This window comes from Psychrobacter sp. DAB_AL62B (assembly GCF_028895345.1).
Taxonomy (GTDB): domain Bacteria; phylum Pseudomonadota; class Gammaproteobacteria; order Pseudomonadales; family Moraxellaceae; genus Psychrobacter.
The window spans coordinates 230,687-288,357 of record NZ_SAXC01000002.1 but is presented as its reverse complement, the minus strand read 5'-3'; the positions used below and the strand labels follow the sequence as shown (position 1 = coordinate 288,357).

49 protein-coding genes (2 of these 49 running past the window's edge) are annotated in these 57,671 nt (G+C 42.7%); 29 read left to right on the top strand and 20 right to left on the bottom strand.

The features are described from left to right. Both potC and EPB74_RS04195 read left to right on the top strand, forming a co-directional pair. Positions 1–437 carry the 3' portion of a spermidine/putrescine ABC transporter permease PotC gene (gene potC, locus EPB74_RS04200; RefSeq protein WP_274902945.1) on the top strand. It extends 403 nt beyond the left edge of the window, so 437 of the gene's 840 nt are visible here — the last part of the coding sequence; its start codon lies off the left edge, out of view; the stop codon is at positions 435–437. A gap of 110 nt (positions 438–547) precedes the next feature. Next, positions 548–1,438 (top strand): LysR family transcriptional regulator, encoded by an 891-nt coding sequence (locus EPB74_RS04195; protein WP_274902944.1) that lies wholly within the window; start codon positions 548–550, stop codon positions 1,436–1,438. A gap of 27 nt (positions 1,439–1,465) precedes the next feature. On the opposite strand, the gene EPB74_RS04190 is transcribed toward EPB74_RS04195, so the two are convergent. The 4 genes from EPB74_RS04190 to EPB74_RS04175 all read right to left on the bottom strand — a co-directional run bounded on the left by EPB74_RS04190 (position 1,466) and on the right by EPB74_RS04175 (position 4,169). After that, the gene (locus EPB74_RS04190) at positions 1,466–1,837 is read right to left on the bottom strand and encodes a CrcB family protein (protein ID WP_079690745.1); all 372 of its coding nucleotides are present in this window, start codon (positions 1,835–1,837) and stop codon (positions 1,466–1,468) included. Between the two features lie 64 nt (positions 1,838–1,901). Continuing rightward, positions 1,902–2,951, bottom strand: a complete 1,050-nt coding sequence (gene tsaD / locus EPB74_RS04185; RefSeq protein WP_274902943.1) for a tRNA (adenosine(37)-N6)-threonylcarbamoyltransferase complex transferase subunit TsaD — start codon at positions 2,949–2,951, stop codon at positions 1,902–1,904. Between the two features lie 162 nt (positions 2,952–3,113). After that, positions 3,114–3,638, bottom strand: a complete 525-nt coding sequence (locus tag EPB74_RS04180; protein WP_274902942.1) for a c-type cytochrome — start codon at positions 3,636–3,638, stop codon at positions 3,114–3,116. A 117-nt stretch (positions 3,639–3,755) separates the two neighbouring features. After that, positions 3,756–4,169, bottom strand: a complete 414-nt coding sequence (locus tag EPB74_RS04175) for a hypothetical protein (protein ID WP_274902940.1) — start codon at positions 4,167–4,169, stop codon at positions 3,756–3,758. A gap of 428 nt (positions 4,170–4,597) precedes the next feature. Between EPB74_RS04175 and rpsU the strand changes: the two genes are divergently transcribed. Then, positions 4,598–4,813 carry a 30S ribosomal protein S21 gene (rpsU, locus tag EPB74_RS04170; RefSeq protein WP_079690742.1) on the top strand — a complete coding sequence of 72 codons (216 nt, stop codon included), beginning with the start codon at positions 4,598–4,600 and terminating at the stop codon, positions 4,811–4,813. 225 nt (positions 4,814–5,038) lie between these two features. Beyond that, the gene (locus tag EPB74_RS04165; protein ID WP_274902939.1) at positions 5,039–5,488 is read left to right on the top strand and encodes a GatB/YqeY domain-containing protein; all 450 of its coding nucleotides are present in this window, start codon (positions 5,039–5,041) and stop codon (positions 5,486–5,488) included. 120 nt (positions 5,489–5,608) lie between these two features. Here EPB74_RS04165 and EPB74_RS04160 read toward each other — a convergent pair whose 3' ends face one another. Continuing rightward, entirely contained in the window at positions 5,609–7,270 is a 1,662-nt protein-coding gene (locus tag EPB74_RS04160; RefSeq protein WP_274902937.1) for a M48 family metalloprotease, read from the bottom strand. A gap of 410 nt (positions 7,271–7,680) precedes the next feature. Here EPB74_RS04160 and EPB74_RS04155 point away from each other — a divergent pair, with 410 nt between their 5' ends. The 4 genes from EPB74_RS04155 (at position 7,681) to thiS (ending at position 9,987) form a co-directional block, all read left to right on the top strand. Beyond that, the gene (locus tag EPB74_RS04155) at positions 7,681–8,157 is read left to right on the top strand and encodes a sulfurtransferase TusA family protein (protein ID WP_274902935.1); all 477 of its coding nucleotides are present in this window, start codon (positions 7,681–7,683) and stop codon (positions 8,155–8,157) included. 240 nt (positions 8,158–8,397) lie between these two features. Continuing rightward, positions 8,398–9,261 (top strand): RNA polymerase sigma factor RpoH, encoded by an 864-nt coding sequence (gene rpoH / locus EPB74_RS04150; RefSeq protein ID WP_197684676.1) that lies wholly within the window; start codon positions 8,398–8,400, stop codon positions 9,259–9,261. 51 nt (positions 9,262–9,312) lie between these two features. Continuing rightward, the gene (locus EPB74_RS04145; protein ID WP_274902934.1) at positions 9,313–9,687 is read left to right on the top strand and encodes a DUF423 domain-containing protein; all 375 of its coding nucleotides are present in this window, start codon (positions 9,313–9,315) and stop codon (positions 9,685–9,687) included. Between the two features lie 99 nt (positions 9,688–9,786). After that, positions 9,787–9,987, top strand: coding sequence for a sulfur carrier protein ThiS (gene thiS / locus EPB74_RS04140; RefSeq protein WP_079690736.1), 201 nt, complete (start codon positions 9,787–9,789; stop codon positions 9,985–9,987). A gap of 242 nt (positions 9,988–10,229) precedes the next feature. On the opposite strand, the gene hpf is transcribed toward thiS, so the two are convergent. Both hpf and rpoN read right to left on the bottom strand, forming a co-directional pair. After that, positions 10,230–10,610: a ribosome hibernation-promoting factor, HPF/YfiA family gene (hpf, locus tag EPB74_RS04135; RefSeq protein WP_274902932.1), complete on the bottom strand. Its 381-nt coding sequence runs from the start codon at positions 10,608–10,610 to the stop codon at positions 10,230–10,232. Between the two features lie 390 nt (positions 10,611–11,000). Continuing rightward, the gene (gene rpoN / locus EPB74_RS04130) at positions 11,001–12,686 is read right to left on the bottom strand and encodes an RNA polymerase factor sigma-54 (protein WP_274902931.1); all 1,686 of its coding nucleotides are present in this window, start codon (positions 12,684–12,686) and stop codon (positions 11,001–11,003) included. 325 nt (positions 12,687–13,011) lie between these two features. On the opposite strand from rpoN, the gene EPB74_RS04125 reads away from it, so the two are divergent. Then, positions 13,012–13,911 (top strand): nitrilase-related carbon-nitrogen hydrolase, encoded by a 900-nt coding sequence (locus EPB74_RS04125; protein WP_274902930.1) that lies wholly within the window; start codon positions 13,012–13,014, stop codon positions 13,909–13,911. Positions 13,912–13,997: 86 nt separating this feature from the next. Here the strand turns inward: EPB74_RS04125 and EPB74_RS04120 are convergent, their stop codons facing one another. The 4 genes from EPB74_RS04120 to lptM all read right to left on the bottom strand — a co-directional run bounded on the left by EPB74_RS04120 (position 13,998) and on the right by lptM (position 18,343). Beyond that, positions 13,998–15,020, bottom strand: a complete 1,023-nt coding sequence (locus EPB74_RS04120) for a tyrosine recombinase XerC (protein ID WP_274902929.1) — start codon at positions 15,018–15,020, stop codon at positions 13,998–14,000. Between the two features lie 79 nt (positions 15,021–15,099). Beyond that, positions 15,100–15,987, bottom strand: coding sequence for a diaminopimelate epimerase (gene dapF / locus EPB74_RS04115; RefSeq protein ID WP_274902928.1), 888 nt, complete (start codon positions 15,985–15,987; stop codon positions 15,100–15,102). 577 nt (positions 15,988–16,564) lie between these two features. Further along, positions 16,565–17,917 carry a diaminopimelate decarboxylase gene (gene lysA / locus EPB74_RS04110; protein ID WP_274902927.1) on the bottom strand — a complete coding sequence of 451 codons (1,353 nt, stop codon included), beginning with the start codon at positions 17,915–17,917 and terminating at the stop codon, positions 16,565–16,567. 102 nt (positions 17,918–18,019) lie between these two features. Further along, positions 18,020–18,343 carry an LPS translocon maturation chaperone LptM gene (gene lptM / locus EPB74_RS04105; RefSeq protein ID WP_274902926.1) on the bottom strand — a complete coding sequence of 108 codons (324 nt, stop codon included), beginning with the start codon at positions 18,341–18,343 and terminating at the stop codon, positions 18,020–18,022. Between the two features lie 703 nt (positions 18,344–19,046). Between lptM and EPB74_RS04100 the strand changes: the two genes are divergently transcribed. The 11 genes from EPB74_RS04100 to tdh all read left to right on the top strand — a co-directional run bounded on the left by EPB74_RS04100 (position 19,047) and on the right by tdh (position 30,858). Beyond that, positions 19,047–20,279 (top strand): acetate/propionate family kinase, encoded by a 1,233-nt coding sequence (locus EPB74_RS04100; protein WP_274902925.1) that lies wholly within the window; start codon positions 19,047–19,049, stop codon positions 20,277–20,279. Positions 20,280–20,373: 94 nt separating this feature from the next. Next, positions 20,374–22,530 carry a phosphate acetyltransferase gene (gene pta, locus EPB74_RS04095; RefSeq protein ID WP_079690729.1) on the top strand — a complete coding sequence of 719 codons (2,157 nt, stop codon included), beginning with the start codon at positions 20,374–20,376 and terminating at the stop codon, positions 22,528–22,530. Positions 22,531–22,881: 351 nt separating this feature from the next. Then, complete coding sequence (locus EPB74_RS04090) at positions 22,882–23,859, top strand: nicotinate-nicotinamide nucleotide adenylyltransferase (protein ID WP_274902923.1); 978 nt, start codon at positions 22,882–22,884, stop codon at positions 23,857–23,859. A 141-nt stretch (positions 23,860–24,000) separates the two neighbouring features. Continuing rightward, the gene (gene rsfS, locus EPB74_RS04085) at positions 24,001–24,414 is read left to right on the top strand and encodes a ribosome silencing factor (protein WP_079692985.1); all 414 of its coding nucleotides are present in this window, start codon (positions 24,001–24,003) and stop codon (positions 24,412–24,414) included. A 216-nt stretch (positions 24,415–24,630) separates the two neighbouring features. Beyond that, the gene (locus EPB74_RS04080) at positions 24,631–25,389 is read left to right on the top strand and encodes an MOSC domain-containing protein (RefSeq protein ID WP_274903162.1); all 759 of its coding nucleotides are present in this window, start codon (positions 24,631–24,633) and stop codon (positions 25,387–25,389) included. 15 nt (positions 25,390–25,404) lie between these two features. Further along, complete coding sequence (locus tag EPB74_RS04075; RefSeq protein WP_274902921.1) at positions 25,405–25,926, top strand: DUF2247 family protein; 522 nt, start codon at positions 25,405–25,407, stop codon at positions 25,924–25,926. Between the two features lie 94 nt (positions 25,927–26,020). Next, positions 26,021–26,896, top strand: a complete 876-nt coding sequence (locus tag EPB74_RS04070) for an N-acetylmuramoyl-L-alanine amidase (RefSeq protein WP_274902920.1) — start codon at positions 26,021–26,023, stop codon at positions 26,894–26,896. 102 nt (positions 26,897–26,998) lie between these two features. Then, positions 26,999–27,745, top strand: coding sequence for a type 1 glutamine amidotransferase (locus tag EPB74_RS04065; protein ID WP_274902919.1), 747 nt, complete (start codon positions 26,999–27,001; stop codon positions 27,743–27,745). 23 nt (positions 27,746–27,768) lie between these two features. After that, entirely contained in the window at positions 27,769–27,966 is a 198-nt protein-coding gene (locus tag EPB74_RS04060; RefSeq protein WP_274902918.1) for a hypothetical protein, read from the top strand. Between the two features lie 593 nt (positions 27,967–28,559). Next, the gene (kbl, locus tag EPB74_RS04055; RefSeq protein WP_274902917.1) at positions 28,560–29,750 is read left to right on the top strand and encodes a glycine C-acetyltransferase; all 1,191 of its coding nucleotides are present in this window, start codon (positions 28,560–28,562) and stop codon (positions 29,748–29,750) included. Between the two features lie 82 nt (positions 29,751–29,832). Next, complete coding sequence (tdh, locus tag EPB74_RS04050) at positions 29,833–30,858, top strand: L-threonine 3-dehydrogenase (RefSeq protein WP_274902916.1); 1,026 nt, start codon at positions 29,833–29,835, stop codon at positions 30,856–30,858. 387 nt (positions 30,859–31,245) lie between these two features. On the opposite strand, the gene EPB74_RS04045 is transcribed toward tdh, so the two are convergent. Together EPB74_RS04045 and purL are read right to left on the bottom strand one after the other, a co-directional pair. Beyond that, entirely contained in the window at positions 31,246–33,981 is a 2,736-nt protein-coding gene (locus EPB74_RS04045) for an SMEK domain-containing protein (protein ID WP_274902915.1), read from the bottom strand. A gap of 341 nt (positions 33,982–34,322) precedes the next feature. Beyond that, positions 34,323–38,336, bottom strand: coding sequence for a phosphoribosylformylglycinamidine synthase (gene purL / locus EPB74_RS04040; RefSeq protein WP_274902913.1), 4,014 nt, complete (start codon positions 38,334–38,336; stop codon positions 34,323–34,325). Between the two features lie 452 nt (positions 38,337–38,788). Here purL and EPB74_RS04035 point away from each other — a divergent pair, with 452 nt between their 5' ends. Both EPB74_RS04035 and EPB74_RS04030 read left to right on the top strand, forming a co-directional pair. Continuing rightward, on the top strand, positions 38,789–39,283 hold the full coding sequence (locus EPB74_RS04035) for a pyridoxamine 5'-phosphate oxidase family protein (protein ID WP_274902912.1): 495 nt from the start codon (positions 38,789–38,791) through the stop codon (positions 39,281–39,283). Between the two features lie 336 nt (positions 39,284–39,619). Beyond that, on the top strand, positions 39,620–40,114 hold the full coding sequence (locus tag EPB74_RS04030) for a pyridoxamine 5'-phosphate oxidase family protein (protein WP_274902911.1): 495 nt from the start codon (positions 39,620–39,622) through the stop codon (positions 40,112–40,114). A gap of 157 nt (positions 40,115–40,271) precedes the next feature. On the opposite strand, the gene EPB74_RS04025 is transcribed toward EPB74_RS04030, so the two are convergent. The 4 genes from EPB74_RS04025 to acs all read right to left on the bottom strand — a co-directional run bounded on the left by EPB74_RS04025 (position 40,272) and on the right by acs (position 46,049). Further along, entirely contained in the window at positions 40,272–41,075 is an 804-nt protein-coding gene (locus EPB74_RS04025) for a hypothetical protein (RefSeq protein ID WP_446740015.1), read from the bottom strand. Between the two features lie 256 nt (positions 41,076–41,331). Continuing rightward, entirely contained in the window at positions 41,332–41,997 is a 666-nt protein-coding gene (gene pgsA / locus EPB74_RS04020; RefSeq protein ID WP_274902910.1) for a CDP-diacylglycerol--glycerol-3-phosphate 3-phosphatidyltransferase, read from the bottom strand. Positions 41,998–42,491: 494 nt separating this feature from the next. Next, a complete protein-coding gene (locus EPB74_RS04015; RefSeq protein WP_274902908.1) occupies positions 42,492–43,706 on the bottom strand; it encodes an NAD(P)/FAD-dependent oxidoreductase in 1,215 nt (404 codons plus the stop codon). Between the two features lie 381 nt (positions 43,707–44,087). After that, positions 44,088–46,049, bottom strand: coding sequence for an acetate--CoA ligase (gene acs / locus EPB74_RS04010; RefSeq protein WP_089554788.1), 1,962 nt, complete (start codon positions 46,047–46,049; stop codon positions 44,088–44,090). 417 nt (positions 46,050–46,466) lie between these two features. Between acs and EPB74_RS04005 the strand changes: the two genes are divergently transcribed. The 5 genes from EPB74_RS04005 to EPB74_RS03985 all read left to right on the top strand — a co-directional run bounded on the left by EPB74_RS04005 (position 46,467) and on the right by EPB74_RS03985 (position 51,801). Then, positions 46,467–46,703 carry a hypothetical protein gene (locus tag EPB74_RS04005; RefSeq protein WP_274902907.1) on the top strand — a complete coding sequence of 79 codons (237 nt, stop codon included), beginning with the start codon at positions 46,467–46,469 and terminating at the stop codon, positions 46,701–46,703. Positions 46,704–46,876: 173 nt separating this feature from the next. Beyond that, positions 46,877–47,032, top strand: a complete 156-nt coding sequence (locus tag EPB74_RS04000) for a hypothetical protein (RefSeq protein ID WP_274902906.1) — start codon at positions 46,877–46,879, stop codon at positions 47,030–47,032. A gap of 300 nt (positions 47,033–47,332) precedes the next feature. Then, a complete protein-coding gene (locus EPB74_RS03995) occupies positions 47,333–48,634 on the top strand; it encodes an NAD(P)/FAD-dependent oxidoreductase (protein ID WP_274902905.1) in 1,302 nt (433 codons plus the stop codon). 234 nt (positions 48,635–48,868) lie between these two features. After that, positions 48,869–49,858 carry a pirin family protein gene (locus tag EPB74_RS03990; RefSeq protein ID WP_274902904.1) on the top strand — a complete coding sequence of 330 codons (990 nt, stop codon included), beginning with the start codon at positions 48,869–48,871 and terminating at the stop codon, positions 49,856–49,858. A gap of 317 nt (positions 49,859–50,175) precedes the next feature. Beyond that, positions 50,176–51,801 carry a carboxypeptidase regulatory-like domain-containing protein gene (locus EPB74_RS03985; protein WP_274902902.1) on the top strand — a complete coding sequence of 542 codons (1,626 nt, stop codon included), beginning with the start codon at positions 50,176–50,178 and terminating at the stop codon, positions 51,799–51,801. Positions 51,802–51,979: 178 nt separating this feature from the next. On the opposite strand, the gene nemA is transcribed toward EPB74_RS03985, so the two are convergent. Continuing rightward, positions 51,980–53,083: an alkene reductase gene (nemA, locus tag EPB74_RS03980; RefSeq protein ID WP_274902901.1), complete on the bottom strand. Its 1,104-nt coding sequence runs from the start codon at positions 53,081–53,083 to the stop codon at positions 51,980–51,982. A gap of 356 nt (positions 53,084–53,439) precedes the next feature. Between nemA and EPB74_RS03975 the strand changes: the two genes are divergently transcribed. Beyond that, on the top strand, positions 53,440–54,564 hold the full coding sequence (locus EPB74_RS03975; RefSeq protein ID WP_274902900.1) for a hypothetical protein: 1,125 nt from the start codon (positions 53,440–53,442) through the stop codon (positions 54,562–54,564). A 98-nt stretch (positions 54,565–54,662) separates the two neighbouring features. Beyond that, on the top strand, positions 54,663–55,775 hold the full coding sequence (locus tag EPB74_RS03970) for a hypothetical protein (RefSeq protein WP_274902899.1): 1,113 nt from the start codon (positions 54,663–54,665) through the stop codon (positions 55,773–55,775). Between the two features lie 113 nt (positions 55,776–55,888). Here the strand turns inward: EPB74_RS03970 and EPB74_RS03965 are convergent, their stop codons facing one another. Both EPB74_RS03965 and trpB read right to left on the bottom strand, forming a co-directional pair. Further along, positions 55,889–56,785 carry a DMT family transporter gene (locus EPB74_RS03965; RefSeq protein ID WP_274902898.1) on the bottom strand — a complete coding sequence of 299 codons (897 nt, stop codon included), beginning with the start codon at positions 56,783–56,785 and terminating at the stop codon, positions 55,889–55,891. 99 nt (positions 56,786–56,884) lie between these two features. Further along, positions 56,885–57,671, bottom strand: the 3' portion of a protein-coding gene (gene trpB / locus EPB74_RS03960; protein ID WP_274902897.1) for a tryptophan synthase subunit beta. 440 nt of this gene lie beyond the right edge of the window; only the last 787 of its 1,227 coding nucleotides appear in the window; its start codon lies beyond the right edge, outside the window; its stop codon occupies positions 56,885–56,887.

The following is a 57,671-nucleotide window of genomic DNA, read 5'->3' as shown; positions in this document are numbered from 1 at the left end:
TGGCAATATCGCTACTGGCGCTATTTTTATTAATTGGACTGCAGCTGGGTTTTGTATCGCTGTTACTAGCTCACATTACTTTTTGCCTACCCTTTGTGGTTATTACTGTCTTTGCACGCTTAAGTAGCTTGGATGAGCGGCTGATGGAAGCGGCAAGAGACTTGGGTGCAAGTGAATCAACGATGGTGCGTACGGTATTAATTCCTGTTATCTTTCCAGCAGTGATGGCAGGTTGGCTGCTCGCCTTTACCTTATCGCTAGATGATGTGGTGGTATCGACCTTTGTGACCGGTCCTAGCTATGAGATTTTGCCGCTACGTATCTATTCAATGGTGCGTGTGGGTCTCAAACCTGAGGTCAATGCCATTGGTACGATATTGCTAGTTGCTTCACTAATTTTGGTAGTCATCTCCCAGTTATTGCTACGTCGACGTTAATTTTAATTAAAAAATATTCTTAAAGTAAATAAAGTAACAATGAGCGTTTTTTAATCACTTATCCAACTCAGTATTTCTTATTCCTTTAACTTCGGTGGTTAGATTATTTTATGTTAGAGCTTCGTCATCTTAATACGCTAACTGCGCTACGCGCACATGGTTCATTGGCCGCTGCTGCCGATGAGCTGCATGTCACTGCCTCTGCCGTCTCGCATCAGTTAAAAGAGCTAGAGAATTACTACGATATCAGTTTGGTTAATCGCCGAACGCGACCCCTTACCTTTACGCCAGCTGGCAAAACGGTATTGGCGCTTGCCGACAGCATCATGCCGCAAGTCACCCGCACCAAAGCCAACCTCAAGCGTTTAGCTCACGGTCAAGCAGGCAGGCTGCGCTTGGCTTCTGAATGTCATAGCTGCTTTGATTGGTTGATGCCGATACTGAATCAGTATCGCCGTGAATGGTCAGATGTTGAGCTGGATTTTGCCACGGGTTTTGAACCTGAGCCTCATCATTTATTAATGGAAGGTGATATCGATTTGCTGATTACGACCAGCAATTTGCCGATAGAAGGCATTAGCTATCAGCCATTGTTTGAGTACGAGAGCCGTTTGGTGCTGTCGCCTACCCATGATTTGGCAGAACAACATTTCATTCGTCCAAACGATTTAATCGAAGAAACCTTGATTGCTTATCCGGTAGAAGCTAAGCGCCTCGATATTATTGCGAATTTTATGACCCCAGAGCAGGTCAGTTTTAAAAATATTCGCACCACTGAGCTGACCGCCATGCTAATACAACTAGTGGCCAGCGAACGCGGTGTGGCGGCGCTACCCGATTGGGTCGTTGCCGAATACGAGAAAAAAGGCTGGGTGGTGTCGCGCCCATTGGGTAATGGCGTTTATTGTCAGCTGTATGCAGCAACGCGCACATCAAGTCAGGATACCGCTTATATGCAAGGGTTTGCCAGTTTATTAGAAGGGATAGTAAAACCGCTTTAGCTTTATTAAGAAACCATAGCTTTACGCCTATAAAATAAACTTAAAGAAATAAAACCCAAGCGCGGTTGCTAATAGAGTTAATCCTACATGCAACCCTATCAACCCCAAACCTGCTAACAATCGACCCTCACTAATAAAAGTAAATACCTCAGCGCTAAAAGTACTAAAAGTGGTCAGTCCGCCCAAAAAACCGGTGATAACAAATAATCTAACATTGTCAGACAATCCGCTACCGACCCGTTCAAACCAGACTAACGCCAGCCCAATAAGTAGCCCACCTAAGACATTAGCGCCGAGTGTACCGAGTGGTATCCAGCTATGTAGCGGGTTAAAGCGCGCTAGCCATCCTCTTAAGCATGCGCCGATTGCTGCCCCTAAACCGATAGCGAGCCACTGCATGATGTAATCCTTCTTTTCTTAATGAATGCCATTTTAATAAGCAAAAAAACCATACTGCTGGCAATTACAGCGCAGGCAATTCGGTCATCGGCCAACGTGGAACGCAGCTGACGGCTAAATCATCAAACTGCCCAGCTTGCAGGCGCTCATAACCAGCATAAGCAATCATCGCGCCATTATCGGTACATAAGGCTGGCGGCGCATAATGCACAGTTGCGTTTATTTTAGCCAGTTCGGTCTCTAAAGTTTCACGCAAATGGCTGTTGGCACTGACTCCGCCGGCAATGACTAACCGACTCATCTCTGCTTGCTTAAGTGCTTTAACACATTTCTTCACCAGTGTATCAACGACTGCATGTTGAAAGCTGGCAGCGATATCAGCACGGACTTGTGGGTCACTATCAGAACCTATCCCAGAACCATCCGTATCTTTAATAAGGTTGTGTACAGCCGTTTTCATACCGCTAAAAGAAAAGTCCAAACCGCGGTGTAACATCGGTCTTGGTAGACTGTAAGCATTAGGATTTCCCGTTTCAGCTAGTTTAGCAATATTAGGACCACCGGGGTACTCTAGGCTCAGCATTTTAGCTGCTTTATCAAAGCACTCACCTGCCGCATCGTCGATTGATTCGCCCAGTATTTCATATTGACCAATGCCATGAGCGGCAATCAACAAGGTATGACCACCTGAAACCAGTAGCGACACGAACGGAAACGCGGGTGGATTTGCCCCCATCAGCGGTGCTAGCAAATGCCCTTCCATATGATGGACACCAATAGCTGGAATATCTAAGCCATATGCCAAACTGCGACCAAATAAGGCACCCGTCATCAAGGCACCGATGAGCCCTGGACCTTTGGTATAAGCGATGGCATCAATGTCATCTTTAGTAATATCGCACTGCTCTAATAGCTCATTAAATAAAGGCACTAGCTTACGAATATGGTCGCGGCTGGCAAGCTCAGGCACGACGCCACCATAGAGTGCATGTAGCTCTATTTGTGAATACAGCACTTGCCCCAGCAGACCTTTATTCTCGCTATGTATCTGCTCACTATCGAAAATCGCCAGACCGGTCTCATCGCAAGAGGTCTCTAAACCCAATACTTTCATGTCTTTGCCTTTATTACGTTGCTTTGCTCAATTACGTTACTTTGCTCAACTTAATTTTTTCTTATCTTAAAACTTAAAAACAGTAAGGGTTTAGCAGTCACAAAAAAACCGCCACTGTTAGCGTACAATGGCGGTTATTCTATCAAATTTCAACAATTAATATTAGCTAACAGCAGCTACCATATAATCAACGGCCGCATGAACTTCAGCTTCACTCACTTCAGCGTTAGCTTGCGCTGGCATTTTGTTGAAGCCTTTCGCAGAATGCATACGTAGCGTATCTATGTCTTTGACAAGGTGTGGTGCCCAATCTGTTTTATTACCGAATTTCGGTGCTGCTAATAAACCATTTTCATGGCAGACCTTGCACTGTTTTTCATACAGTTTAGCACCAGTGTCAGCCGCTAAGACTACAGGCTCAGCAGCAGCTTCTTCAGTTTCTACTACCGTCACTTCAGCAGGCTCAGGCTCAACCATAGGCTCAGGAGTAACCACTTCAGGTTCTGCAACCGGTGTTTCTGGCTCTACGACCACCGTCTCAGTTTCATTGACAGCAGCAGGCTCATCAGCAGCGGTATTATCACCGCCACTACACGCACTAAGTGCTAACAACGCACTAAGACTTATGCCTGACAGTGCCAATTTAACAGCTGATTTTTTGTTCATCGTATTTTGTTTAATAGTCATAGTTATTCCTTCATCTATGGATTGTTAGTGACAAAACTCAATGCTGATTCACGCTAGTCATTGAGCGCTATTACCTATTAAGTGATATTACTAAGTGCTTCTACTTATTCACCGCTATTAATTGGTCGCTGGTTCAGCTTCGGAAGTAGTAGTCGCATCAGCAGCTGGCATATCCGCACTATCCGCTACAGCAACCTCTGTACCCGCGCTGTCGGTAGCAGTAGTAGCTGACGTATCAGCAACCGCTGCGTCTCCTTCCGTACTCGCAGTAGCAGTAGCCGCCGCATCTGCTGCAACATCAGCAGCCGGCATGGGCGCAGTTTCTGGAAAATCCATATTTTCTGCTTTAGGGGCATTTGTGCGGGCAAGCGCTGCTGCATCATCGACTCGATCTATTGCCAAAACTTCGCCTGACTTTGCGCCAGCTTCTTCTTTTTCACTGCTACAAGCACTTAAACTTACGCCCATAGTGAGAACCAATGTTGTCCATAATGCTGTATTTATCGCTGTTTTTTTCATGCCGCTTTTCATTCAAAAATCCTCAATATGACTGGTATAAAAAGGTTGTAGAGTCTTGCTGTAATATCAAGCAGTAAACTAAACTCATCATATCATAGACTTTATATAAGCTGTTATTACCAAACAGGCGTTTTGTCCATGATTTATTAATTATTTGTTAAAAGATTATTAAAAATAATAACACTTCTGCTTAAAACAATACCTAGCTAAATTTAAACTGCTGAGTAAGCTATCATTCACTGTTATTTGCTGCTATTTAAAGATAGATACGCTAAAGCCTTTGACTTTGCTGCTATTTTTTATTAAAATAAGCGCCCTTGTGCTATTGCGCAAGACTATCCTAGTTTGAGCTGATGCCGGTAATGTTGAGATATTACGGCTAAATACTAATACACAGCCAAACTAATGCCCTTATATCTCATCCTAATCAAGGAGTCTTCATGCCTGCAGTTAAGGTTAAAGAAAACGAACCAGTTGACATCGCTATCCGTCGTTTCAAACGTGCTTGTGAAAAAGCTGGCGTATTATCAGACGTACGTAAGCGTGAGTTTTATGAAAAACCAACGCAAGTACGCAAGCGCAAAGCAGCTGCTGCCGTAAAGCGTTATAAAAAGAAATTACAACGCGAAACTATTCGTACCACTCGTATGTACTAATCGATTATTCGATTAGCTAAGTACCAGCGCTACACTAACGCCACTGTTATCCAATGATATCAGTGGCGTTTTTTATGCTACAATTTTTATTATTACTGCTGACAGCTTTTTTTATGACAATTTTTATTGCAAGGCTATTACTTATTGCAACGTTATTACCAAGCTAAAAAATAGCAGCCAAATTTTACGTAAATATTTTATTAATACTCATAAGGAATAATAACAGTGAGCCAACTTAAACAGACCTTAACTGACACCATCATCGTCTCTATGAAAGCACGTGAGATTGAACGGGTCAAAGTACTACGTAACGTACAAGCGGTGATCAAACAGATTGAAATTGACCGTCAAACAGAGCTTGATGATGCCGAAGTATTGGAGATATTACAAAAACAGCTCAAACAGCGTCATGAGTCACTGACTATTTTTACCGAAAACGGTCGCGACGATTTGGCGACCAAAGAGCAATTTGAGATTGATATTATCAATGAATATATGCCAAAACAAATGGATGATACCGAACTTGCCGCTTTGGTCAATGCAGAAATCGCTGAACAAGGCGCAACATCGATGCGCGATATGGGTAGCGTGATGGGTGTACTGAAAACTAAAACCGCGGGTCGTGCTGACCCTGCCTTAATCTCAAAACTGATCAAAGATGCATTGCAAGGCTAGTAGAGACTGCAAGATTGGTAAAATAGAAGCTAGTTTTTATTAAAATCAGTGATCAATAGCTACCATCAAGCAATTCTATTATAAAACCTTGCATGAACCTCAAGCTCTACAAATAACCGCCTAAGGCTTAAAATCTTTGGCGGTTTTTACCGCTTTGATTTCGGCATTGATATTGGCGAGTAGCGGACGGGCGCTACTGGCTTGGGCCGTATTTTGCAACTTTGCCGTCAGTTGTTTTGCTTGGGTAAGAGAGGTCAGCGCGCGCTCATAGCGTCCACTCCACAGCTGGTCATGACTGCGATAGCGAAGCGCATTAATCGTTGCGATGTTTGCAAGCAGCGGTGAGTCTGTGGTTTTTGCCAGTTTTTCATTGGCCAATTGCAAACTCTGCCAAGCATAGCGGTCACTGGGCTGCTGCTCGGTCAATGGCTTGAGTAATGCTTGCGCTTTGGTTGGCTGATTGCTGTTGGTTAATGCCTCCGCTAAATACAGACGTAAATCACGGCGCTCTGGATAAAGGCGCTGCTGACTTTCTAGCACTTCAGCAGCCTGTTGCCATTTATTTTGCTCAGTTAGAATTTGGCCTTGGGTAATGGACAATAACGGCTCTAACACTTGGCGCTTTGCAGCTGGTAAGGCTGACAGCTCAACAAACACATCGTTGGCCTCTTTAAAACGTTGCTGCTCGCCATACCAATGCATCAGCGCCAACTTCGCCCCAACACTATTCTTTGCCGCAGTCGTCAATGCCGTCTCAGAGACATGCTTACCCGTACTTTGTACGCGCCAATGCAGCAGATCAAACAACGCTTGATGGCGCTGCTGCTGATTCAATGGCAACGAATTATAACGTTGAGCACGACTTTGCGATTCGCTTAAGCGCTCATTGCTCAATGGATGCGAGCGTATAAAACTGGGTAAGAACTGATTGGCGGTCTGATTCATCTGACTTTTCTGATTCATGGTAGCAAAGAAACGCGGCATCGCCCGAGGATCGTAACCAGCTTGGTTCATAATTTGCATACCAACTCGATCAGCCTCACGCTCATTATTACGGCTAAAAGCCATGTTGCTATTCATAGTGGCGGTTTGGCTACCCATCATCACTGCCGCCGCCGCATCACCATCGACAGCGGATGCGGCAATCGCAGCGAGCACACCGCCTATTTGCATCAGTAAGGCTTTTTTGCGCTCATCAACACTGCTCTCATAATGACGCTGGCTAATATGAGCCACCTCATGAGCTACAACGCTAGCAAGCTCATCCATACTATGGGCGGCCAATATCGTTCCTGTATTCAGACCAATGACACCACCTGGTGCAGCAAACGCATTAATACTGGGGTTATCAATAATCACTAAGCCGAGCGGTGCTTGCTGGCGCGCTTGCGCATTCAGCCGCCAAGTCATCTCTTTGACGGTTTCTTGAATCCAAGGGTCGTGCTCCATCTTCACGCTACCATTGATATTTCTTAATGACCATTCGCCAAGCAATTTATTTTGATATTGTTCGTCGAAGCTCAGTCCTTGCCCGCGCAGGTTAGGCAAATTCAGCTCTTCCGTGCCAGTCGATTGCCACGAATCATAGCTCAATGGCACAGCTTGGCTCTTGCTATAGGCTACGCTTGTACAGGCTAATAGTAGAGCTGGTACTGCTAATTTTAGCGCAAGCGTTGGCGACAGATGGCGATTTACAAGCTTAGAGAATGACCATGTCTGCATGTTTGAATAATGAGTGACAACACATTTATCCTGTGCATTTATGGCTGGTTTCTCAAGCATCGATTGTCTTTTAGAGTAATGCAAGTGCGTATCCTATGCGAGTAATCATAACGTCCTTTTGACTATACGAGCTTGTCTATTCAAGGTCAATTGCAGTCTGCGTTTCGCTACCAATAACTCCGCAGGGCGTCACTATTGCGCAACATGACTATGTAAACCTATTGGGTACGTCTATTAGGAAAATCTAGAAACCCATGCTCACCAGTCGTTCTGATTGATCAACTATTATGATGACTATATTCAACTGCAATTGACGAGCGGCAATTTGCTATAATGGCAGACCGTGATGCATGCTGCATCGTAAAAGAACAGCCACGAAATAGTAGAACATCGAAACCAATAAATATTTCAAACTTAAATATTAGATTTGAGTATAAAATTTCATTATAGATACTTTAAAGGTTTATTTTATGTCCGCTGATCGCCAAGCCATCATGGTACGAGCCTCTTATCCGATATGTTTGGCAGAGACTTTGTCTGAAATAGAGCAGCAATCGATAATGCAGCTGATAGGCTTACTACCAACAGACAATAATAATGAAATCAACCTCAATGATATAAAAGACTTGAGCAAACCTGTTCTCAATATCAAAAGCTTGGTAGATGGTCGTGGACTTGCCTGTCCGATGCCTTTGTTAAAAACCAAAGTGGCGCTACGCAATGTGGCCATTGGTGAATCATTGTATGTAGTCGCAACCGACCCAAATTCTCAAGCAGATATTACGGCTTTTTGTCAACAAAGCCTGCGAACAGAGGCGCTTAACCCGCTATTGCTAATGATTAATCAAGCAACGGTATTAGCTAACGAAGGTGCCGTGGCTAGCAAATCTAAATATTCTGTTGATACAATATATCACTTCATCATTACCAAAACTGATAGCAACTAAGCGTCGCTATCCTTTACAATTACCACTATAAAGATTTTATCTGACTGTTTGCTTATCTATTTAACCAAGGTCAAGAATATGGCTAATACCTCTACTAACGCTGCACCAACACGTAAAAAAGACAGCGTCGCTCCTGAAATAAATGAAGCACGCGATGCGGCATTAAAAGCTGCTGCTGAGCGTCCACCTTATGATGCCAGTGCGTTTGAAGACACTAGCACGCGTGATTTAGTACCTGCTATGCCAACGCATTTGTCCGCGCCTGGGGTAAATTTGGGCGCCTATATTAATACCGTACACCAAATTCCTATTTTGACGCCGACCCAAGAGCAGGAGCTTGCCCATCGCTATTATGATGAGGGTGACGTCGAAGCCGCACGTCTACTTGTGATGTCGCATTTACGCTTTGTGATTCATATCGCCCGCAGCTACTCGGGCTATGGTCTACCACAAGCGGATTTAATCCAAGAAGGTAATTTAGGGTTAATGAAAGCAGTGAAACGCTTTGATCCTAATAAAGGCGTACGTTTAGTATCGTTTGCGGTACATTGGATTAAAGCGGAGATTCATGAGTTTGTCATTCGTAACTGGCGAATTGTGAAAGTCGCGACTACCAAGGCGCATCGTAAATTGTTCTTTAATTTACGCAGTCTAAAAAAGACCAACAACCAGTTGACGCTTGAAGAAGCCGATGCGATTGCCAATGACTTAAATGTTACCCGTAAGCAAGTGCTGGAGATGGAGTCACGTCTGACTTCGTACGATGCGTCATTTGAAGCGCAGTCGAGTGATGATGACGACGGACGCTATGCGCCGCAATTGTTTTTAGAAGACGGCATCGACCCTGCCGAGATTGTCGAAGAGTCTGACTGGGAAGAAAACAACTCATCAGCCTTGATTGCTGCGATGGATACCTTAGACGATCGCTCACGCGATATCGTCGAACAGCGCTGGTTATCCGAGCAAAAATCAACCTTACACGAATTGGCAGCAGTCTATTCTATCTCTGCAGAACGCGTACGCCAAATCGAAAAGAATGCCATGGATAAAATTCGCGAGGCGATGACCATTGATAGTGTTATTTTGCCAGATGATCTTCAGTAAACGTTTGACTCTCCGATATAAAAAGCCCCAATCAATAACACGAGTTTTACCATGCTAAATTGGATAGGTATCGCGGCGATTAATATGGCTATCGCCGTTGCTTTAGGCGCCTTCGGTGCTCATGGTCTCAAAGCTATGGTCAGCAATCAGCAGCTCGAATGGTGGCAGACGGCGACTTTATATTGGTTTATACATGGTCTTGGATTACTGCTCGTTGGCATACTGATTCGTCTGAATTATGCGACCCAAGCGACGGCATGGTTACTACAGATTGGCGTAATTATTTTTGCTGGTAGTTTATATGCGATGACACTTGGCGCGCCGCGTTGGTTTGGGGCGATTACCCCTATCGGCGGCGTTCTTATGATTGCTGGTTGGTTATGGCTGGCAGTGTCGACGTTTCGCTTAGGTAATATATCCGTTTAGAGGTTGCAAATATTTTGCTAACCATGCTATCGGCAGTAATCAATACGATAAATATAGATTAGCAAAAAAGGAATTCTGAATACTTAAGGAGCATATATTATGAGCAATATTATTGTGAATGGTAAAAAACTACAAACCACTCATCAAACGGTACAACTGGTCATTAATGAATTGGGACTTAGTAACGGTCGATATGCAGTCGAAGTCGATGGTGAACTGATTCCAAAGAGTGAGCTTGAGCAAATTCGTATTGCTGAAGGGATGAATATCGAAGTAGTACAAGCAGTGGGTGGCGGCTAGCTTTTTTTGACAGTCAATTAAACCGCTATTTTTAATAGACTGTCTGTAAAAAATGACTATAAAAAAGACCTCAACGACTATCCGTTAGAGGTCTTTTTTTGCTTAATCTGTCATATTTGCTCATTCATTAGTTTGTCACTAATGTATATTGCTAGGTTTAATAAATTCGCTATTTATACTATTTATTTATAAGCTAAAACTTATTAAGCATCTATAACAGCAAAGCTAACACGACATTAAGGCTAAACTGCCGGAGCTGCATCAGCAGTCGTCAGATCTTCATAGCGTCCATCACGCCCTGCACCCTGTGTCTTTTTACTCTCCAGTTTGGTTTTATATTTGCGTACTTGTCTATCAAGCTTGTCTGCCATCTCATTTATGGCTTTATACATATCATCTTCACATGCTTGGACGAACATCTCTTTACCCGAGACTCGCATAATCGCTTCAGCTTTATGGCTCTTTTGACCGCCATCACTCGCACCGCTATTATCTAATGATAATATCACTTGAATACTTTGAATCTGATCAAAGTGACGCTCTACTTTTTCAAGTTTTTCGCGAACTGCTGTGTCCATGGCATCGGTAACACTGATATGGTGACCACTGATAGAAACATTCATATTATCGTCCTTTTATTGTTACTTACAATCAACAGATGAGCTAGCATTCCTGCCTTTATCACCCTGCCTTACCACCAACTTATCTAATATATTTAATGTTAGCGCCTTTAGTACCAATGCTTTTAGGAAAATACTAACGTATCCTTTTATAGTCTCTTTTGTTATTGATATAAATAACTATGCTAAATCGACAATTAGATTTCGTTGTTGGTATGACTCTAATTTGTCATGAAAACCGCACAGTAGCAAGACGGTATATTGTAAGTAAATGTAATAAAAACGGTTGTTTCTTGAATGTTTCTATATAATCAAAAAATTTTATTTTTATATTTACTCTAAGCTATATTGACGACTGCATGTTTCTACTGATAACTCGTTGAATTAAGACAGTTAATATTTTTGTTTACGCTGGGTAGACGAGCCAATATTCATCGCTTCGCGATATTTGGCAACCGTTCTTCTGGCGATATCGATACCATCTGCTAATAAACAGTCCTTGATACGACTGTCCGATAACGGCTTTTTGGGATTTTCATCGGATATTAGCTGTTTAATCATGGCACTGATAGCAGTTGAGGAGATATCACCATCCGTGCTACTGACGTGAGATGAAAAAAAGTGCTTTAGCGAAAACAATCCTTGCGGGGTCAAAATAGTCTTACTGGTGGTCAGACGTGAGACAGTAGATTCATGTAGGTCTACTTCTTCTGCGATGACTTTTAAAATAAGCGGTTGCATGGCAGTTGCACCGTACTGCAAAAATTCTTGCTGATAGCGCACGATACTGGTCGCCACTTTGAGTAGGTTTTGATTGCGCTCTTCTATACTGCGAATAAATAGCCGCGCATCGGTGAGATTTTCACGCAGATATTGATTATCAGGGCTGTCATCACCACGCTTAACTAGGTTGGCGTATTCTTGATTGACCCGCAGTTTCGGTAAGGTGTCAGGATTGAGGCGCACGTACCAACCATCTTCTTGTGAGGAGGAATCGGTAATTTTATTAGTATCACGGCGACGGATGGGCGTCACCAGTACATCAGGAATATCATAGCTGTCTGGCGGCTGAGTATATTCAGGCTGGCGGCTTTGGAATAGCAAACCGGGTGAAGGATTCAAAGTGCGCAGCAGATTGAGGGCAGGTGTGATGTCCTCAGCAGTGAGTCCTGTGAGATCGATCAATGCCTTAATATTATTACTGACCAAATGCTCACCGGCTGACAATAGCGCTTGGGCTTCTCTTAAATAGCCAGTGTTAGCATCGAGCTTGGACAACTGAATTGCTAGGCATTCACTTAGGTTTCGCGCACCAACACCCAGCGGATCACACGACTGAACCATACGCAATACCGCCATGATTTCATCATGTTCAACACGCTCATCCCACTGATAGAAGCTTGCCATGGTATCAAAGCTTTGTAACAGCTCGTCGATATCAAGCCGAACAAAGCCCATATCATCCATAGAATCCATTAAATATTCAGCAATTAACGTATCTATTTCTGAGAGATGCTTAAAATTCAGCTGCCAGCGCACATGATCTTGAATCATCGCGTTTGTGCTACCTTGATAGCTATCAAAGTCATCAGAATCTGGGCGTGCTAATGCAGTGGATGCGCTACCCGTACTGACTGTAGGAAAGCTATCATTGTTTAAATTAGAGCTGTCAAAGCTGCTATAGTCTTCCCCATCCAGCGCATAACTGTCTATGGCATCATCGTCAAAACTGGCTTGCTGTAATTTATCAAAGCTATCGCTAATACTATCCTCATATTCAAAACTATCATCGTTATTATTAGAGGTAGAGGATGTAGTAAACGAATCAATACCAGCATTTTGATTCCAAGTATCTAACGTTAACGGCTCGCCAAACTCATTTATCGCCTTATCATTACTTTCATACTCATCTTCATCATCCTCGATACGTTCGAGTAATGGATTGCTATCCAGCTTCGCCTGAACCTCCTGCGCGAGCTCAAGACTAGAGAGTTGCAGCAATTTAATGGCTTGCTGCATTTGCGGGGTCAGTTTTTGTGAGGTGCTTAGCGTGGTCGCCAATCCGAACGACATACTCATAGGTAGCTTATTACACTCCAATCGTGGTGACATTGTCTATGTTATGCTGATGAAGACAGCGGTTTAACCTTATCAGGACATGACGATAGCATTTTTTATGACAATTTTGCTATGATAATTTATGCCCTACTCAGATAAGCGCCCTTTAGGCTTATGACAGTAAGCTTCTAAAAGGCTTTTGATAACCCTTTAATAAAAACCTATAACTGTAATCACTTGCACACAAGTATTTGCAGCTTAAGTAACGTAAAAGCCATCAATAACGATAAATTTAGAAAATAGCTCATCAGAAATATATAGAACTTAAAATACTGAGAATCATGTTATGAGTAACCTTATTAACCATAAACAGCTAACCGTTGCGGCCATCCAAATGAATAGCCAGCAAAACATAGAAAAAAACTTAGCTGATATAAAAGCCGCTATTATCGGTGCGCGCGCGCAAGGCGCACAGCTTGTCGTTTTACCGGAAAACTGCTGTAGTATGGGCCAACAATTTGCCACCGCAGAGCGCTTTGATGCGCTGTCAGCGACGATAGCAGATTATGCACGTAGTTATGGTATTTACGTGCTAGCAGGCTCATTGCCCTGCCCTTATCGCCCAGATGGAATGACTGTACCTGATGGTAGGCTACGTCAAGTTAGTCAGCTATTTGCACCCGATGGTAAGCGAGTCGCACGTTATGACAAAATTCACTTATTCACCGCGACGGTTGCCGATAAGCAAGGCAGTTATAATGAAGCGGCCACCTTTGAGCCGGGTACACAAACGGTCGTAGCAGCGCTCGATTTAGACGATGTAGTCTACCAGCTCGGCATGATGGTCTGCTTTGATTTGCGTTTTCCAGCATTAGCGCAGCGTCTGCGGCAAGCGGGTGCTGAACTATTAAGCGCACCGTCAGCCTTTACTTACCTAACGGGACAGGCACACTGGGCGCTATTGTTGAGAGCAAGGGCTTTAGACAGCCAGTGTATGGTGATTGGCGCAGCACAAGGCGGTGACCACGCTTATAAAGATGGCGATACTCGTCAGACGTGGGGACATACTGCAATCACCGCTTTTGACGGAACCATTATCGATAGCTATGAAAGTAGCGAATTGGACAGGTCAGCGATCATTGAAGAAGAAAAGAGTTATGAAGTTGTCTTAGCTACCTTAGATAAATCGGCTCAAGAGCAAGGACGACAAAAAATGCCTATTTTTGACTGTCATCGTTTGGCATAAGGCAGATTTTTATAAAGGAGATTTTGATAAATGCTGTTCTTGATAAAGAGTATTCTTGATAAAAGAAACTTTTAAAATTAAGTGGTTTAATCGCTACCTTTGGGCGCATGAATGGCTCGTGGATGGGCGCGGTCATAGACCTGCGTGAGCTTAGCGAAGTCAACATGGGTATAGATTTGGGTGGTACTGATATCGCTATGCCCAAGCATTTCTTGTACAGCACGCAAGTCACCGCTGCCCGATAGCATGTGGGAAGCAAAGCAATGGCGTAATAAATGCGGATACATATTTTGGGCGATACCCGCACGGGTGGCTGCGACTTTTAGGCGTTGTTGTACCGCCCGCGTTGATAAGCGTGTGCCTAATTTTTCACTGATAAATAATGCACTGTCCATCTGCTCTACCCATAGATTACGGTGTGGTAGATAGCGGCTAATCGCCTCTGCAGCTTTTGCTCCTAATGGCACCAAGCGTGTCTTATTACCTTTACCAGTCACGCGCACGCGTAAGTCAGACAAGTCCACATCTGCCATATCCAGCGCGACTAGCTCGCCGACGCGTAGACCACTGCTATAAAGCAATTCAAACATCGCTTTATCACGCAACCACAAGCGCGCTTGTTCGGGCGTATCAGGGATTTCTTGGTCAAGTAATTGAGTCAATAAATCGATATCAGCAATAGAAGGTAATGGTCTGGGGCTGCGCTTAAGCTGATAGCCCGTCGTTGGATTAATACGTGCCAGATCCTCTTCAATCAGCCAACCATAAAAATGGCGGATAGCCGACAGCTCTTGCTGGACGCTGGCAAGTGCCAGCTTGTCTTCATCGAGGCGCTGGCTGATATGCTGGGCTAATTGACGCTTATCACAGCGCGTCCATGTTAGGCGTTTACCGCGCAGAAACAGCGCCAGTTGATTTAATCCAGCAAAATAAGCCGTCAATGTATGCGGCGAGTGATTACGCAAGGACAAGACATTTAGCCAATGATGGACAGGCGCTAGTAATTCGCGTAGCGCCGCATCTGCCTCTATGGTGATGGCTAATTCCGCTGATAACCATGATTTAGAAGTTGATTCTGTCTCTGTAGGCTGGCGGTTTTTATGAGACATAGCTTTATTAGACATCACCATATTAGAAAAAAATTGGCTATTTATTTAGCAACAAATAAATGCTGCTAATCATTTGCAATTAGCCTTCTGGACTGGGCTTGATACCTGCTTGCGCCATCAGACCGTCTGGGCTAAATACGCCTTCGTAAACAAAAGCAGTTGGTCCCGTCATCATGACTGGATAGCCTGGCTGCCATTTGATAACCATGCTGCCGCCATAAAGCTGTGCGCGTATATCTTCGCCTTCGTCAAGCCAGCCTTCACGTATACCAACCGCCACTGCCGCACAAGCGCCAGTACCACACGCTTGTGTCTCCCCGACACCGCGCTCATAAACTCGCAAACGAATATGACGTTGGTTCATTACTTGCATAAAACCGACATTGACGCGCGCTGGAAAGGCAGGATGCGATTCGATCGCTTTGCCCAGCTTTTCGACATCTGCATCGAGCACATTATCGACTTTGATGACCGCATGCGGATTGCCCATATTGGCGACATACAGCTGCACAGGCGTGCCATTAACGTCCAGATGATAAGCATTTTGAATTTTGGTCGTGGCTCTTGGTGTAAAAGGAATTTCGCTTGGCTCAAACTTAGGCTTGCCCATATCGACTTCTACCCAGCCGTAGCGGTCGGTGGTCAACGAGATAATACCACTTGCGGTCTCGACGCGCAGGCGCTGCTTAAATGACAGTTTGCGTGCTTGTACGAAACGGGCGAAACAGCGCGCGCCATTGCCGCACTGCTCGACTTCCATACCATCCGTATTAAAAATGCGGTAGCTAAAATCAACATCGGGGCGCATCGGTGGCTCGACTACTAGCAACTGATCAAAACCAATGCCTAGATGGCGATCACCCAATAACTGTACCAAATCCTTGGTCAACTCTAAGCGCTGAGTCACTAAATCGATGACCATAAAGTCATTGCCCAGCCCATGCATCTTAGTAAATTCTATTAGCATATCCCTGATACCCTATCCTATTTTTATGTATGTCTTATATTAGCACGCTGTCAGTTACAATCATAACTATCACCGTCATCAAATGCCAAGTTATATTCATCTCTTAATATTCATACATTTGATCAGAGCCTGCCATAAAAAAACCCACTATCATCACGATAATGGGTTGGTTTTAAACGTCAAATATAATGCATTTTTGATCATGTTATTTATGGTCAAGGCATAGTAAAAAAGAAACGTTGATAGCTAGGGCGTGTCCTCATTTTAAAAATGGTTATAAAAATGAGATAAATTGCAGTCAAACGAGGAAAATAGCGCAAATAATATCGGGATATTAATTAGCTATTTGACGATGTTTGGCAAAATTTAGCCATTTTTAGCCCATTTAGATACAATCGCTTGAATTGAGGACACGCCCTAGTAGGTTGATAGTTAGTAGGTGGTAGTTAATACTCACGTGCTACTGGTAATAATTTTTCTAGCTTACTGTTCGCAAGCGTGACAGAGGCTTTAGAAAATTCATCCCAGCAGCACTGTATCGTTTTTGAGGTATTTTAACTACCGCTTGCCAATTAAACTAGCCTTGCCACAATGTTTCACTCGCATATAACGATTCAATGGTCTCGCGCTGACGAATCAGCTGATGGCGATCATCGGCAATCATCACTTCACTGGCACGTGGACGCGAGTTATAGTTACTACTCATGGTAAAACCATAAGCACCAGCACCTGTGATTGCCAAGATATCACCCGTTGAGAGCGATAATAAACGATCTTTCGCCAAAAAGTCACCCGTTTCACAAATAGCACCAACGATATCCCATGGCTGTGTGCCGCCAGTATCAATACCATCGCTAGGTAAGACGCTTGGAATCACTGCCATTTCTGCTTGATACAGCGCCGGACGAATCAAATCATTCATCGCCGCATCGACAATGGCAAAGTTCTTATGCTCAGTTGGTTTTAGTACGTCAACTTGCGTCAATAAAATACCTGCATTGGCAACGATACTACGACCCGGCTCAAAAAATACCGTCAAGCCAAGCTCGCTAAGCTTCGGTAATAACGCAGCCGCAAACTCATCGATAGACACTGGCGTTTCATCGATGTAGCGCACCCCTAAGCCACCGCCCAAATCGATATGACGTAGCTCAATGCCTTTTTCACGTAAGCTATGCACCAGCTCAATTATTTTGTCCAATGCTGCTACGAATGGCTCAACCTCAGTAAGCTGTGAGCCAATATGACAGTCAATACCAACGATATCGATATGAGACAGCTCCGCTGCTTGCTGGTAGACGGCTATCGCGTCTTCGTGGGCGATACCGAACTTATTGTCTTTTAGTCCTGTCGAGATATATGGATGCGTCTTGGCATCGACATCTGGATTGACGCGCAGCGATATCGGTGCTTTCTTATTCAACTGCGCCGCCACTTCATTAATTAACGTCAGCTCACTAATGGACTCGACATTAAAGCAGCTGATACCTTGGGTAAGAGCATATTCAATGTCGCTATAAGTTTTGCCAACGCCTGAAAACACTACTCGTGACGCCTCGCCACCGGCGGCTAATACGCGCATCAACTCACCGCGAGAGACAATATCAAATCCCGCGCCTGCCTGCGCTAGCACGCCAAGCACCGCTAGATTAGAGTTTGCTTTCACCGCATAGCAAATCTGATGATTTAAACTGGCAAAGCTATCGGTGTAAGATTGATAAACATCTAATATCGCCTGTTTTGAATAGACATAACATGGCGTACCGTAGTGTTTGAACACCTCATTAATACTGACTCGTTCCATATGCAAGGCGTCATTGCGATAGTGCAACGCAGGCAAGTGGGCAGTTAAGGCTTCAGGATTAATATAGAACCCTTGCTCAGTATGGGTGGTGACTGTTTCGCCAGCTTTTTGCTCAGAATGACTCATATAAATATCTCGAATATAATCAGGGTATCAAGGTGAAAATAAAGTTTTGGGGCAATATTAGAAAGCGCTTTGACAGCTTTAGCCTCTCATAACCATCAATAATTAATAATCGTTAGGGTCGTTACTGGGTTCAGGCAGCTTAAAATTATCCGTATTTTGATAGTCTGTAGCTTGGTTATCATCGTCAATGCCAGCAAAGGCAGTATCCTGTGGATTATTACCACTATCAAGTATCGCAGCGCTATCTCGAACTGTTTGGCTACTGGATTCTACAAGATATAAATCGCCTTTTTGCCCGCAGCCGGTTAAGGCTGTCACGCCTATCAAGACAGTAGTGCCGAGTATTAACTTATAAATAGCAGGGCGACTGACGCCAGTGACGGTGTTAGAGCATTCAGTTTTTGAGGTGCGTTTTACAATAAACATAGAATGGATGACCTTAATCTTGCAATGGTTTGAATAGGATAAAAATCGCTATCAGTGAAAATGAAGCCAGCATACAACAGGAAAAAGATGACCATTTTTTAATCATAGCATTATTCCATAAAGCTGTGCGCCTACGCAGTCTGATTGCTGAATAAATTTGCAAAAATATAGCTATGAAGCTTCAAAAAAATCATCCTAGCAGCCCTGTATGTTTTTTAAAGTGAATCGACTATATTAATAGACGGTCTTGCTAACTGAAATCCCGTGTATAAACATTTCTTTATCAAGCTAGGATAAATTTAGACAAACTTACTTACAATTTTTATATAGGGGGTTTTTATTTTGCCCTAGCTGTGAAACGCTGGCTAGCCTCGGTGTACACTTGTGTTGAACAGTTAGAAGCTTGCTTGTTAAAACCTTATAGTTATCGTGGTATAACCTCAAAATTATGGTACATTATACTCAACCCTTGCGGCTGTGACGAGGCGCTAATGGGCTTCCGATTAACGCTTAAAGGCATTAAGAAGTATTTAAAAAGCCTTGGAAACATTTATAGCCCAAGCATGATGTCAATCAGCCGTATGATTGTTTGCCTATGTCAGCTGTCTGGCATATACCAGCAAAATATAGCTGGTTTTCGTTTATTTAACAGGTGGTCATCGATGATGATTACCCTTTATAAAATATAATCTAAGGATAGAGTATGAGCGCTGGCGTAACCACCACTTTTGATGACAAAAACTCTGAAACATCGACCCTAACCAATCCTACTTTGGTACTGAACTGTGGCTCCTCTTCAATCAAATATGCCTTGATTAGTGATGATGAAAGCACTCGTATCACTGGTCTTGCAGAAAACTTAGGTCTTGATACTGCTCGTATTAAACATACTGCTTTGAACGGCGAAAAACTTGAGATTGCTATCCCTGGTGGTCGTCATGAACTCGCTTTACAAAAAATCCTTGCCCTACTTGAACAGTATCACTTCATCGCTGTTGGTCACCGAGCGGTACATGGCGGCCGTGAATATTCAGAAGCCGTACAAGTTGATGATCATGTCTTACAAGAAGTGAAACGCTTAAAAGTATTGGCGCCACTACACAATCCTGCTAACGCTTTGGGTATCGAAGCGGTGCAAGCCATTTATCCTGATATTCCGCAAGTCGTAGTATTTGACACCGCTTTCCATCAAACCATGCCACCTGTCGCTTTCCGTTATCCGCTACCAAAAGCACTTTATTCAGAACATAAAATCCGTCGTTATGGCTTCCATGGTACCTCGCATGCTTATGTATCAGAACGCGCCAGCGAGATTACTCGCGCGGAAGGACCACATGGTTGGTTGACTGCGCATTTAGGTAACGGCTGTTCAGCGACCGCTGTCTACGATGGTAAAAGCCTTGATACTAGCATGGGTTTAACGCCACTTGAAGGCTTAATGATGGGTACACGTAGTGGTGATGTCGATCCTAGCCTACACATCCATCTAAAGCGTCAATTGGGCATGAGCTTAGAAGAAATTGATAAAATGCTCAATAATGAAAGTGGTCTGCTTGGCATTTCAGGCTTATCGAATGATTTGCGTACCGTTGAGCAAGCCGCTAATGAAGGACACGAAGATGCAATGCTTGCTATTGAGATGTTCTGCTATCGCGTTGCTAAATACCTTGCCAGTCTAAGCTGTGCCCTACCCAAATTTACCGGTATTGTCTTTACCGGTGGTATTGGTGAAAACTCTGTTACCACGCGTACACGTATTTTAGAGATGATGCCGCATTTTGGTATCAAAGTAGATGCCAATAAGAACGCTGACTTATATGCTGGCAAAGAAGGCAGTTTCCACACTGACGATAGCAGCATTGAGCTGTGGGTTGTGCCAACTGATGAAGAGTGCCGCATCGCGCAAGAAACTCGTGCAGCATTAGGTCTACAATAAAACTCATCCTACTGCATATAAGAAGTGTAAATGACTTCTTATATGCACAAGGTTGAGCTTTTCTTTAAAAAAATAATAAACAGTAGGATACATTATGCAAACTATTTTACTTGTGCCAATCAGTCGCGGTATCGGTGTGACGTCAGCCGCTTTGGGCTTGATTCGTGCTTTTGATTACAACGGTATCAAAGCGGGTTTTATGAAGCCGTTTTTGCAAGACGATACGCTTGATAAGCAAAACAGTTTAGACAGCTCGAGCGCGTTAGCCATGCATGCATTTGGTCTGACGCCACCTAAATCTATCAGCCGTCAACGGGTTGAGCGTATGATTGGCGACGACAACCTTGATGACTTGATGGAAGAGGTGGTCGTCAACTATCATACCCTCGGCGATGATTACGATGTAGTGATCTGCGAAGGCTTGGTATCGACCACTGAGACCTCTTATGCGTCACAAATCAACCGTGCGATTGCCCATGCGCTAGATGCCAGAATCATCTTTGTTAGCACCGCTGATACTAGTAAACCTGCCTATTTAGCCGATAAGCTTGATGTCCATGCCCGTGAATTTGGTGGCATGGCAAGCGACCGTACTTTAGGCTGTATCTTGATGCGTATGCATGACTTGCCGAATACGCAAAGCACCTTAGAAAATCAAATCGTTGCCCCTGGTGAATCGATTGTGAGCTTGGACAGCGGCTTTATGCAAGAAGTCCAGCGCCTATCGCCACACTTCAATACCGAACAATTCCGCTTAATCGGTGTGGTGCCATTTAGTGATTCGCTATCTGTGCCTCGTACTTGGGATATCGCCGCTGAGCTTGATGCGACATGGCTCAACGTTGGTGAAGCAAAATCGCGCCGTATTAATCGTATCAGTTTAACTGCCCGCTCGGTTGCACGCGTTGATGAAGTGTTTAAACGTGGCACGCTTATCGTCGTACCTGGTGACCGTGATGATTTGTTATTGGCAGCGGGTCTTGCCTGTATCAATGGTATTCCACTGGCAGGATTGGTCTTGACGGGCGGCGTCGTGCCCAGTCCGACGGTGGCTGAGCTTTGGCAATCGGCACTCAAAACTGGTATCCCAGTCATGAGCGTCGAAGATGACAGCTACGAGACCGTACAAAGCCTTGTCCATATGAGCGCTGAGATTCCAAGCGATGACACCGAACGTGCTGAAGAAGTGGCGCGTTATGTAGCAGCACACTTGGATCTCAGTTGGATTAAAGAATACTTTAGTCGCAATCATGAGCCGCGTCTGTCACCATCGGCATTTCGTCATCAAGTGGTCAAAAAAGCGCAAAGTGCCAAAAAACGTATCGTACTGCCAGAGGGCTCTGAACCACGTACGGTAGAAGCAGCTTGTATCTGCCAAAGCCGCGGTATTGCCAATTGTGTATTACTTGCTAAGCGTAGCGATGTCGAGCAAGTGGCCAAAAACCGCGACTTAATTTTGCCAGAAGGTCTGGAAATCATCGACCCTGACACCCTTGATATGGACAAATATATCGCTGCCGTCGTTGAACGCCGTAAGGGTAAAACCAATGCCGAAGTCGCCGCCGAATACCTAAAAGATACCGTCTATTTGGGTACGACCATGTTGGAGATGGACGAAGTTGACGGCTTAGTCTCTGGTGCCATTCATACTACTGCCAACACCGTACGCCCAGCATTCCAGTTGATTAAAACGGCGCCGCAGTATTCTTTAGTTTCGTCAATTTTCTTTATGCTATTACCAGAGCAAGTGGTGGTATATGGTGATTGCGCTATTAATCCTGACCCGACTGCCGAAGAATTGGCTGAGATTGCTATTCAGTCGGCGCAGTCTGCGGCAGCCTTTGGTATCAATCCAAAAGTTGCCATGATTAGCTATTCAACAGGTGCTTCAGGAACCGGCGCAGACGTCGAAAAAGTCATTCGTGCGACCCAAATCGTCCGCGAGCGTGCCCCGCATCTCGCCGTTGATGGGCCGTTGCAGTATGATGCGGCTTCTGTGATGAGCGTCGGTAAGCAAAAAGCGCCAGACTCACCAGTTGCTGGACAAGCAAACGTCTTTATCTTCCCAGACCTCAATACGGGTAACACCACTTATAAAGCGGTACAACGTAGTGCCAATGTGGTCAGTGTTGGACCGATGTTGCAAGGCTTGAATAAGCCTGTCAATGACTTATCACGTGGTGCATTGGTCGATGATATTATCTATACCATCGCCCTCACCGCCATTCAAGCGCATAGCGACGCGATTTAATTACGTTAAAATTTATGCGTAATCATTCTATATTTAACCGATTATCATCATGATAGTCGGCTTTTTATTGGCTATTTTTTATGGCTTTTAAGCGCTATAGTCAAGGCAGAGCAAAATCAATAGGATGATAGCCACAGCCACGTGCTACTAGGATAAATTTTCCTCGCTTGCTGGGCGCTTTACGCTCCAGAGGCTTCGAAAAATTTATCTCAGTAGCACTGTATGGTTTTTTTAATTGCTTTAACTATATTAATGACAGCTGCCTACTTGCACTCTACAATACAAGACTTGCTTGCTCAATTGCCTGCTTAATCTACTTTATCCATATCAATTTATTTTTTTAGCGTATCTATGCCAGAGATTAATTTTAAGCAAAAAAAGAAATATCAATATTCGATTGCTCCTGCCATTCGTGCTTATTTGGGCGGTTCATTTGATCCTGTGCATAATGGTCATTTGCAAATGGCATTGTACGTTTATCAATACTTATTGCCGATAGCGAAGCAGCAACAGCGCGCGCTGCATGTATCATTGCTACCCAATGCACGCTCGCCATTTAAGCAAAATAGCACAGACCCTGAGCACCGCTTAGCCATGCTAAAGCTCGCAACAAAAGACACACCGCTACAGATTAATGAGCTCGAGCTGTGGCAAACGCCGCCTGTCTATACTATCGATAGTGTGCAGACATTGCGCGCCCGCTACCCGCATGACAGTTTGATATTTATTATGGGTATGGACAGCGCGCGTAGTTTGGAACAATGGAAAGACGGCTTACGACTCACTGATTATGTCAATCTATGGGTTTTTGATCGTAGTAGCCTGTCTGACAGTGACAACACTCTTTTTGATAACGCTCTTTTTAATAACACAATTTTCAAAACTGATAACTCTTTTTATGACACTGATAAAAACTTTAATGATAAAAAAATAATTCCGCAGGATATGGCTGTTTTGCCTGCTCACTTACAATCCCAATTATCCGCGCAGCTGCAACACTTAACCGTCAGTTTAGCCACTGAGCTATTAACGCCTGTCGCTCAATATTTAACAGCGAGTCATACCTTAAAAAGTACCAATCAAGGTCACATTTATATAGACTCGCGCCCTGTCGCCGCAGTATCGAGTACCCAAATACGCCAGCAGTTACAGCAGACGAAAATTCGATTGAATATAATGCCTTTAGCCGAAACGCAAATTACATCTGTACCACCAATAAATGATATCATAAGCAATACTAAACCCAATCCATTAGCTAAATGGCTAAATCCTGCTGTTTATCAATATATTATCGCCCATCAGCTATATTCTGCTGCTCAATTCCGTTAAAATCGCCTTATCTTTGTCATTTTGCTCATCCTGTCTTTATATGTGACTGGCTATATAGGCTCAGTTGGACAATATAAATGCATGCAAATTGACGATTTACCATTTTATTTTAAATATTTACGATTCAAGAGATTAAAATTTATGACCAATACCATGACTGAAGAACGCTTACAAGAATGCTTGACCCTTGTTGAAAGCGCGCTAGACGATATGAAAGCTAAAAACATAACCGTAATGGATGTAGCAGACTTAACTGACGTGATGGAACGCATCGTCATCGCTGACGGTACGTCTAAACGCCATGTGCGGGCGATGGCTGACAGTGTCGGTGCTGAAGCTAAACTGGGCGGCTTTATGCCACTTGGCCGTGAAGGCGGTATCGATTCTGACTGGACGTTAATTGATTTAGGTGCAGTCGTCGTGCATATGATGACGCCGCAAGCACGTGAGTTCTATGACTTAGAAGGCCTATGGTCGTCGCCTGAACAATTGGCTGAGCTGGTCGCCGTGCCGCGTGAAAAGAAAACAGCGGGTCGTCGCAATAAAAATAAATAATCTTATTTATTGCCAACACTGCTTAAGAAAAAGACCAGATGACTATTCTGGTCTTTTTTTGTTTAAAATTTAGCGCTAATAAAATTTAAGGCATTGAAGCCGTATAATCCGGCGAATGATTAGGCTAAGATAATACTCATTATTAATACTAGCAACTACAAAGCCACTTACCTAATAAGTCTTTATAGATTAGGAAAATCAATGAGCTTAACACCTATGAATATAGAATCGATAGAATCTACCATCCAAAAAAATACAGCAGACTTTAACCAAACCCTGCCGCTACATATCGCTAATTTAACTTGCGTCCGTGCTGGTAAAGCTATGCCGTTCGCCCGTGAGCAGATGAGCGCTATTGATAAAGCGCCCATCAAAGCACCCGTCGCCGTCAATTTCATGGGTTTAACTACCGACGAACAAGCCGACCGCCGTCATCATGGTGGACCTTTAAAAGCAGTTCATCAATTGCCGCCTGCCACTTATGAGCAGATTAATACCGAGTTTGGTCTAAAAGTGCGTATCGGGACTTTGGGCGAAAACCTGACGACGAAAGCGGTGAATGATTTGCCAGAAATGACGGAAGCGATGGTTTGTATTGGCGACGTTTTTCAGTATGGTAAAGACAAAATAAACGGTGAGGATAGTGTTCAATTACGCATCGTTCAACCGCGTCGCCCTTGCTACAAAATCAATGACCAAATCGGACAGTTTACTAAAGTACCCAATATTGCTTCTTGGGTGAGCAAACAAGGTATCGCTGGTTGGTATTTTCAAGTCGTTCGTGATGGCATAATTGACGCTGACTTGCCTGTTTACTTAATTGCGCGCCCTCATCCTTTTGCCACTCTTGAAAAGTTATGGCAGCTGTCAAACTCAAAAGAGAAATTTGATGCCGAGGTAATTGAGCCTTGGCTTAACATTGAGTGCTTGGAGGACAGTTGGAAGGTGGTTTTGGCGAAGAAGATTAAAATCTAAGAGACAATAGTAATTATGAATGATATCAAAATCCCTTTCGCTTTTTTAGAAGAACATAGCATCGTCTTATCTGCAAAGGAGATTGATTTTGCTATCAGTCGTAAGCTCATTGATCTAGAAGACTTAGAAAAAATCGTTGACGCCTCACTAACTAAATATCCTAATGATAAAAATCTATTAGAAATCGCTCTTCACATTTTGTTAGATGGCAGCTATTCAAATTCTCACCTTCAGTATTTAGAGATAGATTATAGTGGTGAAAATAGAGCTGACGGAACGATAACATCAGACGATAATTTTATAAATATCAGATGGAGATATATTATATTACTGTGGTTGTTCAGCAATAGAAATAACGACAGTATCGATTACGACAGAATAAATACTGTTTACGCGAGCTTTGGCTACCCTTCAAACATGGAAAAATTTGTCAGTTATATGCCGACTTCGCAAGAGAATAATAAGAACAGCTATCAGAATATTTTGCATAATTGGAAAGAGTATCTAGATGCGAATAGCTATTTACTAAACCCTTAGAATCGGGGCTGTTGTTACAGATTCTCCAAAGTATATAAACGAGTAGTTCCTGCTTATTTCTTTTTATCAAACACATTTCATTATTGAGCATTTTATGCCAAAAAATATTACCTCGGTTATACTAGCATTCTGCCTGACAATACCTTTAATTAGCTGCGTATCCATTCCAACCCCAAAGCCGCGTTACGCGATTGACAGCGAAACCTACCAAGCTACTGGCAAAAGCGAGCGTATTAAGACGATTGTTTTGCACTATACCGTCTCAGATAACGACCGATCTATAAAAACATTGACCACTGGAAATGTGAGTGCGCATTACCTAGTTTTAAATCATGACGATGACAAAATCTATAACTTAGTGCCAGAAAACGAACGTGCTTGGCATGCGGGTGATGGTGGCTTTGCAGGCAGAACGATATTAAACGATACCTCTATCGGCATCGAGATTGTCAATGCTGGCATTAAGCATGAATATCGAAACGCCTTAAAAAACGGCAAGCTCGACTACCATCCTTATGAGCACTATGTCGAATTTGATGAGTTGCAGGTTAAAAAAGTCGGGCAATTGGTACAAGACTTAGCAAAGAGATATGACATCTCACCAAAAAACATCATCGGTCATGCGGATATGGCACCCTCGCGTAAGATTGACCCGGGTGCTAAGTTTCCTTGGCAACGACTGTATTTCGATTACGGCATCGGCGCCTGGTATGATGAATTTGATAAACAGTTCTTTATGAGTCAAGACGAGTTTGCAGCAGCAACGATACCCGAGATCAAGCAAGCCTTTAGAGACTACGGTTATCAAATTAATGATAGCGATGAGTGGGATAAAGCCAGTCGTGATGTCATCTATGCCTTTCAATTACACTTTCGCCCGCAGCAACCAACGGGCGTGATGGATGTAGAAACTTATGCGATTTTAAAGGCGCTCAATAAGAAGTATGCGGATCGTGATGACTTTTATTGAGTTAATGGTTTAGGTTCTTGTTGTGGGTTTATACGTGATGACCAAGCACTGTTTTTAATAGACACTGTTTCTAATATAAAGCTCTTTAATCGAAGGTATAAAATGACGCTACGCATCCACGCCCTATTCCATACAGACTATGAAGACCTGAGTTTCATCAAACAATGGGCAAATAGCCAGCATCATATGATGAGTGTCAGTCGCTCTTACGATGACTGTTCCTTGCCAGAGCCAGACCGCTTTGATTGGCTCATCGTAATGGGTGGACCAATGAGCGTCCACGATGAGGAAAAGTATCCTTGGTTAATCGCTGAAAAGCATTTGATTAGACAAGCTATTGATGCTGGAAAAACAGTGATCGGTATCTGCTTAGGAGCGCAATTGCTCGCGCATTGTTTGGGTGCTACCGTCCAGCCGTCTGGCGTAAAGGAAATAGGTTGGTTGCCCATTCGTTTGACGCCCAGAGGACAATCACATCCTCTATTACAGGATTTACCTAAGCAAGATTTTACCGTCTTTCACTTTCATGGTGATGGTTTTGACTGTCCAAAAGGTGCTAGCATTATTGCATCAACGGAATCATGGGCGAATCAAGGATTTATCTATCAAACTCAGCAACATAAAGCGCTTGGCACTTGGGTAATGGGCTGGCAGTGTCACTTTGAAGTGACCAAAGAAAGCCTTGCTAAGATGATAGTAAATGGCAATGACGCTATCCAAAGTGGACTTAAAGATTATCCTAAAACGGTACAATCAGCCGCTGAAATAATCAGGCTGGGTTATAAATATATCGAAGACAATAACGCAAGATTAGCCGCTATACTAAATCGGATGGCGAATAGCGGATAACTAAATAGTCAGGAGAATAAACCATGAATAACTTACAACCAAATGAGCAAGACGATCTTCAAAAGTATTTAGAACAGAAAGCCAAACAAGAGCAAGAAAAACAACAAGAACCTGAGACTCTCTCTGCCTATGATGCTTGCGTATTAAAAGAAAGCGCTAAGATTCATGAATTGATCGCTGAGGCTCAAAGAGAGACTGTTAAAAGTTCGAAGGATGAATAGCCATCAAGTCAAGGTGTGATTATGGAAAACAACTGGGCGTTTTGGGGATCTTGGGTCAGTGTTAATACCATTGCAAGCTTAATCTAGGGCAATGTAGCCATCTATCCGTCAATACCTTCTATCATTGGCATGGTTGGTTTTTGTCTTTAGTGGTGGCTGCCATGACCGTCTTGGTGACTCTTATCGGTATAGGTCGAGCTAAGTGATTTTAGTTGTATTGAAAGCTCGTAAGTTGGATGGAGGTTACTTACCAGCCGATATTACGAAGATGCGCAAGTTGATGTCTTATGCTTAAAGAAACAGGACTAGGCAGCCCTGAGGCCAATACTACAACCAAACAACACTATATAGTTTCAAAACAATAGTCCTATCCACCAGCTATTTGGGCTACTTATTGAGATGGGCTAATGATAAAATTACCGCTTACGGGGTTTATAGATAGTATCACTGCTCGCACCATATCGTTGGTTTCCCATATCGTTAGTTTTACTGAAGACTAGGATGATGCGCGGCTTTGATAGTTTGGTCCTATCAGTAGTCATAATATCTGCATTATCAATGCAGACGCCAATAATATTAAAAAAGGAATTTTTATGTATCAAGCCTTTCAGAAGCATCTACAGCAAGAAATCAGCGATATACGAGCGGCAGGGCTGTATAAAACCGAGCGCATTATCACCTCCCCGCAAGATGCGCTAATCAAGATCGCCGATGGCCGTGAGGTGCTTAACTTCTGTGCCAATAATTACCTTGGATTGTCTGACCACCCTGAGATTAAAAAGGCGGCTATCCAAGCCATTGAAGACTCAGGTTATGGTATGTCATCGGTGCGTTTTATTTGTGGTACGCAAGATTTGCATAAGCAATTAGAGGCGGCGATTTCTAAGTTTTTTAATACCGAAGATACGATTCTTTATGCGGCCTGTTTCGATGCCAATGGCGGTGCTTTTGAGCCATTGCTGACAGGCGAGGATGCCATTATTTCTGATTCGTTAAATCATGCTTCAATCATTGATGGTGTGCGCCTGTGTAAAGCCGCGCGTTATCGCTATGCCAATGCGGATATGCAAGATTTAGAGACTCAATTACAAGCGGCGCAAGCACAGCGTTTTCGTTTAATTGTAACCGACGGTGTGTTTTCAATGGATGGTAATGTGGCGCCTATGGATGAGATTTATGCGTTGGCACAAAAATATGATGCCATGGTGATGATTGACGAGTCGCATTCAGCAGGCGTCGTCGGTCGCACTGGTGGCGGCGTGACTGAATTGTTTAATCTACGTGGTGATATTGAGCTTATCACTGGTACCTTAGGCAAGGCATTTGGCGGTGCTATTGGCGGCTTTACTACGGGTAAAAAAGAAATTATTGAGATGTTGCGTCAACGCTCGCGCCCGTATCTGTTTTCAAACTCCATTCCTCCCATGGTGGCTGCAGCTGGGGTAAAAGCATTTGAGATGCTAGCGCAAGACAATACCCTACAAGACCAATTGCATGAAAATACCGCCTATTTTGTTAAGCAAATGCTAGATGCGGGCTTCGATATCAAGCCCACCGAATCGGCAATTTGTGCGGTTATGCTTTATGACGCCACTGTCTCCCAGCAAATGGCAGATGCGCTGCTTTGCGAGGGCATTTATGTGATTGGCTTCTTCTACCCTGTCGTACCCAAAGACGAGGCTCGCATTCGTGTCCAGCTCTCTGCCGCCCATACTCGCGAGCAGCTAGACCAGTGTATCGCCGCCTTTATTAAAGTCGCCAAGCAAATGAAGGTGATTGATTAAGAGTAGTTCGCTAGTTACGTAATTACATAGTTACCTACTGGATTCAACAATTAAATGCAACACAGCTAAATAAGAGAAAAATATGAAAGCACTGGTTAAAGCCCATGACAAAAAAGGCATCTGGATGCAAGACATGCCAGAACCTACAGTCGGCATCAATGACGTTAAAATAAAAATTAAAAAAACCGCCATTTGTGGTACAGATCTGCACATTTATAAGTGGGATGAGTGGTCACAAAAAACCATAAAGACGCCGATGATTATCGGACATGAATACGTCGGTATCATTAGTGAAGTGGGCGATGGAGTGCAGCATTTTGAAGTGGGTGACCGAGTCACGGGCGAAGGGCATATCGCTTGCGGGCATTGCCGCAACTGCCGCCGTGGTAAGCTACATGTGTGCGAAAACACTATAGGCGTGGGCGTTGACCGCGATGGCGCGTTTGCCGAATATTTGGTGATACCTGCCGATAATGCCATAAAACTCGATGAGCGTATCAGCGATGAGATGGCAGCCATTATGGACCCCTTTGGCAATGCCACTCATACCGCCTTATCCTTTCCTGTCCTTGGTGAGGATGTGCTGATTACGGGTGCGGGGCTGATTGGTTCAATGGCAACGGCGATTTGCCGCTTCGCAGGGGCGCGTAATATTGTGGTCAGTGATATCAGCGATTATCGCTTGGCGCTTGCCAAAAAAATGGGCGCGACTATGACCATAAACCCAGCCAAAGGTGAAACCATTGAAGGCGCCATCGATACCTTAAAAATGCACGGCTTTGATATTGGGCTTGAGATGTCAGGATCGCCTCAGGCCTTTGATTCGATGATTAGTAACATGTATAACGGCTCTAAAATTTCTCTCTTGGGCATTTTACCCAACACCACCACGGTGGATTGGAGCAAGATTATTTTTAAGGCGTTAACCCTGAAGGGTATTTATGGGCGTGAGATGTGGGAGACTTGGTATCAGATGGAGCAAATGCTAATTAGCGGTATTGATTTGTCGCCAATCATTACCCATCGCATGCACATCGATGACTTTCAAGAAGGCTTTGATATCATGGAAAGTGGGCAATGCGGTAAGGTGATTTTAAGCTGGGATTGATTTTGGTGATTCGTGGTTAGCTTTTACATCGTCACAACTTATAAAACGGTACTGATTTCAGTGCCGTTTTTTGTGGATATGAAAAGGTAAGAATAGAGGTGAACGATGAGTAATTCTGAGCAAGACGATCTGCAAAAATATCTAGAAGAAAAAGCCAAACAAGCGCAAGAAAAGGAGTAGGAACCTGAGCCGCTCTCTGCGTATGATGCTTGTGTGCTAAGAGAAAGTGCGAAGATTCATGAGTTGATTGCTGAGGCTCGGGAACGTTCAGAGGGTGAGTAACTGGATGATTGCCATAGAAAATAAAGACAAATCGAAACCAACCTTCTTTATTATGACTGTTAAAACGCATAATTTTGACACTGGTCTCTTCTCATAAAAAATTAATTAAATAAGTCCTAAAGTGCTTCTGTAATAATTTCTTTGCTCTTCAACATCTTCGTTAGACCCTCCAACCTCAAGTAACAGATCTAAAGCCATTAATGAAATTAATGGCATTTCATTGGTTTTAGAAAGCTGTAAAGTGTTGGATATTGACTCAATAGTAAAACTATTCCCTTGGGTAAGGTGTTGTATCTTAGCTTTCAATAGCGATGATAAATACAATATATAAGGATAACTCTCTTTCACTGATTTTTGATATACATATTCAACATGTACCAATGCTTTTTCGTACTGCTCAACTACAGTATAAGCTTCAGCTAAGTCAACATGAACCTGTAATTTAAAATACCAATCCTTGATTGAGTTTAAATCCTCTTCTACTTGATCAATATACTGTTGAATCTGCTTTTTATTTTTAGAATGAACTGCCCATACAAGCTTACTTAATGGATATCTAATTTTAAAATCAGAAAACTCTTTGATCGAAGATAACTCAATAAGCTCACCTATTTCTTTCTGTAATTTCTTTGGATTTTCGCCAGTAACTGTATGAATTTTAAACAGTAGAAATGAGGATGTGATTAATGACTCGCTCTTACCGTTTGTTTTCTTTTGCTGAATATTATCCATAGCAATTGCTCGTTCGCACAACGATATTGCATCTTTGAAATTGCCTTGCTGGAAACTAATTGTTGCACGCCATCGTAGACAAACCGCTGACGGTCTATAACTTTCTGAAAAAATTATGGCTTTATTCGCTTCATAAAACTCTCCAAGTTGGATACAGTATTCAACGTATGGATTCACAAAATCGATAATTATATCCATATCGCTTTGAATATAACGACCTATCGTAGTTCGCTTTCTTCTTTCAATCTCATAGTAATCAAAAAACATTCTATATAGGCGCTTGGCTTCTTTTGGTATACCAAGATCAATAAATAGCTCACCCCTCTTTAAGCGCTGTCGGTAAATATCTATCGCATCTTGCTCAGTATTTATCTTTAACAAAACCTCAATCGATATAATAAACCTTTCAATTGAAGCCACCCCACTTATTTCAATAGAATCTGGGCTTTGAGTTAGAAAATTGGCTACTAATCTTCCAGATTCAGGCTCATCTGTGAGATAGCTACTATTGAAAAAATCTCTAATAACAGGATGACATGAGTACATGTCTTTTGAGTCGATAGTATCTTTTAAAACTAATCCAATTTGCGTTAGATTACCTATAGATTTCTTAATATCATGATCTGATACCTCAACAGGAGTCATTAACTCTTTACATATAGCTACCCATGTAGTTGGAGCAATGCCTTTCCTGAATATTGAAAGTGCGTACAAGGTTTGGATTTGTAATAAAGAAGCATTTTTCTTATAAAACCAAAGGAGCTTATCAAGTTTATCTGATATTTCATCAGATTTTAAACCTTCAAAAAGTGTATTAAAATGATTTAGAGGTTGGTTTCTATCATCATTAGATGTGAAGGAAGCCGAAAATACTTTAATACCCAGTGGATGACCTTCAAGATAATTTGAAATCATCTTTCTATCTTCTAAATTCCCGTTGATCCCATGATTAGATAGTATTTCTGCTCCTTCGACTCCCTCTACACCAGAAATCTGTTTCTCTTTAAACTCTTTCTTAGCTCGAATATCTACTAAAGGAAATCTGCTAGTAGTAATACATAGCCAAAGTTTATGAGCAGATGTTATTTGTAATATAAAATCTCGTAAAACCGAATCTATAAATGCACCATGGCTCGTTTCACTCATACCTTCTTGAAGTACTTCAAGACCGTCAAGAATTATGAGAATAGGTGGGAGCTCATGAAATCTTTGCACAAAGAAATCTATAGCTATATAGTCTTTCCTACTATCTCCAAAATCAACTTCAAAATTATTTTCGAAATAATCCAATAAAGAGTTTATAAATTTATTGCCATCGCGCTCTACATAGAAGCTCCAATAAAACACACCTTCCAAAGGACGTTGTATATTCGAATTGTGTATCTTCGTCCAATATCCTAATAACGAAGTCTTACCAGTACCACCCATACCTTTGATGGATACAGTTCTCACAGCTGTATCATTTACATTTTTGTCTAGCCAGTCTACAAGCTTTGCTCTTTTTACATATCTACTATCATTTGTAGTTTCATGATTCCATTTTGCTTTAGAAAGCATTTGGTTACGGAAACCCACTTCGTGAGAAGGAGTGATTTCCTTCATTTCATCTAAAGGAATTTCTCTCTTACAAAAAGTATATACTTTTTCTATTTTTTGAATATCACTAGTGTGAACAATTTCATTTAGAAGAGTAGTTACATCAAGAATATCGTCCATTGGATCAAACGTAATGTAAGAGTTCTTATTATATAATTTTTTCGAAAGCTTGCTGTGGACGTCGTGACCTATGAATATAAACTTAAGTGTGTATCCTTGATATTCACTTCCTAGCTTTTCAAGACTTTTATTAATTTTAGCTATAGTTGCTGTGCTTGTAACTTGAAATACTACCCTGTTTTTTCTATCAATTAAATCTACACCTTTTGCATTCTTATCTTCTTTATTTAGATTTCTTAACTCTAAGCTATAAATAATATTAAGTAGGTTTTCAAAGAAGGTCTCTTCATGAATATTTAAATCTAGTAAGTTCAACTTACCTCTTGATTTAGTACGTAAGACTAGGAGATTTAAACGCTCCTCAATACTGTTAAAATAATCTTGACGCTTCATAGGTTTGTAACTCTTATTTTTAATATTAGTAATGAGTTCATTTAGTTTACGATAGATAGTAGCAAGAACACAATGTCGCCGCTAGCCCCGACTGTAGCGGTATCCTGCTGGTTTGGGCGAGTTGCGGTGGCTAGAGTTTGAGGTGGTGTCGAGGCAACAGTAACATCTCAACTCGTGCCATCGCCTCGCCCAGACTGGCAGATATAAGCGGAAGGCGGGAGTAGCTCCCCTACTTCTCAAAAACCCAAACCCCAAACACAAAAAAGGTGAGCCTAAGCCCACCTTCTTATTTTAAAAAACAGCTGTCTAAAACAATTATCTAAACAAACTTAGCCTATATCTTAACGCAACCAAGCACGCGCATTACGGAACATGCGCATCCAAGCGCCATCTTCGTCCCAGACAGCCGGTTTCCAGCTATGATTGTAGGCACGTAGCGTACGCTCAGGATGCGGCATCATGAGCGTAACGCGACCATCGGTGCTACACAGACCAGTGATACCACCGACCGAACCGTTTGGATTGAGCGGATACGTTTCAGTTGGCTGACCTTTGCTATCGACAAAGCGCATAGCGAGTTGACCGTGTTTTGCCATGCCATCGATTTCTGTCTCGTTAAGCGTCGCATAGCCTTCACCATGAGCAACCGCAATCGGTAAAATACTGTCTTGCATACCTTTAAATAAGATTGACTTGGTACGCTCGACTTTGACGTTGACCGTACGCGCTTCAAAGCGAGCTGATTTATTGGCGATAAAGCGTGGGAAGTTTTCCGCACCTGGGATGAGGTCTTTTAACTGCGCCATCATCTGACAACCGTTACAAACGCCAAGTGAAAAGGTATCAGGACGGGCAAAGAAGCGCACAAACTGCATGCGCAATTCGTCATGGAACAAGATAGAGTTTGCCCAACCAGAGCCTGCGCCCAATACATCACCATAACTAAAGCCACCACACGCGACCAAACCGTCGAAGTCACGTAGATTGATACGACCATTGAGCAAATCGCTCATGTGTACGTCTACCGCTTCAAAGCCAGCTTGAGTAAAGCCTGCTGCCATTTCTGTCTGACCGTTGACACCTTGCTCACGCAAGATAGCGACTCTTGGTTTGTTTTCGCGACTAGCTAAATATGGCTCTTCAACCTTTTGATTGAGGTCAAAGTTTGGCGCAGCGATAAGACCTTGATGGCTAGTATCTGCAATCAAGTCATACTCTTGCTGTACGCAAGCAGGGTTATCACGGCGACGAGCGATCTGATAGCTGACCTGACTCCATTCTTGCTGCAACTCAGTACGGCTAAAGCGTAAGGTATCATCACCCATGAGCGTTGGCGTTTGGATAAGCAGACTGTCTTCTTCTGAGCTTTGACCGACGAGGCTAAGCATATCGCTAACGTTATGCTGCTCTGCCAATTCCATCAAGGCAGCGACATTTTCTGGCAATACTTGAATAACTGCGCCCAGCTCTTCACTGAACAATTGACCCAATAAGTTATCGTCAGTCAACGACAGTTTAACACCTTGGCGACTGGTGAATTGCATCTCAGCGATAGTCGCTAGCAAACCACCATCACCGATATCGTGATAAGCGCTGATAACTTCTTGCTCGTTACCCGCTTGGATAAAGTTAAAGAAATCGATCAAGTCACTTGGCTGTGCTAAATCTGGGCAATCATTGCCTAATTGGCTTAAGGTTTGCGCGAGGATTGAGCCACCTAAACGCAGTTGCCCTTTGGATAAGTCAATACGGTAGAACGCGCTATCGCCATTAATGAGTTCAGGCGTTAGCGTTTTTGCAACGTCAACGACAGGCGCAAAAGCAGTAATCACGAGACTCATCGGCGAAACCACTGATTTATCCGTGCTGCCCTGCTTAGAATTGTTGGCATTGTCATCTGTCCAATTGGCACGCATGGATAGTGAGTCTTTACCGACTGGAATGGCAATACCAAGCGCTGGGCACAACTCTTCACCAACGGTATATACCGCATCAAACAAGGCGGCATCTTCTGTATCATCGCCGCACGCTGCCATCCAGTTTGCCGACATCGTAATATCTGATAGCTGAGTAATACGTGCGCCAGCGATATTGGTGATTGCTTCACCAACTGCCAAACGCGCAGAGGCTTTTGGGCTAATAAGTGCAACAGGTGTGCGTTCGCCAACACTCATCGCCTCACCGCTCATTGGCTGACCATCTAGCGCAATCAAGCCAGAAGCGGTAATCGCGCAATCTGATACTGGCACTTGATAGCGACCAACATACTGATCGCGGACCACCATACCAGTGATAGAACGGTCACCAATGCTAATCAAGAATGACTTGCTAGCAACCGTTGGATGACGTAAGACGTCTTTGATTGATTCGGCTAGATTGACTTCGCCTAATTCTAATGCTGGCAAGGTAGTCTCTGTACGGCTAAAGCTACGCTTCATCTGCGGCGTACCACCAAGCAAGACTTGCATAGGCATATCAACTGGCTGTTCCGCTAATAATTCATCATCAACGATCAGCTGACGAATATCCGTTGCTGTACCCAAAATCGCATACGGGCAGCGCTCACGAGCACAAATCGCATCAAACTGCGCTTCGCTTTCAGGGCGAATCGCGAGCACATAACGCTCTTGCGCTTCGTTTGACCAAATCGCCATCGGTGACATGCCAGCTTCCAATGACGGAATACGGCGTAAATTTAGATGCGCGCCCATTTCATGGTCATTGACCAGCTCAGGCATAGCATTTGATAAGCCACCTGCACCGACGTCATGGAGAGAGACGATTGGATTGCCATCTTTACCATTGTTGCTCGCATCGACATCATTACCAGCTAATGCCCAGCAGCGATCCATCACTTCTTGGCAGCGACGTTCCATCTCAGCGTTATCACGCTGAACAGAAGCAAAGTCTAAACCTTCATCTAATGAACCACTATCAACAGAAGAAGCCGCGCCGCCACCCAAACCGATTTGCATGGCAGGGCCACCAAGGACGATTAATAGATCACCTTGTTGAATGGCGTTTTTTTCAATGAGGTTACGTTTGATATTGCCATAACCACCTGCCAGCATAATCGGCTTATGATAGCCGCGCATTTGGCTGCCATCTTTTGCCGCTGAGGTATCAAGCTGGAAACTACGGAAGTAACCGCATAGGTTTGGGCGACCAAATTCGTTTGAGAAGTTGGCACTACCTAGTGGCGCTTCCGTCATAATCTCAAGACTGGTTGCCATACGATCCGGCGTACCATAATCCTGCGTGCTCAATTGACCAGACTGCTCCCATTTCTCGGCAAGCTCTGGAATATGTAAGTGCGACACATGGAAACCCGTTAGACCGGCTTTTGGTTTACCGCCACGACCCGTTGCGCCTTCATCACGAATCTCACCGCCTGCACCGGTTGCTGCACCAGCATAAGGGGCAATCGCGGTTGGATGGTTATGAGTTTCGACTTTCATTAAGATGTCGATTTCTTCTTGATGAAAATCGTAAGGATGGGCAGCATTTACGTCGGTTGCATCAGTAGGAACGGGATAAAAACGCCAGCCTGCAGACCCTGCCATTACTGCTGCATTGTCTTTATAAGCAGACAAAATGCCTTGTGGATTGGCTTTATAAGTATTCTTAATCATCTGAAATAATGATTTTGGCTGAACTTCGCCATCTACCGTCCACTCAGCATTAAATATCTTATGACGGCAATGCTCTGAATTGGCTTGCGCGAACATCATCAGCTCAACGTCAGTCGGATTGCGCTTTAGCTCATTAACGTAGGCATTCATGAGATAATCAATATCTTCGCTCGATAGCGCAAAGCCAAATTCTGTATTGGCCGACTCTAACGCAGACTGCCCTTCGCCGATGACATCAATATGATTGAGCGATGCTGGCTGCTGGTCATCAAATAGCTTGTTTACTTCTGCTAAGTCATAAACCAAGCTTTGGGTCATGCGGTCAAACAATAACTGCTCGGCTACCTTTGGCAAATGCTTACTAGCAGCATTACCCTCAAGTGTTAGGGTATAAACGATAACGCGCTCAACGCGATTGATCGCAATTTCACAGTTATTAAAAATATCGGTCGCTTTACTTGCCCATGGCGAAATCGTACCAAAACGCGGACCAACAATGACTTGTAGTTGATTGTCTTGTGGGGCTTCAAGTACAGTCGTACTGTCAACTGCCAGTAGATCTAGCGCCTTTTTATGCTCATCACCGTCTAATTCCCGTGACAGCACATAAACTTGCTGAGTATGAATTTGGCTGACATTTAGTTCGGTTTTTTGCTGAAACTGACTGATGAGTTGCTGCGTCTGAAAATCGGTAAGAAACGGTTGTCCGGCGATGGTCATCATAAAGGCATAATCCGTAAGATCAAGGCATCTCTGCCATGCAAAGTAAATGGTCCGCGTATTATAACAAGAAGCCCTGTAATAAGCAGGTCTAAACCAAGATAAATTGCTAATAAGCGCCGTCAAACAATCACTAAACCGCTGCTACAAAGGAAGCTAGCGTTACTTTTTAAGCACTATTTAAGCACTATAATTTCATAGCAGAAACTTTAAATCTCTGCCGTCACAATTTTTACCTAAAACTTGTAATCCTTACAAACACTCACATCGCCTTACTGGCAACCTATATAAATAGACTACCCCTCATCGGTATTCTAGATAACAGTTACTGACGAGCGAGGTGTTTGCTCTTTTAATAAATAGCACTTGCTCGTCTACACTGAAAAATTAATAACTATAAATTTAAAATTCAATGAATAGCCATTCAACTACTATAATGAAAAAGGATATCCACTATGAGTAAACAAGACCATATCGACAAAATTCAAGATGTCATCAAAGATGTTAAATTTGCGATGATGAGTACCACCAATAAAAAAGGTGATATTCATGCTTGGCCAATGACGACCAGTGAAACCAATCTTGGTGTAAAAGAGATTTGGTTTATCGGCGATAAAACATCAGATGTCGTAAAAGATATTCAAGACGACGCAAGAATCGGTTTGACTTATGCTACCCAAGATGCAAAAAACTATGTCTCTATCAGTGGTAATGCCGAATTATCGACAGACAAAGATAAACTAGATGAATTGTGGTCGCCAGTTTATAACGCCTTTTTTGCTAATGGTAAAGAAGATGAGAACGTGCAGTTAATTAAAGTCGTACCTCATGGTGCAGAGTGCTGGATTAGCGGCAGCTCAGTCGTAAATATGTTTAAAATGGCGGCAGCTGCGGTACAAGAAGGTAAAACGGCTGAAAATATGGGCGAGACTTTTTCAGTGACTTTATAAAGTAATCTATATAGTCAATTCTAAATAAAACAGATACATGATATTTTTACGCGAAACTGGAATAAATTTTTCTGACTTGCTGTGCCTACGCCGACAGAGGCTGCGAAAAATCCATTTCAGTTCCGCTGTATCGTTTTTATACTGAACTCACTATAGGATAAAGCATGAGTCAGAATATATCAGTCCGTTGAAAATGGTGTACTGTTATTAAGAATGAGAGTCTTTATAAATATAAGCATAATAAATATAAGCTCACTCTAATAATAGTACGCCACATCATAATCAATATTTATAACAATATTTCATAACGCATTCATAACGACAGGGATAAATATTATGAGTAAACAAGAACAAATGGATAAAATTCAAGCGCTGGTGAAAGATGTTAAATACACCATGATGACTACTCGTACCAGCGACGATCATCTACATTCTTGCCCGATGAATACCACCGAAACTAGTATTGGTGCCAAAGAGATTTGGTTCATTGGTCATACACCATCTGAGACTGTTGAAAACATTAAAAAGCATCCTGAAGTAAACCTTGCCTACGCAACCCAAGATAATAAAGACTACCTGTCTATCGCAGGTAAAGCCGAACTGGTTGACGATAAAGAGAAGCTCGATGAATTGTGGTCAACTATCTATAATGCTTACTTTGAGCATGGCAAAGAAGATCCAAAAGTTCAGTTGATAAAGGTAGTACCGCACGGGGCAGAGTATTGGGCTAATGGTAATTCATTTGCTAATGTATTTAAAATTTCTGCGGCGGCGGTAACAGATACGGCTGTTGGTGATAGTTTGGGCGAAAATTTCTCAATAACGCTATAGTCTTTCGCTAAAGTTTAATCTTTATTAGCCATGAAAATAATTTACTAAAAGAGTTACTTTATAGCAGGATAAAACAATAAAAAACGCCAGTAGCGATATGCTTACTGGCGTTTTTTACTGTTCATTTAATCAGGTATTAATCATATATTAATCAAGGCTATTGTGGCGGTTTTGCATAGCCATTATCTGCTGGATAAGCTTGTGGCTGTTTTGATTTAGGCTGAGGCTTATACTTAGGTTTAGCAGGATCGTACAGCTCATAAATAACAGTGCCAATAATTCCCGTATTCTCTATCGAACCGGCATCAGTATTAGCAGCATAAGCATTGTCTGGTTTGCTAAAAATAAAGGAGGCAACCGCACTGTTACTTTTTCGGAAGCCCTCAATGACCAACTCATCATTTGGATTCAAAACATAGCCGCTATCATAACGACTGGCCGTACTGCCATCGAGAACATTTAAGCCATCGACACTGGCGACGATCTCATACGTGTTAGCGCTATTATTTTGATAAACCAAGCGATAGGCTTGACCTGCTTTGCCTTGCAGATAGTAGTTACTACCATCACGATAAAGCGGTAGTTGTCCACCATCCGTAGCGGCTGAAAATTCAACTTTTCCAGCCAGTAAGGACATACTATTTACCGCACGCCCCTTATAATTTTTGTCAGCGTAAGAGACCTGCATTTGCGCAATGGGCTCGTCACTGACACGACGTAGATCAACGGTGGTCACTTCTGAGTCAACATCATCACCCCACTGAGTACCCAAACGTTCCGATTCAGCAGCATTCTGTACCGACTCTGCTTGTATTGAATTGTCTTGCTGTGACTGCTCTTGCGTACTTTGTGCCACATCTGCGGTTTCTTTTTGCATGGTTGGCGATGACGAACAACCTGTTATTAGTGCCAGTAATAAAACGGCAGCGGCTGACTGTTTCTTTTGCAATGTCATATCCATATCATATCCTTATTTGAATGATTTTACGTCATACCTATCCAATGCTTATTTCCAATGCTTATTTTTTTTATTTACTTTTTTCAGTATATCTTAAGCTTAACTATAATCACAGAATAATCAAACAGTCTCTAATCAAATATAGTTAACCAATAAAAATAGTCAATAAAAAAACGCCAGTAGCTGGTGCGACTGGCGTTTTTTATGGACTAGATTTTACGGTTTTGATATCAATGCAGTAGATTTAGTCGCTATATATTTAACCACTTTGTTTTAAGTAAGGCCAAGCTGCTCTTAAATAAATCATCATCGACCATAAGGTTAAAATAACGGCGGCAACCATCAATACATAGCCAACGGTTTCAAGTGACTCCCAGTTTAATAGTAGCACCGTAATAGCTATCATCTGAAAGGTGGTTTTAAGCTTGCCCACATAAGAGACAGCAACACTGGTGCTTTTGCCCAACTCTGCCATCCATTCGCGCAATGCTGAGACGGCGATTTCACGTGAGATAATCACAATAGCCGCAATCGCCATAATGATATTAGGATGCCATTGCACCAGTATAATCAGTGCGGCGGCTACCATTAGCTTATCAGCCACGGGATCTAAAAAGCGACCAAAGGCTGATACTACATTAAGCTTACGCGCAAAATAGCCATCGAGCCAATCGGTAATTGCAGCTAGGATAAACACACCAGTCAATAATAAATGGCGTAATAAGCTATCGCTAAACTCACTCATACCCACCTTTGCAATCACATTATCTGAGATTGCTGGCATGCCAATTCCCATGGCAGGTGGCCAATAAGCGATGGCCACAAATAACGGAATCATTAAGATACGCGCAATCGTCAGGTTGTTGGGCAAATTAAAAATACTCTTGGTATTTTGCGGCTCCTGCGTATGCTTACTCTCAGTCATGGCAAACCCAGTTTAATATAGACATAATAATGGCAGATAGCTTAGCATTTTTCAGACAAGTCGTCATGCCATCTCTGTATGTTCGTTGATACCAGCCGTACATTCTTATAATTAAGCGTCTTTTATGCTGAATTGACTGCCTATTTACTCTAAATAATCCCTGTTGTTTAATCAAAATTGCTTAACCAACACATCGATATACCACTGAGCCTTTACAGTAGCCTTAATAAGCCCATTGCTTGAAACGTAATAACATGTAAACCAGCTTAGGTAAATCACAAGATTTCAGTTATGATGAGCTGACAACATCAATACAGTTGTACACTGAATATTGTAAGTAGATGTAAGAGTTTCTTGAAATATCATCCTTTGACATCATCTTTATATTAACAATAATAAATATGTATCAATTTATTTGTGGCTCACGATTCATTACTGCATGATTCATTATTAATAGTTCAGCATTAATAGTTCAGCCGCATAATAAGTTTTCCTCAGTCCACGGTTCCTCCTCCGTGGGCTCTTTTTTTGCCTGTCGTTTGAGAGCAAATTACCGCTACCGTCTCCGCCGCCATCTGATAGCAGCTTTCGATGTTACCTTGCCCACACCAATCACCACTGACAATCCATTGGTGCTTGTCATCTACTAAGATGTGCAGCGCTTTATTCGCTATGTTATCTGGATGACTAATTGTTGCCGCATAACGCCAGCGATGACAGTCAACTTGGCTAGGCGTACTTTCATCATTCCAGCTCAAAGCTTGCTGTACTGCCTGTAGTAACTGCGCTTTTACTACCTCAATATCGTCATCGACATGCGCCTCCGACCAATCATTGCGCGCATGGATAGTGACACTGGGCAGCAGCTGGTCATGAGCAGGCTTCTGATGCTCGATAAATATTCGATCCAATGGCGAATCATGGACATAGGCCACATCCCATAGAATCGTCTGACGGCTTAAGGTATCAGGTAATTGCTGCCCATCATCCCAACCTAACATCAAGGTATAGCAGGCCTGCATCTGTGATTTACTAATTTTCGCTTGCTCACTAAAGCCACTATTTGCCATTAATTCCACCGCCTGTCCGTTTGGGGTCGTACAAACCACCCAATCGAAGTGACCAAGACTGTTACCATCTGCATCGAACAACTCTGTTTTGCTATTAGTATCATTTTTTTCTACAAAGTGCTCTTTACTTAATGGCGCCACACGGGTTTTAAAGTTTATGCTCGTATGCTCTAGTTCATCAGCCAAGGCGCGACCCCAACTGGTCATCTTTGGTGTGCTGATATAACGCGCTTGCGTGCTGTGCCATTGTTCTTTTTTTTGGATATCAGCAATCGGTGCGGCATCATGGAAAGTTGTTAAATCCACCACATTGGCACACCACGGCTGCAATAAATCACTCTGTAGCCAAGGCTTGATAAACTGCTGGAAATCGGCACTTTTAGCAGTAAAAAACTGCGCACCAAATGCCCATTGCCAGTTTTTAGTAGTAGCGCTGTCCGTACGATAACGCGTTGCTAAACGACCGATACTGCGAGATTTCTCAAAAATAACAATGTTTGGTACGACCGATTTGCGATTGTCATGAGTAAAAGCACGCTCCAATAACGTAGCCGTAAATAAACCGGTCAAACCACCACCGATAATGGCGATGGTAGGCGTGGGTATCTTATCGGTAGCATGCGCAGCAGAATCAGTCATGATGACAGTGAACCTTATAAATTATGGGGCAAAATAATAAGTAGTAAGATGAAAATAACATGGTTATTCTAAAAAACATTGAACCTTTAAAGCCTATCAATATAGTTCATCCACTTTTAAAAGAGTATAGCGCTACTGGGATTAATTATTCGCAGCCTCTGTCTGCGTAGGCACAGCAAGCAAGAAAAATTAATCCCAGTAGTGCTTGATAACCTTTGTATTTCTTTTATTTAGGACGGACTGTAATATATCGGTAAAAAGCCATGCTATAAAAATAGCATGGCTTTTTATACCTTAGCTTCCAATCATTTTATACCTGAGCGTACAATCATTTTCAAACGCGGGTAATGCTTAAAGCGCATTAATATTGAATAATCAAGTCTATTTTGCACGTTCGGTTTTGACCACTTCGACCAGCTCATTAATCACTGAGCTATCAGCTAGGGTAGATAAATCACCAAGCCCAACATATTGCCCTGCCGCTAGGCTACGCAATATGCGGCGCATGATTTTACCAGAGCGAGTTTTTGGTAGTACATTGACCATATAAATGGCATCTAGATTGGCAATCGGACCAATCTCGGAACGTACATGGCGGTTCAATTCTGCCTTGAGTGAATCCGTTGCTGTTTCACTAGACTTGAGGATGATAAAGGCGCAAAGACCGGTGCCGCGAATATCATGCGGCATACCAACAACCGCCGCTTCAGCAGTCGCCGGATGCGCGACCACTGCACTCTCAATCTCTGCCGTACCTAATCTATGCCCCGAGACATTTAGCACATCGTCGACACGACCGGTGATCCAATAATGCCCATCTTCATCACGTTGTACCCCATCGCCGGTAAAGTAATAACCAGGATATTCAGTAAAGTAGGTTTTTAAGAAGCGCTTATGGTCATTATAAATAGTGCGCATCTGACCGGGCCAGCTACTATTAATAACCAAATTACCCTCAGCAGAACCCTCAAGTGCTGTACCGTCAGTATCAATGACTTCAGGTATGATGCCATAGAGTGGATTCATCGCCGCGCCCGGTTTAAGTGCTACCGTTCCCGGTATCGGTGAAAGCATAATACCGCCAGTTTCAGTTTGCCACCAAGTATCGACAATTGGACACTTGCCACCACCGACGAGATGATAATACCAATCCCATGCTTCAGGATTGATTGGCTCTCCAACCGTACCAAGCAAGCGTAGACTTGAGCGATCCGACTCACGAACAAAGGTATCACCCTCTTTCATCATAGCTCTGATAGCAGTCGGTGCGGTATATAAAATCGTGATTTGATGTTTATCAATGATATGCCCAATGCGTGCCCAAGTCGGATATTCTGGCACCCCTTCAAACATAACCGTCGTGGTACCATTGGCAAGCGGTGCGTAAGTGGCATAGGTATGACCCGTCACCCAACCGACATCCGCCGTACACCAATAAACATCATCGTCTTTGATATCAAAGACATCCCGAAAAGTAGACAGTGCATAAGTGATATAACCACCGGTGGTATGCAAGACGCCTTTAGGCTTGCCCGTTGAACCGGAGGTATATAATAAAAATAGCGGGTCTTCGGCATTCATGACCTCAGGTTCGCAGTGCTGTGATTCACCGTCCACCAAACTATGATACCAAACATCACGGCGACCACTCATCGGTACTGAGTTGCCTGTACGGTGCACGACAATGACATTAGTCACGCTGTCTGTGCCATCCATGTCTAAAGCACGATCGACATTGGCTTTGAGTGGCGTACGCTTATTACCGCGAATACCTTCATCAGCGGTAATGACCAGTTTGGACTGGCTATCAATAATACGATTACCCAAGCTCTCAGCAGAGAAGCCGCCAAATACCACCGAATGCACCGCCCCGATGCGTGTGCATGCCAGCATCGCTACCACCGCTTCTGGTACCATTGGCATATATAAGGTGACGCGGTCGCCCTTTTTAACCCCAAGCTTTCGCATCGCATTACCTAAGCGACAGACCGCAGAATGCAGCTCTTTAAATGAGATGATTTTATGGAGTGAAGGGTGGTCACCTTCCCAAATGATGGCAGGCTTATAAGGATTATTTTTGACGTGACGATCAAGACAATTGACTGAAATATTCAGCTCACCATCTTCATACCATTTGATGCGAAAATCTTCCAGATCATAACTGACGTCGCTGATTTTGGTGGGTTTTTTTATCCAATCAATCAGCTCGGCACGCTTTGCCCAAAAGGCATCGGTCGCCTCAGGTGACGCAATGGATTGCTTATACTCTTCAGCATACTGCTCGGCGGTGATATTGGCAGCGGCGACAAACTCAGCCGCAATCGGAAATGATTTTTGGGTCATAGGGTCATCCTTTTTTAATTATTATGACCTGTAGCAACCATCGCAGATAGCGAAGACTTACACAGGTGATAACAGTCATCTTCCATAATTTTGACACTTAAGGATAGTGTGACAAATAAGCAGAATGGTTGCAAGACATCAACCACTAATCACAACAATTTCACTGTACGCCTGTAGACTTAATGATTCATATCTGATTTTATTGATTACTTAATAAGTGTGTAATATTTGCTATGTAGAGCATTTTTAGGTGGTGTTCTAAAAAGTATGCTGGCGATAAAAGTCAATAAGAAATCTATACTAAGTTCTCTGGTTCTATAGGGTTTTCAAAGCTTCAAAAATTGTTAAAATTTTAATCAGCATACTTTTTGATACACCACCAACTATATTTACGATGGGCAATTTTAAGGTGAGAAGATGAATGAACTTATAAAAGCTGAGTTGTTGGAATTGAGAAGACATATATTGGCCGACTACCAACCTACTAAGGTATCAATACAAGCTATGAAATTTTTGCTTGATTATTCTAACGAGATACCTTATGAACTTCAGAGTGATCTGCACAGCTTAATAGCAATGGATATGGATGAATTCATATTACCTCAAGAGGAATGTATTGAAATTATTGATAGACTAATCGCTTGGCGTTCATGATAAAAAGGGGAACTGATTAATACTGTATCAAAACTTCCTGGTTGTAGTACGAAGATTCGGACAGGAACAGTGAATCCTTTGCCAGAGTTTTCTGGCAAAGGAAACTCAATACAGTACGAACTTTTAGAGCGTTTACCTGAATCTTCATTTAGAAATACAAAGAGGTTATAGAAATGATTTTTTCAAATTTTGATATTAATGATGGGGTCATTTATATAAATAATAAAAAGATAGATTTGCCTTTTCCAGTAGTAGAAGCTTTAGAGTATGAACAATCTATTATTGTTAGAGTAGATCCTCCAGCCAAAGAAATATTGGTGGTGTTCTAAGAAGTATGCTAGCGATAAAAGTTAATAAGAAACCTATGCTAAGTTTTCTTATTCTACAGGCCTTTCAAGGCTTCAAGAATTGTTCAAATTTTAATCAGCATACTTTTTGATACACCACCCATTTTTAAACTCTTTTATAATTTATTACCGTGCTAATTAATCCTTGTAACCTGATATAAAACATGGACAATAGCTACCCTAAAGAAATCGCTGCAAGCCACATCGATAAAATCATATCTTTTTAAATAAAAAATGCGCTATCAGTCCCATTTTTACTTTTTAAATCAGGAACAAACCATCATGGACAATCACCGCAATGCACCACAACACGCCCATTATGATGTCATCATCATCGGTGCTGGTGCGTCAGGGCTATACTGTGCGCTAACAGCGGGTCGCCGTGGTCGCCGCGTATTGGTACTTGATCATGCCAATAAAGCGGGCAAAAAAATCCTTATGTCAGGCGGTGGACGTTGCAACTTTACCAATTATTTCGTTGAGCCTGAGCATTTTATCGGTAGTAACCTACATTTTTGTAAATCAGCGCTCAGCCGTTATCCCAGTTGGGAGTTTATCGGCATGGTTGAGCAGCATAAAATCCCCTACCATGAGCGCGAACACGGTCAGCTATTTTGTGACGATTCGGCGCAAGATATCTTGACCATGCTACTTGATGAGTGTGCTGCTGTGGGCGTACAAGTAAGGCTTAATACTCAGATTGAAAGTGTGCAAGCACTCGAAGCAGAGAAAAATACCCGCTTTGAGTTATTGACGACTAAAGTACTCAGTAAAAAAGAAAAGCAAGAAAGAAAAGACACGGCAAATCAAACCAAACTTCCGCAAACGGGCTATCGCTGTGAGTCATTGGTGGTGGCAACAGGTGGTTTGTCCATTCCAACGATGGGCGCGAGTGGTTTGGGTTATGAATTGGCGCAGCAGTTTGGGCATACCTTAATAGTGACCGACGCCAGCCTAGTACCTTTTACCTTTACCGATAAAACAGGCGAGCTGATTCGCACGCTTGCCGGTATTAGCCTGCCGGTGATTGCTAGTAATGAGCGCATATCATTTAAATTGCCGCTATTATTTACCCATCGCGGACTCTCTGGTCCTGCGATGCTACAGCTATCAAACTATTGGCATACTGGTGAAACCATTAGTATTAATCTACTACCAAACACGGATATGACCGCGCTTTTTCTTGCGCATAAAAAATCACATCCTAGACAACTTATCCGTACGGTTTTGGCGGATTATACGGATAGCGCATTGCCTAAAAAGCTATTGGCAGCGCTACAAACGCATCTATGGGAAGATATCAAAGATACTGAACTTGCTAACATTAAAGATGAGCGCTTGATAGAACTTGGCGCAACGCTCAACGGCTGGCAGCTTAAGCCTTCTGGTACCGAAGGTTATCGTACTGCTGAAGTCACGCGTGGCGGGATAAAAACCGATGAAGTATCGTCAAAAACCATGCAGAGTAATTATCAAGATGGCTTATATTTTATCGGTGAAGTACTGGATGTTACAGGTTGGCTTGGCGGCTATAACTTTCAATGGGCGTGGGCCAGTGGCTTTGTCTGCGGTGAGGTTATTTAGTATTAAATTATATTTATAAAGTTTGAACTGACTTTGTTGACTCAGTTCTATCAAACCAGCTTCTATTTTGAACCGAATATATTACTGATTCAACACTTGATAATTGTGAATATAAATACAATATACACTTAACATATATCTAAACCAATTTAGAATTACTTAATAATAATCATTTGATTGATATCAAAAAAATTATTGATATTAAATAACAGGCTTAGGCTTGCGAGGTGCGACATGCGTTCAATCAAAAACATTCATAGTGATAAAGAATCACATTGGGTTGGTGACGGTTTTTATGTAAAAACCTTGGTGAATCACCTTGAGGATAATCCCGACTTTAATTACCAGCATACCGATCCGTTTTTATTATTAGATTACGGTAAACCTACCAGCTTTGAGCCCAATTCCAACTATGAATCGCGTCCTCACGGTGTCGGACAGCATCCGCACAAGGGCTTTGAGACGGTCACTATCGCCTATGCAGGGGAAATCAGTCATAGCGATTCAACCGGTGGTTATGGTGTGATTCAAGAAGGTGATGTGCAGTGGATGACTGCTGGGCGCGGCATTATGCACGAAGAATTCCACTCGCCAGCATTTAGTCAACGCGGCGGGCTTTTTAGTATGGTGCAATTGTGGGTCAATCTGCCAAGCTCGCACAAGCTGACTGCTCCTAAATATCAAGCCCTTAAACGCGCTGACTTGCCTGTGGTTGAGCTTAAAGATAATAAAAATGGCAATATCGTTGGTACAGCTGCCATAATCGCAGGTCAGTGGCAAAGTGCTAGTCAATCGCAAGACACATCCGGCGCGGCAAGTACTTTTACCGCTATTAATATGTGGGATATTGCCTTGCATAGCGCAGGGTCAACGACGTTGCAAGTACCGAGCACACACAATGTCATGTTATTGGTGCAAGAAGGCGAGCTACTTATTAACAATACACCTGTGGCAGCTGGTAGCCTGATTCAGTTTGAAGCGCCTGCTCAAACTGGTGTAGATTCTCAAATTGAGCAGGCATCTAAACAATCTAGTGATACTATTGAGCTAAACTTCCCTACTACCGCAACTGCAGGGGAAACGCTCGCACCCGTCAAACTATTGCTATTAAGTGGCGAGCCTATCGGTGAACCGATTGCAGGCTACGGACCGTTTGTGATGAATACACAAGCTGAGCTAAAACAAACGTTTCGTGATTATCAAACGGGTCAATTTGGTAAATAGCTAAAGCAAATAGTTAAGATTTACTCATCAAAAAGCCATCTGACTATCTTAGTTAGGTGGCTTTTTATTTGGAAACATTTTGCTTCCTGAATTTATAAGTTTATAAACAATCTTTTAGGTTTTTTTAATCTATGAATGTAACAGCTATGTTACTATAAATACGGACAAGTGTTTATTAGCAGAGATTTTGTGTCTCATGCTTTATTTTTTCGTCCATATACTTTTATGTTTCTATCCTTGCTAAAAATATTTTTGAACAAGGATAGCTCTTTCAACATAATGTTCGTTATGATATTTGACCTTATAAAGGAAATTTTATGTCCAATAAAAAGATGATTAAACCTTTACAGATATTGAGTGTAGGCGCTTTATCAACACTGATATTGATTGGTTGTAATGAAGATTCAAATAGCAATTCAACTAAGAATCCAGAGCAAAATACGCCCACTGTTCCTAGTCAAAATGTGGGTAGTATCTCAGGTATCGTTGTAGATCAGATCAGCTTAGCTCCAATTGCTAATGCAACGATCACAATAGCAGGTAAAAAGTATATAAGTAGCGCAACTGGCTCTTTCCAACTGCCAGATCTTACAGTAGGTGAATCAGTAACTTTGACTATTAATGCTGAAGGTTATCCAGAACGTACGTTCACTACTGTAGTTGCTAGCACAGCGCCATTATCAGTAGAATATCAGCTTAATAATGATGACACTATTGTTTCAGTGGTTCAGACTTCTAAAGCGAGCGTTAATTTAGTGATTGAGCGCTTAGGTGCAAAAGTTACCATACCTGCTAATGCATTGCAGAGAGCAGATGGGCAGCCTATTGTTGGTGACATAAGTGTCACTATGGATGTGATAAGACCCGCTATTAACTCAGATGAGATGCCAGGAGGCTATGGTATTGTCGGTGGCGGATTCATGGAAAGCTGGGGCGCGCTAAAAATAACTGCCATAGATAGTGCCAAAAATGATTTAGTAATAGCTGACGGCAGTCGTGCATCCTTAGTTATTCCAGTCTCAACTCGAAGTTTAGAGCCTTTAAAACAGCAAATGCCTTTATTCTTTTATAATGCTATACAGCAAGGTTGGGTTCAGACCGGTACAGCTGAGTTACAAACTTTGGCTAATGGTGTGCAAGCATATACGGCAAGTGTTGACACAATAGGCTCTTGGAATATTGATGTGGCAATGGATACCGTCAATGTCACGGGTTGTGTTGCAGATACTGATGGTGTTCGTGTTAAGAATGCCCTAGTAAAAAGCGACGGTATCAATTACTCCTCTGTAACCACCGCGATAGCCAATAGTAATGGTGATTTCACTCTACCTGCTCGCCGTAATAGTCAGTTGTATGTCTATGCACAAAATGGTAGCCGAACATCAAATGCTAAACCAATAACCACGCTTGGTGGCAATTATCGTATCACTGATGGCTGCTTAACTGTCAGTACAGAAAATGATAATTTGTCTATTCGTCTCACTTGGGGTGAGCGCCCAAGAGACGTGGACTCACATCTATTAACGCCTTCAGGTGACCATATTTATTATTCTAATAAAGGTAATCTATCTTCTGCACCATTTGCTAATTTAGACGTAGATGATACTGATAGTTTTGGTCCTGAATTTGTGACTGTACGTAATTTGATGGTAGGACGCTACCGTTATGGTGTTCATAATTATAGCGGCACTCAAGGTCCAGGTATTAAAGACTCTCCCGTTAGCGTATTTTTAGCAGGACCAACTATACGTAGTCGCACACTAACGCCAACAGTCAATGATACCGGAACCAGTAGTTACTTTTGGCACTCATTTGACTTAGTTGTTGATGAAAGATGTAATATCACTTACCAAACTGTAGACCGTTGGTTAACTGTAGAAGAAGAAAGAACTACGTTCAGAAACACTGCAGAATCAACGCCACGATACTGTACCGCACCTTAGATTGCATATTTGATCTTATTTAATAGTTGATTATATGACTCAGGCTTTTGATACATAATTTAGTCAGTACTATTAAAGAATAGTAAAACCCCCGATGGTATACCATCGGGGGTTTTACTCTCTTCAAGATTAGTAGCTTCAAAAGGACTTACAGATCCATTCATAGCTTCAATGGCTATTAAGCTTGGTCTAAAAATGGATAATCGGTATAGCCTTCAGTAGTGCCACCATAAAAACTCTCTGGATGCTGCTCATTTAGTGGCGCCTCTTCACGGATACGCTCAGCCAAATCGGGGTTGGCAATATAGTCACGGCCAAAAGCAACCGCATCGATATAACCAGCTTTGATATTTTTCTCTGCTTTTTCAGCGGTATAGCCGCCGGCCGCGATAATCATCTGACCAAAGGCATTACGAACACGCTGACGGAACTCACTGCTATACGGCGTGCCACCTGCCCAATCAGGCTCAGACAGATGTAGATACATGATACCGCGCTTATTAATTTGCTCAATCAGCCAGATATTTTCGTCTTCATGATAGCCCGCTTCGACATTATTAAACGTCCCAAGCGGTGAGATACGAATACCAACATGATCAGCATCCCATGCGCCAACGCAAGCATCAATCACTTCTAACATCAAGCGGGCACGGTTGTCACGACTGCCGCCATATTCATCATCACGTTGGTTAGTATGCTGAGCCCAAAACTGATGCAAGAGGTAGCCATGTGCACCATGAATCTCTACACCATCAAAGCCTGCTTCTTTGGCATTTTTGGTGGCAAGACCAAAGTCAGTGGCAACTTGCTTGATCTCATCAATCGTCGCTGGGCGCGGGGTAGTCGCCTCAACACGAATGGCTTGATTATTACTATCGCGAAGTGAGGTGCGCACACCAACATGGACATCAGAAGCAGAGATTGGCGCTTTGCCATCAGGCTGCACGCTTTCGTGCGCGACTAAACCCGTATGCCATAGCTGTACAACAATCTTGCCGCCTTTTGCATGTACATTATCGACGATAGTTTTCCATGCCGTCGTCTGATCTTGGGTATGGATACCCGGTGCGCCCGCATAACCTTTTGCCTGAAAAGACACCTGCGTGGCTTCAGCAATAATTAAGCCAGCACTTGCACGCTGTGAATAGTACTCACTTGCCAGTGCTGTCGGTACGTCACCTGGCTCGACAGAGCGCAAGCGTGTTAATGGTGCCATAATAATGCGGTTTTTTAGGGTTTGGGTGCCCATTGTGATGGGTTCAAATAAGTTATCGTGTGCCATAAAAAGCCTTGTTTGTTGTTATAAAACGACAGTTATAAAGTTTATCGATAATTGGTCAATAGCACGTACTTTTGCTTCTTGAACTGACTAAGCATGCTATGTATAAGCCGTGTTCTTTATAGGGGTAAAAGCCAGCATTCCAAGTGAAATTTACAAACAAAAACACCGACATACGTATATTTTTGGATTATTAAACGTTATTATTTATGCGGTCTTATAAGCTTATTAAGCTGATATTCTTAGTTTGATATAAAAAATATGTTTTCAAAAAATGCCTTCAAAAAATACCGTCATATCAACGTAGTTTTCCAAGATAGCCCCTGCTCTTTTTATCCTTTATTTACAGGACGTAACGCATGCAAAAAACTATTTTATCATTCACTATAGGGATGAGCTTGCTGTTTACTTTAAATGCTTGTCAGCCTAAATCAGAAGCGCCTGAAGTAGAGGTCAAAGACAGCACCGACCAAATTCGCCAACCATCCGTAAACAAATCGCTTAAGCCTACGATTGCTGATAATTCAGCGATAGACGCCAAGACCTGTTTAGCCCTCAGTGACGCCATGCAAAAAGTGGATAACACCAGCAAAATTGAAGCTATTTATGCCATTCAAAAACTGCTTAAATCCTGTTTGCCAACGGCTAATAATGCCGAAGTATTGAATGTGCTAAAAGACTATCAAGCGATGTATGAGCGCTTTTTATGGGATGATAGTGATATTAATGACGAAGAATTCAATAACGATTTTTTTGAAGTAATGAATGCCTTAGAGCAAGGCGAAAAAGTAGCGGAAGAAAAACTAAAAAATCTGAGCCCACGCGTACGCTACTTGATTGGTCTCATCCAAAATGGTGCCGATGTTAGAGTTTACAATTTAGGCGAAGGTTACTATTCCTTTAGTCATGATTTGGAAGCCATGGCAGATATATTTACCCCTTATTTACGCCAAGACCAAAAAGCATTTATCCAGCAAATGGCAATAGAGAATCAAGATATCTTTTTGAGTGATGCCGCCATTACTACCTCTTTTGCAGAGTTGGTTGAGCGTGCGGTGTTTTGGGAGGATTATATAACGCGCTATCCAAATGGCTACGCGGTAAAAGATGCCAAAACCATACTAGACTCGTATCGCTATTACTTATTTTTTGGTTCAGACAATACCCAATGGACGGATGATGACATCCGTGAGTTTCTGGAACCAGAGTATAAGCAGACGATGATTGCACTCACCAAACGTCCCGATAGTACCTTGGCAAAAGATGCAACAAACTATCTGAACTTCATGGCGTTATCCGATAGCGAACGTCAACAGCTATATCCAGCGCCTAGTACCGATGAAGATGGTTACGAAATTCATGAGAGGTCAATGACCTACTATCGATTAAATCAAGCCATGCAGATACCATCTTTTTGGAATACTAATGGTGATAATAAAGATTGCTCAAACGGGGTGATTTGCCAAGATGAGCGTCTCGACTAACAAGGCGGTAGAGAATGGCACTTGGGCGGGTTAAAACTCAAAAATACAGCAAAAATAATTCGCTACTTTTTTTAGCCTTTATTTAAAGGATGGTTCGCATGCAAAAAACTCTATTATCTCTTACCACAGTAATGAGCTTGCTGGTTGCCTTAAGTGGTTGTCAACCTAATGTAGAAACGCCTACTGAATCAAATGATACGCAAAGAGTAGAGCAAAATAACCAACAACCCCTAAGCATAGAACAATCTAAACCAGCTATGGTCACAGAGCCAGCGATAGACACTAAGACCTGCTTAGAACTGAGTAAGTCTATGCAAGAAGTGGATGATACCAACAAGATTGAAGCCATTGATGCCCTCCAAAAACGGTTAAAAAACTGTTTGCCAACGGCTAGTAATGCTGAGGTTTTGAGCTTATTAGAGAATTACCAAGCGATGTATGGACGTTTTTTAACCATAAGTCAGACTATGGAGGATGAGAATTTTTATACCGTTATGAGCATGGCTGACGAAGGCAAAAAGGTGCCCGAGCCCCTACTGAAGACGCTAAACCCAAGATTGCAATATCTTATTAGACTGGTAGAGGACGACGCTGATGTACGTGTCATATATTTGGGCGAAGGCTATTACGAATTCACTCATGACTTACAAGCCATGGTAGATATATTTACCCCTTATCTGCGCCAAGATCAAAAAGCATTTATTGAGCGACTGGCAATGGATAATCAAAAAATCTTTTGGTTTGACGCGGCGATTGCCTTTTCTTTGCAAGAGTTGATTGAACGCGCACAGTTTTGGGAAGATTATGTAGCACGTTATCCAAAAGGCTACGCACATCAAGACGCCAAATATTTATCTGAGGTATATCGTTATTTACTATTATTTGGTTCAGAAAATACGCAATGGACAGATGACAGTATTCATGAATTTGTCGCACCCGAATATCGACCGTTAATGCTCAAATTAGCCAGACGTCCCAATAGTGTTTTGGCTAGAGACGCTCAAGCCTTGTTAGACTTTATAGCGCTAACCGATAGTCAGCGTCAGGAGAAATACCCTACCTCCGGCATTGATGAAAATGGTGATGAGATGAGTGAATGGGCAATCGCCCGTGACCAAAGAGCAGAAGCACTACCGATGGAGTCACCATGGCAAGCCGCTACCAAGAATTGTTTCATTGGCGTCGTTTGCGTAGAAAACGACACTGAATAATGATATTAAGTTGTTATTGGCGCTGTTAATTAAGCTCAATCAAGTGCTTTGAATATAAAAAAACCTACTTAAAAAAGTAGGTTTTTTTATGCACCAACCAATTTCTGTTATTTTTATGACTTTAGCATCTTTTTAAAAGACAGCTCTAAAGACAAATACGTGCCAAACAATATCACCATTGAGCCAATAATCGCAGGTGTATCCAACGCTTCACCAAGCAGCAAATAGCCAAAAATAATGGCAAAAATAGGTATCACTAAGGTAATACTGGTTGCCCGCATAGGACCAATACTTTTGATTAATTGATTCATAAAAATCAGCGCGATGGCCGTTGAAAATACGCCGATACAAATGACTGAAACCCAAGCATTGAGACTGATACTTTTGCCATAAGGAAATTCATAGAGCGCTATTGGTAACATAATGACGCTAGCGATGATAAGTGAACCGGCCGTAATCGCGACGGGTGAAACGTTAAATAAATAGTTTCTAGTGATGTTTGCCCCAAGCGCATAACCGACACAGGCTAATAATGCGTAGCCCATCGGCAATAGACCAGAACCTGACTCAGCGCCTTGCCCACCAAACAAGCTTTCACTCATCAAAATAATCACACCGATGACACCGATGACCAAACCAAGTATCTGTTTTCTTGATAATTTATCTTTAAAAAAGGTACTGGCAATAAAACCACTCATCATCGGCACTGACGCATTGAGTACTGCTAACACCCCAGCATTTATCGAGCGCGCTGAAAATGAAAATAGCACAAAAGGAATGGCGGCGGAAAATAAACCAACCAGTGCCAATACTTTCCAATTTTCACGAACACCTTGCCTGTTTTTTGGGCTAAGCAACACAAAGACCAGCATGACCAAACCGGCAAATACCACACGCAAACTGGCAAATGCCAACGAACCAAACTCGGGCACGCCAACGCGATAAAATATAAAAGACAGCGACCACATAAAGGACAGCGTCACAAAGATAATGAGGTCGCGATTAGACATGGATAAACCTTATCAAGCATTAGACAGTAAAAAAACTCCGATAATAACTGGTTCGTCGCTCAATGGGTGTTATTTTTTCTATACTGATGACAGATTTTTCTATAAATCTACTTTGTCCAAAATAAAATCGATATCTTTATCGCCGCGCCCTGATAAATTAACCAAAATTGTCTCATCCGCTGACATATCTTTCGCCACTTTCATCGCATAAGCGATGGCATGCGCTGACTCTAATGCAGGGATAATACCCTCAAGGCGTGACAATGCCATAAAAGCCTCTAAATACTCTGCATCCGTTGCTGACTCATAAGTCGCCAATTGCAAATCTCTGAGATGCGAATGCTGCGGTCCAACCCCAGGATAATCAAGCCCCGAAGCAATCGAATAGAAAGGTGCTGGCTCGCCTTTTTCATCGAGTAATACATAACATTTAAAACCATGAATCTCACCTTTGACACCTAATGCCATCGTCGCCGCATGATTGGGTGTATCTAAACCTTTACCAGCTGGTTCTACGCCGATTTTCTGTACTTCCTTATCATCGAAAAATCCGCTAAACATACCAATGGCATTAGAGCCGCCGCCAATACAAGCGACCACCTTATTGGGCAGCTTACCCGTCGTTGCTAAGAACTGCGCCCGTGCCTCATGACCGACAACCGATTGAAAATAGCTGACCATTTCAGGATATGGCGCCGGTCCCAATGCCGAGCCAATCGCAAACATACTGCTATCAAGCTCATTCAAATAGGTCTCAAAAGCACTATCGACCGCTTCTTTTAGTGTTCCAGCACCGCGTGATACCGGCACGATATTGGCACCCAAAATTTTCATACGGCTAACGTTTGGATGCTCCTTTTTAATATCGACCACACCCATATGAATT

Excerpts from the sequence above, each read along its gene's own strand:
- EPB74_RS04065 (WP_274902919.1), top strand. The coding sequence starts at position 26,999 with ATGACGCTACGCATCCACGCCCTATTCCATACAGACTATGAAGACCTG.
- EPB74_RS04175 (WP_274902940.1), bottom strand. The coding sequence starts at position 4,169 with ATGAAAAGCGGCATGAAAAAAACAGCGATAAATACAGCATTATGGACA.
- acs (WP_089554788.1), bottom strand. The coding sequence starts at position 46,049 with ATGACCCAAAAATCATTTCCGATTGCGGCTGAGTTTGTCGCCGCTGCC.
- EPB74_RS04090 (WP_274902923.1), top strand. The coding sequence starts at position 22,882 with ATGCCAGAGATTAATTTTAAGCAAAAAAAGAAATATCAATATTCGATT.
- EPB74_RS03965 (WP_274902898.1), bottom strand. The coding sequence starts at position 56,785 with ATGTCTAATCGCGACCTCATTATCTTTGTGACGCTGTCCTTTATGTGG.
- thiS (WP_079690736.1), top strand. The coding sequence starts at position 9,787 with ATGAGCAATATTATTGTGAATGGTAAAAAACTACAAACCACTCATCAA.
- EPB74_RS04015 (WP_274902908.1), bottom strand. The coding sequence starts at position 43,706 with ATGACTGATTCTGCTGCGCATGCTACCGATAAGATACCCACGCCTACC.
- EPB74_RS04120 (WP_274902929.1), bottom strand. The coding sequence starts at position 15,020 with ATGTCTCATAAAAACCGCCAGCCTACAGAGACAGAATCAACTTCTAAA.
- rpsU (WP_079690742.1), top strand. The coding sequence starts at position 4,598 with ATGCCTGCAGTTAAGGTTAAAGAAAACGAACCAGTTGACATCGCTATC.
- rpoH (WP_197684676.1), top strand. The coding sequence starts at position 8,398 with ATGCCAACGCATTTGTCCGCGCCTGGGGTAAATTTGGGCGCCTATATT.
- purL (WP_274902913.1), bottom strand. The coding sequence starts at position 38,336 with ATGATGACCATCGCCGGACAACCGTTTCTTACCGATTTTCAGACGCAG.
- EPB74_RS04145 (WP_274902934.1), top strand. The coding sequence starts at position 9,313 with ATGCTAAATTGGATAGGTATCGCGGCGATTAATATGGCTATCGCCGTT.
- dapF (WP_274902928.1), bottom strand. The coding sequence starts at position 15,987 with ATGCTAATAGAATTTACTAAGATGCATGGGCTGGGCAATGACTTTATG.
- EPB74_RS04155 (WP_274902935.1), top strand. The coding sequence starts at position 7,681 with ATGTCCGCTGATCGCCAAGCCATCATGGTACGAGCCTCTTATCCGATA.
- EPB74_RS04190 (WP_079690745.1), bottom strand. The coding sequence starts at position 1,837 with ATGCAGTGGCTCGCTATCGGTTTAGGGGCAGCAATCGGCGCATGCTTA.
- EPB74_RS04160 (WP_274902937.1), bottom strand. The coding sequence starts at position 7,270 with ATGCTTGAGAAACCAGCCATAAATGCACAGGATAAATGTGTTGTCACT.
- EPB74_RS04025 (WP_446740015.1), bottom strand. The coding sequence starts at position 41,075 with ATGGATATGACATTGCAAAAGAAACAGTCAGCCGCTGCCGTTTTATTA.
- EPB74_RS03985 (WP_274902902.1), top strand. The coding sequence starts at position 50,176 with ATGTCCAATAAAAAGATGATTAAACCTTTACAGATATTGAGTGTAGGC.
- nemA (WP_274902901.1), bottom strand. The coding sequence starts at position 53,083 with ATGGCACACGATAACTTATTTGAACCCATCACAATGGGCACCCAAACC.
- EPB74_RS04005 (WP_274902907.1), top strand. The coding sequence starts at position 46,467 with ATGAATGAACTTATAAAAGCTGAGTTGTTGGAATTGAGAAGACATATA.
- EPB74_RS04075 (WP_274902921.1), top strand. The coding sequence starts at position 25,405 with ATGAATGATATCAAAATCCCTTTCGCTTTTTTAGAAGAACATAGCATC.
- EPB74_RS04070 (WP_274902920.1), top strand. The coding sequence starts at position 26,021 with ATGCCAAAAAATATTACCTCGGTTATACTAGCATTCTGCCTGACAATA.
- hpf (WP_274902932.1), bottom strand. The coding sequence starts at position 10,610 with ATGAATGTTTCTATCAGTGGTCACCATATCAGTGTTACCGATGCCATG.
- EPB74_RS03975 (WP_274902900.1), top strand. The coding sequence starts at position 53,440 with ATGCAAAAAACTATTTTATCATTCACTATAGGGATGAGCTTGCTGTTT.
- EPB74_RS04080 (WP_274903162.1), top strand. The coding sequence starts at position 24,631 with ATGAATATAGAATCGATAGAATCTACCATCCAAAAAAATACAGCAGAC.
- pta (WP_079690729.1), top strand. The coding sequence starts at position 20,374 with ATGCAAACTATTTTACTTGTGCCAATCAGTCGCGGTATCGGTGTGACG.
- EPB74_RS03995 (WP_274902905.1), top strand. The coding sequence starts at position 47,333 with ATGGACAATCACCGCAATGCACCACAACACGCCCATTATGATGTCATC.
- EPB74_RS04100 (WP_274902925.1), top strand. The coding sequence starts at position 19,047 with ATGAGCGCTGGCGTAACCACCACTTTTGATGACAAAAACTCTGAAACA.
- rpoN (WP_274902931.1), bottom strand. The coding sequence starts at position 12,686 with ATGAGTATGTCGTTCGGATTGGCGACCACGCTAAGCACCTCACAAAAA.
- rsfS (WP_079692985.1), top strand. The coding sequence starts at position 24,001 with ATGACCAATACCATGACTGAAGAACGCTTACAAGAATGCTTGACCCTT.
- EPB74_RS04180 (WP_274902942.1), bottom strand. The coding sequence starts at position 3,638 with ATGACTATTAAACAAAATACGATGAACAAAAAATCAGCTGTTAAATTG.
- EPB74_RS04060 (WP_274902918.1), top strand. The coding sequence starts at position 27,769 with ATGAATAACTTACAACCAAATGAGCAAGACGATCTTCAAAAGTATTTA.
- EPB74_RS04125 (WP_274902930.1), top strand. The coding sequence starts at position 13,012 with ATGAGTAACCTTATTAACCATAAACAGCTAACCGTTGCGGCCATCCAA.
- EPB74_RS04195 (WP_274902944.1), top strand. The coding sequence starts at position 548 with ATGTTAGAGCTTCGTCATCTTAATACGCTAACTGCGCTACGCGCACAT.
- EPB74_RS04045 (WP_274902915.1), bottom strand. The coding sequence starts at position 33,981 with ATGAAGCGTCAAGATTATTTTAACAGTATTGAGGAGCGTTTAAATCTC.
- EPB74_RS03990 (WP_274902904.1), top strand. The coding sequence starts at position 48,869 with ATGCGTTCAATCAAAAACATTCATAGTGATAAAGAATCACATTGGGTT.
- lysA (WP_274902927.1), bottom strand. The coding sequence starts at position 17,917 with ATGAGTCATTCTGAGCAAAAAGCTGGCGAAACAGTCACCACCCATACT.
- EPB74_RS04035 (WP_274902912.1), top strand. The coding sequence starts at position 38,789 with ATGAGTAAACAAGACCATATCGACAAAATTCAAGATGTCATCAAAGAT.
- tsaD (WP_274902943.1), bottom strand. The coding sequence starts at position 2,951 with ATGAAAGTATTGGGTTTAGAGACCTCTTGCGATGAGACCGGTCTGGCG.
- EPB74_RS04030 (WP_274902911.1), top strand. The coding sequence starts at position 39,620 with ATGAGTAAACAAGAACAAATGGATAAAATTCAAGCGCTGGTGAAAGAT.
- tdh (WP_274902916.1), top strand. The coding sequence starts at position 29,833 with ATGAAAGCACTGGTTAAAGCCCATGACAAAAAAGGCATCTGGATGCAA.
- EPB74_RS04000 (WP_274902906.1), top strand. The coding sequence starts at position 46,877 with ATGATTTTTTCAAATTTTGATATTAATGATGGGGTCATTTATATAAAT.
- kbl (WP_274902917.1), top strand. The coding sequence starts at position 28,560 with ATGTATCAAGCCTTTCAGAAGCATCTACAGCAAGAAATCAGCGATATA.
- pgsA (WP_274902910.1), bottom strand. The coding sequence starts at position 41,997 with ATGACTGAGAGTAAGCATACGCAGGAGCCGCAAAATACCAAGAGTATT.
- lptM (WP_274902926.1), bottom strand. The coding sequence starts at position 18,343 with ATGTTTATTGTAAAACGCACCTCAAAAACTGAATGCTCTAACACCGTC.
- EPB74_RS03970 (WP_274902899.1), top strand. The coding sequence starts at position 54,663 with ATGCAAAAAACTCTATTATCTCTTACCACAGTAATGAGCTTGCTGGTT.